This is a genomic window from Micromonospora sp. NPDC005220, from assembly GCF_040607895.1.
In the GTDB taxonomy this organism is placed as follows: domain Bacteria; phylum Actinomycetota; class Actinomycetes; order Mycobacteriales; family Micromonosporaceae; genus Micromonospora.
In genome coordinates this window covers 1-41,245 of sequence record NZ_JBEXHP010000052.1, presented here as the reverse complement: position 1 = coordinate 41,245, position 41,245 = coordinate 1, and the positions used below count along the sequence as shown (strand labels likewise).

The 41,245-nt window shown below is 72.2% G+C and carries 41 protein-coding genes and 1 tRNA gene; 18 read left to right on the top strand and 24 right to left on the bottom strand.

Annotation, left to right across the window (positions count from 1 at the left end):
• The first annotated feature begins 295 nt into the window (after positions 1-295).
• The 3 genes from ABZU52_RS19840 to ABZU52_RS19830 all read left to right on the top strand — a co-directional run bounded on the left by ABZU52_RS19840 (position 296) and on the right by ABZU52_RS19830 (position 2,170).
• A tRNA-Gly gene (locus tag ABZU52_RS19840) sits at positions 296-369 on the top strand.
• Between the two features lie 165 nt (positions 370-534).
• Positions 535-1,068: a SigE family RNA polymerase sigma factor gene (locus tag ABZU52_RS19835; protein ID WP_354972470.1), complete on the top strand. Its 534-nt coding sequence runs from the start codon at positions 535-537 to the stop codon at positions 1,066-1,068.
• On the top strand, positions 1,058-2,170 hold the full coding sequence (locus ABZU52_RS19830; protein WP_354972469.1) for a hypothetical protein: 1,113 nt from the start codon (positions 1,058-1,060) through the stop codon (positions 2,168-2,170). The genes ABZU52_RS19835 and ABZU52_RS19830 overlap by 11 nt, the downstream gene beginning before the upstream one ends.
• 51 nt (positions 2,171-2,221) lie before the next feature.
• On the opposite strand, the gene ABZU52_RS19825 is transcribed toward ABZU52_RS19830, so the two are convergent.
• From ABZU52_RS19825 to ABZU52_RS19810, 4 genes are all read right to left on the bottom strand, one after another.
• Positions 2,222-2,788: a 2'-5' RNA ligase family protein gene (locus ABZU52_RS19825; protein WP_354972468.1), complete on the bottom strand. Its 567-nt coding sequence runs from the start codon at positions 2,786-2,788 to the stop codon at positions 2,222-2,224.
• A 6-nt stretch (positions 2,789-2,794) separates the two neighbouring features.
• The gene (locus ABZU52_RS19820; protein WP_354972473.1) at positions 2,795-3,733 is read right to left on the bottom strand and encodes an LD-carboxypeptidase; all 939 of its coding nucleotides are present in this window, start codon (positions 3,731-3,733) and stop codon (positions 2,795-2,797) included.
• Positions 3,734-3,880: 147 nt separating this feature from the next.
• Entirely contained in the window at positions 3,881-4,303 is a 423-nt protein-coding gene (locus ABZU52_RS19815) for a nitroreductase family deazaflavin-dependent oxidoreductase (RefSeq protein ID WP_354972467.1), read from the bottom strand.
• The gene (locus ABZU52_RS19810; protein ID WP_354972466.1) at positions 4,303-4,926 is read right to left on the bottom strand and encodes an NAD(P)H-binding protein; all 624 of its coding nucleotides are present in this window, start codon (positions 4,924-4,926) and stop codon (positions 4,303-4,305) included. Before ABZU52_RS19810 ends, ABZU52_RS19815 begins: the two co-directional genes overlap by 1 nt.
• Positions 4,927-5,027: 101 nt before the next feature.
• On the opposite strand from ABZU52_RS19810, the gene ABZU52_RS19805 reads away from it, so the two are divergent.
• The gene (locus ABZU52_RS19805) at positions 5,028-5,414 is read left to right on the top strand and encodes a helix-turn-helix domain-containing protein (protein ID WP_354972465.1); all 387 of its coding nucleotides are present in this window, start codon (positions 5,028-5,030) and stop codon (positions 5,412-5,414) included.
• Between the two features lie 17 nt (positions 5,415-5,431).
• On the opposite strand, the gene ABZU52_RS19800 is transcribed toward ABZU52_RS19805, so the two are convergent.
• Complete coding sequence (locus tag ABZU52_RS19800; RefSeq protein ID WP_354972464.1) at positions 5,432-6,814, bottom strand: hypothetical protein; 1,383 nt, start codon at positions 6,812-6,814, stop codon at positions 5,432-5,434.
• The gene (locus ABZU52_RS19795) at positions 6,811-7,314 is read right to left on the bottom strand and encodes a SigE family RNA polymerase sigma factor (protein WP_354972463.1); all 504 of its coding nucleotides are present in this window, start codon (positions 7,312-7,314) and stop codon (positions 6,811-6,813) included. The genes ABZU52_RS19800 and ABZU52_RS19795 overlap by 4 nt, the downstream gene beginning before the upstream one ends.
• Before the next feature lie 119 nt (positions 7,315-7,433).
• Here ABZU52_RS19795 and ABZU52_RS19790 point away from each other — a divergent pair, with 119 nt between their 5' ends.
• Entirely contained in the window at positions 7,434-7,799 is a 366-nt protein-coding gene (locus ABZU52_RS19790; RefSeq protein ID WP_354972462.1) for a VOC family protein, read from the top strand.
• Between the two features lie 25 nt (positions 7,800-7,824).
• Here the strand turns inward: ABZU52_RS19790 and ABZU52_RS19785 are convergent, their stop codons facing one another.
• From ABZU52_RS19785 to ABZU52_RS19765, 5 genes are all read right to left on the bottom strand, one after another.
• Positions 7,825-8,469, bottom strand: a complete 645-nt coding sequence (locus ABZU52_RS19785) for a dihydrofolate reductase family protein (protein ID WP_354972461.1) — start codon at positions 8,467-8,469, stop codon at positions 7,825-7,827.
• 29 nt (positions 8,470-8,498) lie between these two features.
• On the bottom strand, positions 8,499-9,203 hold the full coding sequence (locus ABZU52_RS19780) for a dihydrofolate reductase family protein (protein WP_354972460.1): 705 nt from the start codon (positions 9,201-9,203) through the stop codon (positions 8,499-8,501).
• 101 nt (positions 9,204-9,304) lie between these two features.
• Positions 9,305-9,562 (bottom strand): hypothetical protein, encoded by a 258-nt coding sequence (locus ABZU52_RS19775; protein WP_354972459.1) that lies wholly within the window; start codon positions 9,560-9,562, stop codon positions 9,305-9,307.
• 34 nt (positions 9,563-9,596) lie between these two features.
• Positions 9,597-9,791 (bottom strand): hypothetical protein, encoded by a 195-nt coding sequence (locus ABZU52_RS19770; RefSeq protein ID WP_354972458.1) that lies wholly within the window; start codon positions 9,789-9,791, stop codon positions 9,597-9,599.
• A gap of 50 nt (positions 9,792-9,841) precedes the next feature.
• The gene (locus ABZU52_RS19765) at positions 9,842-10,336 is read right to left on the bottom strand and encodes a GNAT family N-acetyltransferase (RefSeq protein WP_354972457.1); all 495 of its coding nucleotides are present in this window, start codon (positions 10,334-10,336) and stop codon (positions 9,842-9,844) included.
• Positions 10,337-10,384: 48 nt separating this feature from the next.
• Between ABZU52_RS19765 and ABZU52_RS19760 the strand changes: the two genes are divergently transcribed.
• Positions 10,385-11,266, top strand: a complete 882-nt coding sequence (locus ABZU52_RS19760; protein WP_354972456.1) for an LLM class flavin-dependent oxidoreductase — start codon at positions 10,385-10,387, stop codon at positions 11,264-11,266.
• A 74-nt stretch (positions 11,267-11,340) separates the two neighbouring features.
• Here ABZU52_RS19760 and ABZU52_RS19755 read toward each other — a convergent pair whose 3' ends face one another.
• Positions 11,341-11,772: an ASCH domain-containing protein gene (locus ABZU52_RS19755; RefSeq protein WP_196920449.1), complete on the bottom strand. Its 432-nt coding sequence runs from the start codon at positions 11,770-11,772 to the stop codon at positions 11,341-11,343.
• 205 nt (positions 11,773-11,977) lie between these two features.
• A complete protein-coding gene (locus tag ABZU52_RS19750; RefSeq protein ID WP_354972455.1) occupies positions 11,978-12,529 on the bottom strand; it encodes a phosphoribosyltransferase family protein in 552 nt (183 codons plus the stop codon).
• 187 nt (positions 12,530-12,716) lie between these two features.
• Here ABZU52_RS19750 and ABZU52_RS19745 point away from each other — a divergent pair, with 187 nt between their 5' ends.
• From ABZU52_RS19745 to ABZU52_RS19730, 4 genes are all read left to right on the top strand, one after another.
• Positions 12,717-13,355 carry a septal ring lytic transglycosylase RlpA family protein gene (locus tag ABZU52_RS19745; RefSeq protein WP_354972454.1) on the top strand — a complete coding sequence of 213 codons (639 nt, stop codon included), beginning with the start codon at positions 12,717-12,719 and terminating at the stop codon, positions 13,353-13,355.
• A gap of 104 nt (positions 13,356-13,459) precedes the next feature.
• Positions 13,460-14,584: a PP2C family protein-serine/threonine phosphatase gene (locus tag ABZU52_RS19740; protein WP_354972472.1), complete on the top strand. Its 1,125-nt coding sequence runs from the start codon at positions 13,460-13,462 to the stop codon at positions 14,582-14,584.
• 129 nt (positions 14,585-14,713) lie between these two features.
• Positions 14,714-16,570: an acyl-CoA dehydrogenase gene (locus ABZU52_RS19735; RefSeq protein ID WP_354972453.1), complete on the top strand. Its 1,857-nt coding sequence runs from the start codon at positions 14,714-14,716 to the stop codon at positions 16,568-16,570.
• 229 nt (positions 16,571-16,799) lie between these two features.
• The gene (locus ABZU52_RS19730; RefSeq protein ID WP_030332052.1) at positions 16,800-17,069 is read left to right on the top strand and encodes a DUF6458 family protein; all 270 of its coding nucleotides are present in this window, start codon (positions 16,800-16,802) and stop codon (positions 17,067-17,069) included.
• 57 nt (positions 17,070-17,126) lie between these two features.
• On the opposite strand, the gene ABZU52_RS19725 is transcribed toward ABZU52_RS19730, so the two are convergent.
• The gene (locus ABZU52_RS19725) at positions 17,127-17,666 is read right to left on the bottom strand and encodes a histidine phosphatase family protein (protein ID WP_354972452.1); all 540 of its coding nucleotides are present in this window, start codon (positions 17,664-17,666) and stop codon (positions 17,127-17,129) included.
• 112 nt (positions 17,667-17,778) lie between these two features.
• Between ABZU52_RS19725 and ABZU52_RS19720 the strand changes: the two genes are divergently transcribed.
• Complete coding sequence (locus tag ABZU52_RS19720) at positions 17,779-18,066, top strand: DUF6458 family protein (RefSeq protein WP_354972451.1); 288 nt, start codon at positions 17,779-17,781, stop codon at positions 18,064-18,066.
• 721 nt (positions 18,067-18,787) lie between these two features.
• Here ABZU52_RS19720 and ABZU52_RS19715 read toward each other — a convergent pair.
• Positions 18,788-19,465: a hemolysin III family protein gene (locus ABZU52_RS19715; RefSeq protein ID WP_354972450.1), complete on the bottom strand. Its 678-nt coding sequence runs from the start codon at positions 19,463-19,465 to the stop codon at positions 18,788-18,790.
• A 107-nt stretch (positions 19,466-19,572) separates the two neighbouring features.
• Here ABZU52_RS19715 and ABZU52_RS19710 point away from each other — a divergent pair, with 107 nt between their 5' ends.
• From ABZU52_RS19710 to ABZU52_RS19700, 3 genes are read left to right on the top strand one after another with little or no spacing between them, the layout of a single operon-like run.
• A complete protein-coding gene (locus ABZU52_RS19710) occupies positions 19,573-20,382 on the top strand; it encodes an allophanate hydrolase subunit 1 (protein WP_354972449.1) in 810 nt (269 codons plus the stop codon).
• Positions 20,379-21,242 (top strand): biotin-dependent carboxyltransferase family protein, encoded by an 864-nt coding sequence (locus tag ABZU52_RS19705; RefSeq protein ID WP_354972448.1) that lies wholly within the window; start codon positions 20,379-20,381, stop codon positions 21,240-21,242. Before ABZU52_RS19710 ends, ABZU52_RS19705 begins: the two co-directional genes overlap by 4 nt.
• Positions 21,226-21,975: a 5-oxoprolinase subunit PxpA gene (locus ABZU52_RS19700; protein WP_354972447.1), complete on the top strand. Its 750-nt coding sequence runs from the start codon at positions 21,226-21,228 to the stop codon at positions 21,973-21,975. The genes ABZU52_RS19705 and ABZU52_RS19700 overlap by 17 nt, the downstream gene beginning before the upstream one ends.
• 35 nt (positions 21,976-22,010) lie before the next feature.
• Here ABZU52_RS19700 and ABZU52_RS19695 read toward each other — a convergent pair whose 3' ends face one another.
• From ABZU52_RS19695 to pdhA, 6 genes are all read right to left on the bottom strand, one after another.
• The gene (locus ABZU52_RS19695) at positions 22,011-23,849 is read right to left on the bottom strand and encodes an NHL domain-containing thioredoxin family protein (protein ID WP_354972446.1); all 1,839 of its coding nucleotides are present in this window, start codon (positions 23,847-23,849) and stop codon (positions 22,011-22,013) included.
• A 266-nt stretch (positions 23,850-24,115) separates the two neighbouring features.
• Positions 24,116-26,824, bottom strand: a complete 2,709-nt coding sequence (locus ABZU52_RS19690; RefSeq protein WP_354972445.1) for a hypothetical protein — start codon at positions 26,822-26,824, stop codon at positions 24,116-24,118.
• A 344-nt stretch (positions 26,825-27,168) separates the two neighbouring features.
• Positions 27,169-27,306 carry a hypothetical protein gene (locus ABZU52_RS19685; RefSeq protein ID WP_165435866.1) on the bottom strand — a complete coding sequence of 46 codons (138 nt, stop codon included), beginning with the start codon at positions 27,304-27,306 and terminating at the stop codon, positions 27,169-27,171.
• Positions 27,307-27,523: 217 nt separating this feature from the next.
• A complete protein-coding gene (locus ABZU52_RS19680) occupies positions 27,524-29,041 on the bottom strand; it encodes a dihydrolipoamide acetyltransferase family protein (protein ID WP_354972471.1) in 1,518 nt (505 codons plus the stop codon).
• A gap of 5 nt (positions 29,042-29,046) precedes the next feature.
• Positions 29,047-30,036 (bottom strand): alpha-ketoacid dehydrogenase subunit beta, encoded by a 990-nt coding sequence (locus tag ABZU52_RS19675; RefSeq protein ID WP_354972444.1) that lies wholly within the window; start codon positions 30,034-30,036, stop codon positions 29,047-29,049.
• Positions 30,036-31,211: a pyruvate dehydrogenase (acetyl-transferring) E1 component subunit alpha gene (gene pdhA / locus ABZU52_RS19670; RefSeq protein ID WP_354972443.1), complete on the bottom strand. Its 1,176-nt coding sequence runs from the start codon at positions 31,209-31,211 to the stop codon at positions 30,036-30,038. The genes ABZU52_RS19675 and pdhA overlap by 1 nt, the downstream gene beginning before the upstream one ends.
• A 523-nt stretch (positions 31,212-31,734) precedes the next feature.
• Between pdhA and ABZU52_RS19665 the strand changes: the two genes are divergently transcribed.
• Both ABZU52_RS19665 and ABZU52_RS19660 read left to right on the top strand, forming a co-directional pair.
• Positions 31,735-32,667, top strand: coding sequence for a hypothetical protein (locus ABZU52_RS19665; protein WP_354972442.1), 933 nt, complete (start codon positions 31,735-31,737; stop codon positions 32,665-32,667).
• 75 nt (positions 32,668-32,742) lie between these two features.
• The gene (locus ABZU52_RS19660; RefSeq protein ID WP_354972441.1) at positions 32,743-33,366 is read left to right on the top strand and encodes a phosphatase PAP2 family protein; all 624 of its coding nucleotides are present in this window, start codon (positions 32,743-32,745) and stop codon (positions 33,364-33,366) included.
• A 75-nt stretch (positions 33,367-33,441) separates the two neighbouring features.
• Here ABZU52_RS19660 and ABZU52_RS19655 read toward each other — a convergent pair whose 3' ends face one another.
• Genes ABZU52_RS19655 through ABZU52_RS19645 form a run of 3 tightly spaced genes read right to left on the bottom strand, consistent with a single transcriptional unit; the run spans position 33,442 to position 38,225 of the window.
• Positions 33,442-34,665, bottom strand: coding sequence for a hypothetical protein (locus ABZU52_RS19655; protein WP_354972440.1), 1,224 nt, complete (start codon positions 34,663-34,665; stop codon positions 33,442-33,444).
• Between the two features lie 57 nt (positions 34,666-34,722).
• The gene (locus ABZU52_RS19650; RefSeq protein ID WP_354972439.1) at positions 34,723-36,408 is read right to left on the bottom strand and encodes a GTPase; all 1,686 of its coding nucleotides are present in this window, start codon (positions 36,406-36,408) and stop codon (positions 34,723-34,725) included.
• Positions 36,405-38,225: a GTPase domain-containing protein gene (locus ABZU52_RS19645; protein ID WP_354972438.1), complete on the bottom strand. Its 1,821-nt coding sequence runs from the start codon at positions 38,223-38,225 to the stop codon at positions 36,405-36,407. Before ABZU52_RS19645 ends, ABZU52_RS19650 begins: the two co-directional genes overlap by 4 nt.
• 220 nt (positions 38,226-38,445) lie before the next feature.
• On the opposite strand from ABZU52_RS19645, the gene dnaK reads away from it, so the two are divergent.
• Together dnaK and grpE are read left to right on the top strand one after the other, a co-directional pair.
• Complete coding sequence (dnaK, locus tag ABZU52_RS19640; RefSeq protein WP_354972437.1) at positions 38,446-40,314, top strand: molecular chaperone DnaK; 1,869 nt, start codon at positions 38,446-38,448, stop codon at positions 40,312-40,314.
• Between the two features lie 48 nt (positions 40,315-40,362).
• Positions 40,363-41,130 carry a nucleotide exchange factor GrpE gene (gene grpE / locus ABZU52_RS19635; protein WP_354972436.1) on the top strand — a complete coding sequence of 256 codons (768 nt, stop codon included), beginning with the start codon at positions 40,363-40,365 and terminating at the stop codon, positions 41,128-41,130.
• The last annotated feature ends 115 nt before the right edge of the window (positions 41,131-41,245 follow it).

The window sequence follows — 41,245 nt, the reverse complement described above, 5'->3', positions numbered from 1 at the left end:
CGCCTCCCGCCCGGCGTGCCGCCGCCTCCCGCCCGGCGTGCCGCCGCCTCCCGCCCGGCGTGCCGCCGCCTCCCGCCCGGCGTGCCGCCGCCTCCCGCCCGGCGTGCCGCCGCCTCCGCATGATCAACTCGGTTTCAAGGAAACCGCGGTATCGCGGCGCTTCGGATGCCCCGACTTCCAGGAAGTCGAGTGGATCAACCGGGGCCAACCCGGGCCGTGCGGTATGCGGACACCTCCGGCCGGCGGGGGTACCTGGGTGCACGGGTTCGATGACTCGGGTACAGTGGTGCCGCTTGCGGGTGTAGTTCAATGGCAGAACATCAGCTTCCCAAGCTGACAGTGCGGGTTCGATTCCCGTCACCCGCTCCACCACGAAGGCCCTGGTCAGGACGAGAGTTCCTGGCCAGGGCCTTCGATGCTGTTGCGGCCAGTGGCGCTCGCGGCCGACAAGACCCTGAAGATCCCGAACCCCGGCCGTTCCTGCGTTAACCTCGCTGGCCTCCCAGAGCGTTCAAGTGGTGGGAGGTACACACCATGCAACGACCTCGGGAACTGGCGCCACCGGAAGGCTTCGCCGAGTTCGTCGCCGTGCGCTCCGATGCACTGCTGCGCTCCGCCTGGCTGCTTACCGGTGATGCCGGACGAGCCGAGGACCTGTTGCAGACGGTCCTGGCGGACGTCTGGCGGCGCTGGGCCACGATCAAGAGTGCCGGGCATCCCGAGGCGTACCTGCGTCGAGCGTTGTTCACCACCTACGTCTCCTGGTGGCGGCGGCGCTGGCGCGGTGAGATTCCAAGCCAGCCACCGGACGAGCCCTCACGCAGCGACATGGCAGGTGAGTCCGCCGACCGGGACGCGGTCCGCCGCGCGCTGGCCCGGCTCAGCCGGCAGCAGCGGGCGATCGTGGTGCTCCGCTACGTCGAGGACCTGACGGTGCAGCGGACAGCGGAGGTGCTCGGCTGCTCGCACAACACGGTAAAGGTGCAGGCCTTCCGTGCCCTACGGATTCTGCGTACCGATCCGGATCCTGAGCTGTTCGCCGCCTGGAGGTCGAGAAGTGACGCATGACGATGAGGACATCAGGCTCCTGTTGACCAACGCCGTCCCGCCCCTGACGCCGCCACCGGATCGCGTTGTCGGGGTGGCCAGGCGGGTCCGCCGGCACCGGCAGCTCCTGATCGGAAGCACCGTGCTCGCCGTGGCCGTTGTCGTTGGGCTGGGGGTCGGAGGGGTGCAGATACTCAACCGCGTCCCTTCACCCCATGCGGCTGCCGATTCCGCCGGTCAGGGGCGGTGGACTTCGTGCGTGGAGGCCGCACCGGAGATGGTCACGCGCGGCTTCGCGGTTGCGACCGAGGAGGCAGCCGCCCTGCCCCGCCTCGGCGACGACTTCGTTCCCGCCGCGGCCGTCATCTGCGGGCTGCAACCACCCGTTGGCAAGGACGTGATGGTGACGGAACGGCGCAGCGACGACGTCGCCGCCCTCACCGCCCTCGCCGCCGTGCTCCGCCTGCCCGACGCGCCAACGGATCCCGGCGTCCCGTGCAGGGCGAACCTGCAGATGGCGCCCTGGCTCGCGCTCGTCGACGCGAAGGGCCGGTGGATACGGCCCGCCATACCACTCGCTTCCTGCCACAACCATCTCCCGGACGCAGTCAGTGAAGCCCTTCATGCCCTGCCGCTGACCACCGTGGCAACCCATCCGCTCGCCGAGATCGAATCGGCACGGCCGGACATGGCCGGGTGCGGCCAGCGCTGGGTCGACATGGCAGAAGTGGCGACGATGGCCGACCCCGACCCTGACCCCGACGCCCGTCCCGGAACCCTGCGGTCGCCGTTCCTCGCCGGACAGACGGTCCGCGTCTGCGTCTACGACGTGCCGAGGAGCGAGCAGAAAGACGGCAAGGCAGCCGGCGTCTTAGCGCACGGGACGGTGTTGCGGGGCGACCGACGGGCAGCGGTAGAGCATGCTCTGCGGGCGCCCGAGCCAGCGAACCCGTGCAACGTCCGCGCCAGTCGCTTCGCGGTGTTGAGGCCAATGACCGGCAGCGACCCCCGCGCCTACGTCGAACTCGACGGCTGCCGCCGAATCACAGTGGTGGCCGCAGGTGATCGCAGGGTCATCGGGCAGGGCGCCGCGGCGCTGATCGAGCTGATCGACAAGCCATGACCTGTCGGGCGGGGCGTCCGGGGGGATCCGGCCACCGGCCGTGCCTGGAGGTCAGGCCGAGAGCGCCTGGAAACCCGTACCAACTGCTGGGGCTGGGGCGCCCAACGGGAACTCGCAGACGGTGCGCCACGGGCTGACGTCCGGTGTGCCGGCGATCAGCCGGACCCGGTCGATGGCCGCCTTGATCGGTAGGTGCTCGGCGACGGTGTCCGCGGCGTGGCTCAGCACGGGCCTGCCGGCGTCATGACCGATGGTCAGGTGCGGCACCACATCGCTGTGCGCCCCGGCGTACGGAGGTGCCTCGGGGAACCGTCGCCACACTGCACCGGTGAGGTCGCGGAAGGGACGATCTGGCTGCGGGGCGAGCCAGACGACCGCGTCACCGAACCAGTCGACATGCGTCAGCGCGACATCGAACCGGGGTATCCCGGCAATGGTGTCGCGCAGCGCGGCCAAGTTCTGCTCGTTGATCTGCTGCGGAGGCAGGAACGGGTAGAGGACGGTCACATGCGCTGGCACGCCCCACGAGGCCGCCCGGTCGAGCGATGCCCGGAACCGGCCCACCGCCTCCTCGGCCTCGGGTATCGGCACGATCAGCGCCGTCTGTGTCGGTTCCATGCCTTCCTATCGGTAGTCGGCGAAGATGCGGCGTTCCACGCCATCGACGGTGACCGGGCCGCCGTGGGGGAGGATCCACTGTGGTTTGGTGTGGCCGAACGGGACGCCGACGCAGACCACCGCCTCGGGGTTGTACCGGGTCACCAGGTCGACCACCGTGTCGCGCTGCTGTTCGCGTAGCCGCGCCCGCTCCGCAGCAGTGGGCCGACGGGTGTGGTCGGAGACCGGCGGACGGGCGACCACTACCGCGTCGACGGCGCTGAGGAGACCGCGTTCGCCCAGTGATCGGACGATCCAGCCGACCTCGCGGGCGGGGAGAAGCTTCTCCGACGTCTCGATGATCAGCACCCCGCCCTGCATAACCTCCGGGGGAAACGGGAAGCGTCCCGCCGTCAGGATCCACTGGATGACCTCCAGGCAGCCGCCCCAGGTACGGCCGGTGACCGCGCGGCGCGGCCCGTACCAGCTCCACGGCTCGGTCGGTTCGCGCTCTCCGGTGGACTTCAACGCCTGCGGATCTGCCCAGTCGATGCCGATGTCCTCGGACTCACCCGGATCGGTGATCTCCAGCCGCTCCCCGGTGAGTAACGCCGCTCGCAGCGATCGGACGTGGATGTCGTCAACGGCAGGCCCGGGGCCGAGGTGCACCTGGGATGATCCGCCGTAGAAGCTGGCGATGCCGAGGCTCCAGAGCCAGTGGTGCAGGTTGGTGTTGTCGCTGGTGCCGAGGAACGGCTTCGGGTCGGCTCGGGCCAGGTCGGCGTCCAGGTGGGGGATGACCGTGATCTGGTCGTCGCCTCCGATGACGGCGAGAATGCCGCGTACCTGCGGGTCCGCGAAGGCGGCGTTGATGTCCGCCGCCCGCGCTGCCGCGCTCGCACCCACCTGGCGGGTGGTGGGGTATTCGACAGGTACGAGGCCGGTCAGGTCAGCGAGCCGTCGCATGGCCTGCTCGTGGATCGCCGGATAGGCACCGGCCGCGGCGAAGGACGGTGAGACGACCGCGAGGTGGTCCCCGGGACGTGCCTTCCGGGGACGAACAAGCTCATGCTCCATGTCGAGATCCAACAGGTGTGCCAGCCGGTCCGCATCTCATTTCGGGACGGGTTCCAGCAGAATCACGGGGATCTCCCGGGTGATCCGTTGCTGATAGGCCGCGTACTCCGCCATGGCCGAGACCATCAGGCGCCACAGGCGTGGACGCTCCTCGGCGCTGGCGGGTCGCGCGTACGCGGTGAAGGTCTCCGTACCGACCTGCACCGTTACGTACGGGTCGGCGACCAGGTTCAGGTACCACGCGGGGTGGTGCTCCGCGCCGCGGTTGGAGGCGGCCAGCACGTAGCGGTCGCCGTCGCGTGCGTAGACCAGCGCGGTGCGGCGCAGCTCGCCGGTCTTCCGACCCCGGGTCGTCAGGAGCAGGTCGTTCACGCCGGGCCGTGGCCGGCCTCCGGTCTCCTCGAAGCGCCGGATGTGCTCCGCCACCCAGGCGTTCGGACTGTCGTGAACGGAGGGCATCACCGCTCCCGGACGCTCGCGGCGGCGCGGTGGTGGCGCGGCGTCTCGATCTCGTCGAGCAGCGCGATGGTGAAGTCCGCGTAGCTGATCCGGCTGGCCGCGTCGCCGTGTTCGGCGATCCGGTAGCGGCCGGTGCGGGGGCCATCGTGGTCGAAGTCGCCCGCCGGGGCCAGGTAGGCCCAGTCGAGGTCCGAGGTCCGAAGCTCGTCGAGGCCGGCGGCGTGGCCCAGGTAGAAGGACCGGTACTGGTTCGGGTAGCCGGGCTCGTCCATCAGGGCGGCACCGGACGCCCCGGGCATGATCGAGGCGAGGCCGACCACCACCAGCCGGCGTACGCCCGCCTTCACCAGACCGGTGGCCAGGGCGCGCGACGCTGCGGTGAAGAAGTCGTGCGGTGCCACGGACAGATCGACTGCGGCAGCGATGGCGGCGTCCTGCCCGGCGGCTGCCTGCGCAACGCCACCGACGTCAGTGATGTCGCCGGCCACCAGGTGCACGTCGGTGAGGTCGCCGTGGCGGGCGGGGTCGCGTACCACTGCGGTGACCTGATGGTCGCGTCGACGCGCCTCGGCGACGGCCTGCCGTCCGGCCCGACCGCCCGCGCCGAAGACCACGATCTTCATGAGTTACGCCTCTCACCAGGGCCGGAGCCGGTGTGCTCGGCCGGTTCGCCGACGCTATCGAGGGTCGTGGTTACCTCCGGGATACCAGTTATCGTTGGGCGATGAGGCAACCTCTGCCCGCCGACATGTTCGACGAGCTGTGCCCGTCCTCGCTCAACCCGATCCGGTTCGGCGACAAGTGGGCGGCGCTCATCATCCGCTGCCTTGAGCAGGGGCCTCGCCGGTTCTCGGAGCTGCGCGTGCCGCTGCGCCGCGTCACTCCCAAGGTGCTCACCCAGTCGCTGCGCTCCCTCGAACGCGACGGGCTGGTCAAGCGCACCGTCTTCGCCGATGTCACCCCGCACGTGGAGTACGAGCTGACGCCGGTGGGTCGCAGCATGCTGGAACCGATCGCGGCGGCATGTGCCTGGACCGAGCAGCATTGGGACGAGTTGCTCGACGCCCGCGAGTCGTACGACAACGCCACCCGGGTCGACCAAACCGGTTGACCTGTCGTGCGGGCGTGTCAGCGCGCTCGCCGGACGCGCCGGTCGTCGAGCCAGAGTGCCAGCCGGCTGCGACTGCGGTAGACGACGATGCCAGCGGTCACGACGGTGATCAGAATCGTCCAGAACCAGAATCGCCCACCCACCCCACCGGGTGGGTTCGCGGCGCGAGTACGGCCGGCGCTGATCACGCTGTCCGCGACGTCGACGGCGAGGATCTGCTCCGGGGCGGTCATCAGGGTTCGTGGCGCGGTGGCGTCGGGCGTCAACGCCAGCACCCGTACGCTGCGCACATTGGGGTAGGCGGTGCGCTGGTCCAGCTCCAGCGGCTGGTCGAACCGGTCCGGGCTGAGGGGTTCGGGCTGGTAGGCGACCACCAGCGCGGACCCGTCCGGGCCCCAGCCGAGCAGCCGGATGGTGGTCACGCCGGTGACACCGGGCAGGGGCAGCGGGGCGGTGTCCCGGCCGGTGCCGGGGTCGACCCGGCGCAGGCTCCAGTCGGTGGTGCCGGCCTTCCGGCTGATCAGCGTCAACGTTCCGTCGGTCGCCCAGGCCCCCTTGCCGGCCAGCCAGCTCTCGGCGGGCAGCTCGAAGGAGGACACCGTCCGGCCGTCCGGGTCGGCGACCGTCACGACCCGACCGATCTGGTACGCGACGCGTGCACCTTGCGGGGCGAAGGCGACGGGTGCGCCGAAGATCGGCTGTTGGCCGCCGTCGGCCAGCTGGGTCCAGCGTTCGCCGTCAAGCGTGACGATGCTCAGCACCCGCCGGTAGCTGCTGCGCATCGGGTCGGTCGGCACGGTGTCGTCGACCACCAGCTGCCTGCCGTCCGGGGACCAGGCCCGGGGGGTCGTCCCCACGCTGTCGGCGACCTTGCTGTGCAACTGCCGGGTACGACCGGTGACGAGGTCGATGATGTCGACCCGGCCGTCCTCGGAGAGACCGGCGGGCCGGGCCACGTAGCGGCCGTCCGGGGACAGGATCACCTGCTCGCCGACGGGTGCCTCGTAACCCATCGAGAAGGTCCGGTAGCGGTCGGAGTCGGCGCTGACCACACCGACGATCCCGTCCTCATCCCAGCCCTGGAGACGTGCCGCCTGACCGCTGAAGATGACCGACGCCGGCCCGAGCCGGGGTCGGTCGGTGGCGTGCAGCGCTCCGAGCGGTGGCAGCGCGATCCGGTCGGGCAGCGCGGCGTCCGCGCCGGCCGCCGGATCCACTGCAGGGGTACGCGTCAGCGGGAGCACCGCCCCGGTCAGCGCGACGAGCACGAGCGCCGCGACAGTGGCGAGGACGGCCCGGCGGCGGGAGCGGCGGGCGGTGGCGAGCGCTCGTTCGTAGACCGGGTAGGCGGGGACGTCGGCCGCGGCGGCGTGCAGCGTCTCGCGGAGTCGGGCGGTCACTGCTGGCTCCTCTCCACCGTCGGGTCGACCAGGTCGAGGGCGGTCGCACGCAGCCGGCGGATGGCGTCGTGGCCGTGCCGCTTGACGGTGCCGACCGAGCAGCCGAGCACCGCGGCCGCCTGAGCCTCGGTCAGGTCCTCGTAGAAGCGCAGCACGATCACGGCGCGCTGACGAGGGGTGAGCCCGCGCAGTGCGTGCACCAGGCTCAGCCGCAGCGCGGTCGCCTCGGAGTGGTCGTCGCCGGGCCGGTCGGTGGGCTGTGCCTCCAAGCGCTCGGTCAGTCGGCGACGCCTCCACCAGGAGACCTGCTGGTGGTACATCGCCCGCCGCACGTACGCCTCGGGGTCGCCGTCGCGGATCCGCCGCCAGTGCCGGTACGTCCGGGCCAGGGCGCTCTGCAACAGGTCCTCGGCGAGCTGGTGGTCGCCGGTGAGCAGGTAGGCCGTCCGGGACAGCGCCGGCGTGCGGTGCACCACGAACTCGTGGAACGTCTCGGTCATCCCCACCCCCTCGCCAGGTAGAACGCCACCCGTTCCGGAAATGGTTGAGGCCGGGCCACAGGTTCCGGTGGTTCCTGCTGGACCACGGCACCGGCTAGGGTCCGGCTTGGAGGTGGTCCGTGTTCACCGAAGCTTTCCCGATCGTGACGACACCCGACCTGCCACGACTGATCGCGTTCTACCGGGACGTGGTCGGTTTCGAGCTGACCTACCGGTTCCCGGACGAGGGCGTTCCGGAGTTCGTCGCCCTCCGGCTGGGCAGCAGTGAGCTCGGCCTGGCCGCCAACCCGGAGGCTGGCGAGCCGGCCGACTCGCACCGCTGGGAGTTGTGCGTCTACGCCGACGACTGCGACGCAGCAGTGGGCGCGCTGCGTACGGGTGGCGCGACGGTCACCGAGGAGCCGGTCGACCAGCCCTGGGGTGAGCGCTCCGCCCGGGTCACCGACCCCGACGGCAACCGGTTGCTGGTGTTGGCCCGGCTGTAGCCGACCCTGCCGGGCAGGAGCGCGGTCATCGTTTCCAGAACAGGAGATGGGTGACTCCGCTGGGGCTGGGCACCGACTCGAGGTGAAAGCGGTCGAGCAGTTCGTCGGGGCTGTCCCACAACCGCTCGCCCCGGTGCAGGTCGACGGGCGCGACGGCGATGTGCATCGTGTCGACCAGGTCGGCCTCGAGGAACTCGCGGATGGTCGCCACCCCACCACCGAGGCGGACGTCCCGACCGGCGGCTGCCTGCTTCGCCCGAGCCAGCGCCTCGGTCGGGCTGGCGTCGAGAAAGTGGAATGTGGTGTCGGCCAGGGTGAACGACGGGCGTTCGTGGTGGGTGAGCACGAAGACCGGCGTGTGGAACGGCGGGTTGTCCCCCCACCATCCCTGCCACTCGTGGTTCTCCCAGGGGCCACGCTGGGGGCCGAACTTGTTGCGACCCATGATCTCCGCGCCGATGTTGCACTCGGCGTCGCGGGTCAGGTAGTCGTCCAGGCCGCGAGTGCCGCCCGGCTCGGTGCGGTACACGAAGCTGGCGGTGGCGGCACGCCAGGAGAACAGGGGGGTGGGGTCCGCGTGGCCGAAGGGCCGTTCCAGGCTCTGCCCCTCACCGGTACCGAACCCGTCGCGCGAGACGTTGAAGCACTGCACCCGCAACAGTTGCGCCATGATCTCTCCTTCCTTCGATGGGCCGTGGCTCAGTTCGCGATCACCGTCGGGCCGCCACCGCTGCCCCGGTCATCGAGCACGAGCGGGGCGCGACCACGCACCGCGTACCGGATGTGGGTCACCTGTGGGGTGGTGAGGACGCGGGTCGGCGTCAGTTCGACCGCCTCCCGGTCGGCCAGGTCGAGGTCCGCGTCGAAGAGCCGCAGGCCGGTGCCGAGCACGACTGGTACGACGTGCAGCTCCAACTCGTCCAGCAGGCCGGCCTTGAGTACCTGCCGCACCAGGCTGCCGCCCCCGGCCACCGCGACGTCCCTGCCACCGGCCACGGCGCGCGCCTGCTCGACCGCGCTGGCCACGCCATCGGTGACGTAGGTGAAGCTGGTGCCCCCTCCCTTCAGCAGCCGCTGACGGGGGCGGTGGGTGACGACGAAGACCGGTGCGCGAAACGGCGGCTCGTCACCCCAGGGGACCTCACCCCCGTCGGCCATCCGGCGTCCCATCACGTACGCGCCGGCCGCGCCGAACGACTCGGCGATCACCTCGGAGTTGGTGTCCTGTTCACCGCCGGCGAAGCCCTGTCGTTCCCGCCAGGCCGCCGCTTCGGTAACCCACCGGGTGACCCGGAAGAATTTCGCGCTCTCCTCCGAGTCCATCCAGTCGCCGTTCCCGTCGAACCGTGGGCCGGCGTAGAAGCCGTCCACCGACACCGACAGCTGTGCGGTCACCTTCGTCATCGCGCCTGGTCCTCTCCTCGGTCGCCACCCCGTCCGGGTGCCGCTCGCCGAGAGGTCGGAGCCGAGCGCGATGCCCCTACCGGGAATCAGTGTGACGCATGTCACTCATCGCCCGGGCCCACCAGCCAGAGCAGGGCGTCACGTCGCCGGTAGGAGGCGTACGGCGCGAGCCACGCGGTCGCCGCCATCGGCACCGCGACCGCGCTGAGGTCGGCCATCGGCCTTCGGCCGAACCGCGACTCGATCAGCTCGCGGAGCACGAGGGACGGAACGACCACCCCGACCAGCAACGCCACCGTGCGGACCCGGCGCGTACGGCGATTCCGGGATACGCGGGCGGCAGCTGCTTCGGCGGGCATCCCCGGAGATTACGGGCCGGCGGCAACGGTGGATCTAGGACTTCCGGTCGGCGATCGCCGCCTCGATCCGCAGGCCGAGACCGGTCAGGATGAGGAACGCGGCCAGGATCTGCGGCTTCAGCGGCTCATAGCTGGACGGCATGCTGAGCAGCGAAACCACGAAACCCGCCACCACGGATAGGGTGCCGAACGCCCGTACCGTGTCGGTCCGGCGTGCCTGTATGTCCATGGCCGAACCGTAGCCAAGGTCCGGCGGCGACGGTGTCCCGGACGCCGGCCCTAATCGGCGGGTCGCCTGCTCCACGCGGTGCCGGATGGCGCGTATCCGTGGTGGCGGTAGAAGCGCACCGCGCCGGCGTTGCGGTGGTGGATGCCGGCCGACAGGTTGGTGATCCCGTGCTCGGCCGCCCACCGGTCCGCCGCGTCGAGCAGCGCAGAGCCGACCCCACGGCCCCGGGCCGCGCCGAGCACCACCGTGTGGATCTGCGCCGAGGGCTCGGGGCGGAGGATCTGGTGCGCCGGCGGCTCGGGTAGGGGCAGCACCTCGACCATCCCGACCACCTGCCCGCCCTGCTCCGCGACAAGAACCGCGCTCCGGCCGGTCGTGTCATTGAGGACGGTGGTGAAGTGCTCGATGACCGCCTCGCGTTGCGGCAGGCGGTAGGTGTCGGGGTCGAGTGCGAGGTGCGCTTCGGCGTTCGCCAGGCGCAACTCCACCAGCGCCGGCACGTCAGAAAGGCTCGCCGGCCGCACGGCTGGCCGGGTCCCCTGCATGGGCATGATGCTAGGGCGCGGAAGTCCGGCCCGGCTAGGCTGGCGATCATGCGGATTGGCATCGTGATCCTGCCGGACCAGCGGTGGGCGGAGTCGCAGCGTCGCTGGCGGCAGGTCGACGAGTGGGGCTTCGACCACGCCTGGACGTACGACCACCTGGGTTGGCGGGACCTGGTCGACGGCCCGTGGTTCGACTCGATGTCCACGTTGACGGCCGCCGCCACGGTGACCTCGCGGATCCGGCTGGGCACCCTCGTGGCGTCGCCGAACTTCCGGCACCCGGCCGCGTTCGCTCGGCAGATCACCACTGTTGACGACGTCTCCGCCGGCCGGTTGCTGCTCGGCCTGGGCGCGGGCGGCATCGGCTTCGACTCGGCGGTGCTGGGTGCTGAGACGTTGCCACCGCGGCAGCGGGTCGACCGGTTCGCCGAGTTCACCGAACTGTTGGACCTGATCCTGCGAAAGGACGGCACCACCTGGCGTGGCGACTGGTTCGCCGCTGTGGATGCCCGCAACAACCCCGGCTGCGTGCAGCAGCCTCGGGTGCCGTTCGTGGTGGCTGCCAACGGGCCACGGTCGATGCGGTTGGTGGCCCGTTTCGGGCAGGGTTGGGTGACCACCGGCACCGGTGACGACAACGACCTGGCGGGTTGGTGGGCCAGCGTGTCGGCGCTGTCCGCGCGGATGGACCGGACCCTGGACGAGGCCGGCCGCGATCCGGCCAGCCTGGACCGCTATCTCTCGCTGGACGCGGCGCCGGTCTTCTCGCTCAGCAGCGCACAGTTCTTCGCCGATCAGGTCGGCCGCGCCGCCGAGTTGGGCTTCACCGACGTGGTGACGCACTGGCCGCGCACCAGCAGCTGGTACGCCGGTGACGAGGCCATCCTGGTGGACGTGGCGACGCGGCTACTGCCACACCTACGCGGCTGAGGCCGCCGCGCCCACCCGCGCCCGGCTGAGGGCCGCCGCGCCTGGCTGTGCCCGACCTGGCTGGGGCCGCCGCGTCAGGTGCCGAGGTCGCCGCTGGCCACCCCGCCCTCGCCGCCGGAGACCAGCCGGAAGCGGAGGCAGACGATCGGGGTGTCGCCGTCGACAGGCGTGCCGAGCCGTGCCCAGTAGGCCGAATGCCCGGCCCGCCACTCCTCGATCGAGCGGTCACCCTCGCCCTCGGCGTGCGCGAAGTCCCAGGGCACGTCGGCGAAGCGGACCACCTCGACTCCGGTGATCTCCACGACGCCGGCCAGCGCGTTGTCGTCGTCGACCAGCGCCAGGCGTTCGCCGACGTGCTCCAACTCCTCGCCCTCTTCCGCGTACTCGGCGAGCCGGCCGGCCGTCGCGGTCTTCACCCCGGCCAGCACCAGGGTGTTGAGGGTTGCCCGCAACTCACCGGGGGTGCCGAGGGCGAGGGCGCGCAGTTCACCGATCCGAGGCCACATCCTGCCGAGGCTAGGCCAGCACGGCCCGGGACGCCGCCGCAATACGCGTCGCCCCGCTCAGATCAACTGGCCGGCGTAGCCGGGTGCGGTGAGAAGTCGCTCGTCACCACTGGCCGCGTACGCGTCCAGGATCGCGTCGGCAAGCTTGACCACGTGCTCGTCGCCGTGCCGGGCCGCGCGGGCGAAGACCTCCGCCGGCTTCAGGTCAAGCGGGCAGATCCGCGGCGTCGATCAGGCCGGTGATCCGTAGGTCTGCCGCGACGTCGGGCGGGCAGTCCACTGCCACCACGGCGGTTCCCAGCACCTCGGCGCCCCGTGCGGCGCAGATGTCGTAGAGGGCGCGTAGCTGCGCACCGGTACGCACCCAGTCGTCCACCACCAGCACCCGGTCGTCGGGGCCGAGGTGCCGGTCCCGTACGGCGAGGTCGACCCGTCGGCCCCGGTAGTCCGGGGGGCTCTGCGCCCAGGTGAGCGACCCGGCCGGCAGTCGCCCGTCACTGGGCTTGTGGGCAGCCACGAAGCCGACCCCGAGGGCGGTGGCGGCCAACGGCCCGAGCAGTAGCCCGGTGACGGCCGGCGCGAGCACCACGGTGGGCCGGGCGGCCCGGTACGGCGCCACCAGGGCCGGCCCCAGTTCGGCCAGGACCGCTGGGTCCCGCCACCAACCGGAGATGTCGCTGACCAGGTGACTGGTGCCCGAGCCGGGGTCGATCCACTGGAACAGGGTGGCCAGGCGTTCGGTCAGATCGGCGGGCATCCGCTCATCCTGCGGCACCGGCGGTGGGTGTGGCGGCACCCGGGCCACCCGGCCCACCTCGGGTCGGATGATCGGCTACACGTACCTGTGCAAATACGGGCAAACAACCATGATCACGTTGACTTCGGAAGTGCTTCTCTCGTTACGGTCCGACCCGGTTTGTTCAGACGACGAAAGGACCGGGCCGGTGGCAGGCAAGCACTCCCGTACCCGCATCTTCTCCTCCCCGGCGGGCATCGTGGCCACCGCGGCGGTCGGCGTCGCCCTCGCCGTCGGGGGCACGGTCGGCGCCGTGCAGCTGGTCTCCGGCCCCGACCAGTCGGGGCAGGCAGCTCTCGACCTCACCCCGACCACCGCCGCGAGCAGCCTCACCCCCAGCTCCCCGGCCCCGAGCGTCAGCGTCTCGCCCAGCGTGACCGCCAGCCCGTCGCCGACCCGGTCGCAGCAGGCCGCCTCCCGGAGCAAGGACCGCACCGCGTCGCCGAAGCCGAAGCCGAAGCCGACGCCGACCGCCAAGAAGACCACTGTGGCGGCGAAGGTGCTGGAGAGCGGTTCGTGCGGCGCCTCGTTCTACTCGGACGGGCAGCTCACCGCCAACGGTGAGTCGTTCAACCCCGACGCGCTGACCGCCGCGCACAAGACGCTGCCGTTCAACACCAAGGTTCGGGTGACCAACCCGGCCAACGGCAAGTCGGTGACGGTGCGGATCAACGACCGCGGCCCGTTCATCGACGGCCGCTGCCTGGACCTCTCCCGGGCCGCCTTCGCCAGCATCGCCTCGGTCGACGTGGGCGCGCTCACCGTCCGCTACGAGGTCCTCGGCTGAGCTGGACGGGCGACGCCGATTCGGCCGGTCGACTGGGCCGGCCGGACAGAACCTCCTCGGACGACGGGTCAGGTTCATTCACCGGTTCACGTGGATCAGGCAAACTGTCCCTCGTACCCACGCGACTCCTCCAGTCGGGCCGTCGCCCGCTGAGCCCCGGATCCCGCGCCGGCCTCGGCGCGGCCCTCATCCTGCTCGCGATCGTGTCGGCGGTGGAGGCCTCGGACGGCCGTAAGGTGCACTACGTGGCGCTGCTGGCGGCCGCGCCGGTTCTCGCCGCCGCCCTGGCGTCCTGGCTGGTGGTCCTGGGGGTGGGTGTCGCGGCGACGCTGATCGGCGTCGGCTTCGCGCTGGTCGCGCCGAAGGTCTCGTTGGTCATCTCGGTCAACGTTGTCGCGGTCGCGCTCGCCACCGGCCTGGCCGTGGCGGTGGCGTGGGTTCGCCAGCGGCAGGCCGAGCGGATCATCGAGCTGACCAAGCTCGCCGCGGTGGCCCAGCAGGCGGTGTTGCGCCCGCTCGGGCCGCAGGTCGGCACGCTCTCGGTCGCCGGACGCTACATCTCCTCCACCGCCACGGCGGAGATCGGCGGCGACCTGTACGAGGCGATCGACACGCCCTACGGCGTACGCATGATCATCGGTGATGTGCGCGGCAAGGGGTTGGACGCGGTCCGGCTGGCCAGCATCGTCCTCGGCTCCTACCGACATGTGGCGTACGAGCGGGCCGACCTGCGGGCCGTCGTCGCCGACCTGGACCGCGCGGTGGCCCGCAACGTCGGCGACGAGGACTTCGTCACGGCGGCGCTGGTCGAGGAGCGTGGCGGCACCCTCACGATCGTCAACTGCGGGCATCCGCCTCCGCTGCTGCTGCGCCGGGGCGCGGTGATCCCGCTGGAACCGCCGGCCCCGGCGCCTCCGCTCGGGTTCATGCCGGTGGTCCGCCCCCGGGTCGAACGGCTGGAGCCCGGGGACCGGCTGCTGCTGTTCACCGACGGCCTCGGCGAGGCGCGGCGGGACGGCGAGTTCTTTCCCACCGCCGACCGGGCCTGGCGACTGCTCGGCCACGGCACGGTCGCGGACGGGCTGGCGTCGCTGGAGACCGCCCTGGTCGAGTGGGTGCACGGCCGGCTCGACGACGACATCGCGCTGGTCCTGATGGAGTACGTCGGTGCGCGTACCGGCGCGGCCGTGGCCGTCCCCAGCTGGGAGGTCGGCGCCGCCGAGAGCTGAGTTCGGCGGCCGCGCCCGCAGGTGTGTAATCGCCGTCACTTGGGTGATCCGCTTGTCGCTGCCTACCCGCGAGTAATACAGTCGGGGTTACTGATCGGTAACACCTGTCCGGAAGCGGGGCCAGCGAGCATGACTCACTACAAGAGCAACCTGCGGGACCTTGAGTTCAACCTGTTCGAGGTCTTCGGGGCGGACCGGACGTTCGGCCAGGAGCCGTACTCGGATCTCGACACCGACACCGCCCGCAGCTTCCTCGCCGAGCTTGACCGCCTCGCCCGCGAGGACCTGGCCGCGAGCTACACGGACAGCGACCGCAATCCGCCGGTCTTCGACCCGGCCACGCACACCGCGCCGCTGCCGGAGTCGTTCAAGAAGTCCTACCAGGCGTTCATGGACTCCGAGTTCTGGCGACTGGACCTGCCGCCGGCGCTGGGCGGCACCAACGCGCCGCGCGCCCTCTGGTGGGCGCTCGCCGAGCTGGTGCTCGGCTCGAACGCCCCCATCTGGATGTACGCCTCCGGCCCGTCCTTCGCGCACGTGCTGCACGTCGAGGGCACCGAGCGGCAGAAGGCGTGGGCCAAGCTCTTCATCGACAAGCAGTGGGGCTCCACCATGGTGCTCACCGAGCCGGACGCAGGCTCGGACGTCGGCGCCGGTCGTGCCCGGGCAATGCAGCAGCCGGACGGCTCCTGGCACATCGAGGGCGTCAAGCGCTTCATCACCTCGGGCGAGCACGACCTGAGCGACAACATCGTGCACTACGTGCTGGCCCGCCCGGTGGGCGTGGAGGGCGTCGGCGGCCCCGGCACCAAGGGCCTGTCGCTCTTCGTGGTGCCGAAGTTCCACTTCGACGAGACCACCGGCGAGCTGGGCGAGCGCAACGGCGTCTACGCCACCAACGTCGAGCACAAAATGGGCCTGAAGGTCTCCAACACCTGCGAGCTGACCTTCGGCGAGCACGGCGTACCGGCCAAGGGCTGGCTGCTGGGCGACAAGCACGACGGCATCCGGCAGATGTTCATGATCATCGAGTACGCCCGGATGCTGGTCGGTACCAAGGCCATCGCCACCCTCTCCACCGGCTACCTGAACGCACTGGAGTACGCGAAGAACCGGGTGCAGGGCGCCGACCTGATCCAGCAGGCCGACAAGACCGCCCCCCGGGTCACCATCACCCACCACCCGGACGTACGCCGCTCGCTGCTGCTGCAGAAGTCGTACGCCGAGGGTCTGCGCGCCCTGGTGCTCTACACCGCCAGTTGGCAGGACAAGGTCGCCATCGCCGAGGCGGCCGGCGACGAGAAGGCCACCAAGCTGGCCAAGCGGGTCAACGACCTGCTGCTGCCGCTGGTCAAGGGCGTCGGTTCGGAGCGGGCGTACGAGCTGCTCGGGCACGAGGCCCTGCAGACCTTCGGCGGCTCCGGGTTCCTCCAGGACTACCCGCTGGAGCAGTACGTCCGGGACGCCAAGATCGACACCCTGTACGAGGGCACCACCGCCATCCAGAGCCTCGACCTGATCTTCCGCAAGATCGTGCGGGACAACGGCAAGGCACTCATGGCGGTCGCCGGTGAGATCCAGGAGTTCATCTCCTCCGAGGCGGGCAACGGCCAGCTCAAGGAGGAGCGGCAGGCGCTCGGCAAGGCCCTCGGCGAGGTCCAGAACATCCTCGGTGTGATGACCGGCTGGCTGGGCGAGGCGCAGGGTGGCGACACCCGCGCGCTCTACAAGGTCGGGCTGAGCAGCCGGCGGTTCCTGCTGGCGATCGGCGACCTGGTGGTCGGCTGGCTGCTCCAGAAGCAGGCCGACGTGGCGCTGAAGGCGCTGGCCGGCGAAGTGTCCGCCAGCGACAAGGCGTTCTACACCGGCAAGGTGGCCGCCGCCCGCTTCTTCGCCCGTGAGGTGCTGCCCCGCATCGGCGCCGACCGGCGGATCATCGAGGGCACCGACCTCGACATCATGGACCTCCCGGAGGAAGTCTTCTGAGCGTGCCACGGCACATGTGACGGTTCTGGGTCGCACCACTCGGCACCGACGGCGACGGCCGGTGGGGTTTCCGCCCCGCCGGCCGTCGGCGTCTCACCCTGGCGGCGCCCACGTATTGGCCCCACGTATTGGCCGAGCCCGGCCGGGTATGCCGCTGGCGTGGCGGGTAACCGTCGCGTGACCTCGAAAGGGAACGCCCAGAGCCACCGCACGGGGGAGTGCAGCGCACATGGGTGTAGGAAGCGGTATTTTTCTCATCGCGATCGGCGCGATTCTGACCTTCGCGCTGAGAGCCAACGTCTGGTGGATCGACGTACGCGCGGTCGGTTGGGTGTTCATCCTGGCCGGGCTGGCCGTACTGCTGACCACCCTCTGGTTCTGGCAGGACCGGCGCAAGCGGGCCCGAACCCTCATCGTGGAGGAGAACCGGCTGTCTCATCCGACGGCGATGATGCCGCCACCGCCGGACCCGCCGCCACCAACGGCGCCGCCGTCCTGATCCCCGCACAACCTGGACGCGTACCCCTGAGCCACCCGCCGATCGCCGGCGGGTGGCTCAGTCGCGTGCCGTGTGCCGGGCGGTGAGCGGCGCGCCCGCCCTGCTCAACTCCGCCCAGCCGGACGGGCAGCGGTGCACCGCCAACTCGGCGGTGCGCAACCCCTCGTCGTCCAAGCCCTCCGGATCGAGGAACGCAGAGAGCAGTGATATGCCTGGATTGTGAGCAATGAGCAACGCCGTACGGGCCGCCGGATCCACAGTGCGGACCAGCGCCAACAACTCCTCCGGGTGCGCGTCGTACGCCCCCGGCTCATAACGGACGGTCGGCCGTGGACCGGTCGGGCCACCCTCCGGCGGCGAACCGGTCATCCCCATCGCCACGCCGTGCCAGGTCTGCCGGGTGCGCCGAGCCGCCGAACAGATCACCACATCGGGCAGCAGCCCATGGTGCGCCAACCAGGCCCCAGCCGCAGCCGCGTCGGCGTACCCGCGTGCGCTGAGCGGCCGCTCGGCGTCGTCCGCCGCGTCGCTGCCCTGCTCGGCCTTCGCGTGCCGCAGCAACACCAGTGTCCGTGTGTCGGGGTCGACGTCCGTCATGCCCCCAGCTTGCCCGATTGGCGATCTCCGTGCCTGGGTAAGTCGATGGATGCCGCACCCCTACCGACGGCCGCGGCGCGACGTACGCCAGGTTAGAGCCGAGGAGCGAGACATGGGCATTGGTGGCAGCATCTTCCTGATCGCGTTAGGCGCGATCTTCGCGTTCGCAGTGGAAGCCGACCTGGGCTGGCTTGACCTGTCCGTGGTCGGCTGGGTGCTGATGCTCGCCGGCGTCGCCGGCCTGCTCGCCACCCTCTACTTCTGGAGCAGCCGCCGCCGCACGGTGGTCGCCGCACCGGTACGCGAGGAGCGCGTGGTGGCCGACCGGGTCGTTCCGGTCCAGACCGACCAGGTCGTGCAGGAGTACCGCGAGGTGCGTAGGCCGGGCCGACCGGTCTGATCCTCGCTCGCACACTCCGGGGTCCCGCAGCGTCGCGGGGCCCCGGCTCGCGTTCCGACCCGCCTCGTGTGTGCGCCCGGCTCGTGTGTGTGCCCGGCTTGGTGTGTGCCCGGCTCGTGTGTGCGCCCGGCTCGGGTGTGCGCCCGCGTCGTGGGCACCCGGGAGGGGCCGCCACCACCCGGCCACCTCGCCGTCCGCCGCCGGGCCACCCGTCCACCGGGCCACGCCGCCCCGACCGTCCGATCACCCCGTCAAGATCCGCACACTTTCGGGGAAACTGCTGTCTGAGGGCGGGTTGAGGCAGCAGTTTCCCCGAAGTTGAGCGGATCTTGAGGCGCGGGCCCGCCCCGGCGGGAGCGGCGATGCCGAAGATCGTGCTCGATCTAGGAAGTAGGCCTCTCGCGGGGCGATCGAGGCCACTACATCCTTGATCGAGCACGATCATGGCGGCTGCCGCCGTGGCGTTTCTCGCCCAGCGGCGTTGCCGTACCAAATGGCCGGGCTGCATTGCGCCGGGCTGCGTTGCGGCCGAGCTGTGTTCGCGCCGGGCTGCGTTCGTCGGGCGCGCTTGGGCCCCTGCCGTTTCTGGCCGCGCCTGTGCTTTGGCCGCTGCCCGCGCCCCGGCTGCCGCCTGCGCCCCGGCTGCCGCCTGCGCCCCGGCTGTCGCCTGCGCCCCGGCTGTCGCCTGCGCCTCGGCCGCCGCCCGCGTCCCGGCTGCTGATCAGGCGAACAGTGCGAAGTAGATCGCGATGTGGTGGCAGAGCGCGGCCAGCAGGGTGCAGGCGTGGAAGAACTCGTGGTGGCCGAAGACGGTCGGCCACGGATTGGGCCGGCGCAACGCGTAGAAGACCGCGCCGATGCTGTAGATCGCGCCACCGACGATCAGCAGTACCAGCGCCGCGACGCCGCCCCCGTGCAGGATCTCCGGCAGCATGGCCACGGCTACCCAGCCCAGCGCCAGGTAGAGCGGAGCGGACACCCAGCGCGGCGCGTGCGGCCAGGCCAGCTTGACCGCCACGCCGGCCAGCGCGCCGCCCCAGACCAGGGCCAGCATCACGGTGGCCGGCCGGGGTTCGAGCAGCATCACGCAGAGCGGTGTGTACGTGCCGGCGATGAACACGAAGATCATCGAGTGGTCCATCCGGCGCATCACCTGGTAGCCGCGCTCCGACCACACCCGACGGTGGTACAGCGCGCTCGTGCCGAAGAGCCCACAGACCGTCAGGCTGTAGATGAGGCAGCTCACCAGGGGCGCCCACCCCGGTCGGGTGGCGGCGATCGAGCAGAGCACGATGCCGCAGACCACTGCGACGAAGAAGGCGTACGTGTGTAGCCAGCCGCGCATCCGGGGCTTACCGATGTCGACCGGCTTCAGGCGAAGCGGTGCGGAGGTGGTCACCCAGTCAGGTTACGGCACCGTAGGTTACTTGTAAGTAGTGGTGTTGGTGACACCGAGCACCGTCAACGTGAACACCGGATCGGCGTGACATCGGCGAGGATGAGCGGATGCGGATCCGACCCGTCGGGGCGCACGCCCTGCTACTCGACTGCACCACCCCCGCCGACGTCCCCGAGGCCGCGCTGGTCGAAGCGTGGCGGGCCGAGCTGTGGCGGCGTCGGGAGCGGGGCGACCTGATCGCCGTGGAGATCGTGCCGGCGGCCCGGACCGTGCTGCTCGACGGCCTGCCCGACCCGACCGCCACGGCCCAGCAGCTGACCCGATGGGCGTCCGCCGTCACCGCCGCGATCACCCGCCCCGGTCAAGCCGACGCCGATCAAGCCGACGCCGATCAAGCCGACGCCGATCAAGCCGACGCCGATCAAGCCGACGCCGATCAAGCCGACGCCGATCAAGCCGACGCCGACCAAGACGACGCCGACCAAGACGACGCCGACCAAGACGACGCCGACCAAGACGACGCCGAAGAAGACGATGCGGCGGAGGTGGTGGTACCGGTCTCGTTCGACGGGCCGGACCTGCCGGCGGTGGCGGAGCACTGGGGCGTGGACGTGTCGGCGGTGCGGGACCGGTTGACCAGCACCCGGTTCCGGGTCGCGTTCTGCGGCTTCGCCCCCGGCTTTCCCTACCTGACCGGGTTGCCCGCCGAGTTGGCGTTGCCCCGGCTGGCCACGCCCCGCCCCCGGGTGCCGGCCGGCTCGGTCGCGCTGGCCGGCCCGTACGCCGGTATCTATCCGGGCGCGTCCCCGGGCGGCTGGCAGCTGGTCGGTCGGACCGACCTGGTGCTGTTCGACGTGGCCGCCGACCCACCGGCCCGACTCGGTCCGGGCACCACGGTCCGGATGGTGGTGGCGTGACCCACCCGGCCGCCATCGAGGTGCTCCGCGCCGGTGCGCTCACCACAGTGCAGGACCTGGGCCGCCCCGGCTGGGCGCACCTGGGCGTACCCCGATCCGGCGCTCTCGACCCGGCCGCCCTGCGGCTGGCCAACCGACTGGTCGGCAACCCGGAGCACGCCGCCGGCCTGGAGATCACCCTCACCGGCTGCACGCTGCGGCTGACCCGGGCCAGCACGGTGGCGGTCACCGGTGCCGAGGTGCCGGTCCAGGCGGGTGTTCGACCCGGTGACACCGGACGCCCGCTCAGCGTGCCGGCCGGAACGGTGCTGCGTATCGGGCCGGCCCGACGGGGCGTACGGAGTTGGTTGGCGGTGGCGGGCGGCATCGACGTGTCACCGGTGCTCGGCAGCCGGGCCACCGACACCCTCTCCGGGCTCGGCCCGCCTCCGTTGCGGGACGGCGACCGGCTGCCGCTCGGCGAGCCGGTCGACGCACCCGCGCCGGTGGACTCGACGGTCTGCGCCAACCCCGCGTCGGAGCTGCACCTGATGCTGGGCCCCGGGCCTCGCGAGGACTGGTTCACGCCGACCGCGTTCGACCGGCTCTTCGGCAGCGCGTACACCATCAGCCCGGTGAGCAACCGGGTCGGCGCGCGGCTCGCCGGCGCGGCGCTGCCCCGCGCGGTGGCGGGCGAACTCCCCAGCGAGGGCATCGTGCTCGGCGCGGTGCAGGTGCCGGCGGACGGTCAACCCCTGATCTTCCTCGCGGACCATCCGACCACCGGTGGATACCCCGTCATCGGGGTGGTCACCGACGTGACCCCGCTCGCGCAGGCCCGGCCAGGGACTACCGTCAGATTCCATGGACCTCAACGCTGACCTGGGCGAGGGATTCGGCATCTGGCGGCTCGGCGACGACGAGGCGCTGCTGAGCCTCGTCACCTCCGCGAACGTCGCCTGCGGCTTCCACGGCGGCGACCCGTCCACAATGCGGCGGGTCTGCGAGGGCGCCGCCCGACACGGGGTCGCGGTGGGCGCGCAGGTCGGCTACCGGGACCTGGCCGGCTTCGGCCGGCGGCACATCGCGTACGACTTCGCCGAGCTGCGTGACGAGGTGACCTACCAGTTGGGAGCGCTGGACGCGTTCTGCCGGTTGTTCGGCACCCGGGTCCGCTACCTCAAGCCGCACGGCGCGCTCTACCACGCGGCCAGCATCGACGAGTCCCAGGCAGCGGCGGTGGTCGCCGCCGTCGGCGGTTACGACCCCGAGCTGCCCGTGCTCTGCCTGCCCGGCTCGACGCTCGCCCAACTCGCCGTCGGCGCGGGCCTGCCGGTGGTCGCCGAGGCCTTCGCCGACCGCGCCTACCTGCCCAACGGGACGCTGGTGCCGCGCGGCACCCCCGGCGCGGTGATCACCGACCCCGAGCAGGTGGCCGAGCGGGCGGCGCGGATGGCCACCGAACGCAGCGTGGTGGCCATCGACGGCACCGTCATCCCCTGCTCGGTCGACTCGATCTGCGTGCACGGCGACACCCCGGGCGCGGTCTCCGCCGCCGAACTGGTCCGCGCCACCCTGATCGACGCCGGCATCACAGTGGCCCCGTTCGCCTGACCTTCAGCGGCCCCACCGGGCCTCTGAAGGTCAGGTCAGGCGTCCAGGCCGCGCAGCACCAGCGGCAGCCGGGTCATGGCCCCGTCGACCACCCGCACCGGTACGCCCCAGTCCTGCCGGGTCAGGTGGCACGCCGCATGCTCGACGTCCGCATCGCAGGTCGCCGCCTGGGCGGTCACCTGAAGCACCCCCGCGGTGACCTCGCCGTTGAGCACCAGCCGGCGGGACAGCTCGGTGCCCGTGCCGGCCCCCTCCACCAGCAGCTCCGGCGGGGACGCGGAGACCACCAACCGGGTCGACGGCCCGTACGTCTCGTCCAGCTTCTGCCCCGGCGCCGGGGTGAAGACGATGTCCAGGGTGACCTCACCGGCCGCGACGTCGGTCGGCTTGCGCTCGGTGCGGTGCCGAGGCCCGTCCACCGTGCTGGCACCCGCCGCCGACAGGGCACCCGGCGCGAGTCGGGTCAACCGATGTGCGGCGGACTCCACCACCAGCACCTCGCCGGACGGGGTGAGCACCAGATCGCTCGGCTCCGCCAAACCATCGGCGACGGTGGAGACCTGGTTGCTGGCCGGGTCGAAGCGGCGCACCGCCCCGTTGTACGTGTCCGCGATCAGCACCGAGCCGTCCGGCAGCGCGCACACGCCCAGCGGGTGCTGGAGCAGCGCCGACTCCGCCGGGCCGTCCACGTGCCCGAAGTCGAACAGGCCCTGCCCGACGGCGGTGCCCAGCACACCGTTCTCGACGTACCGGACGGCGCTGGTCTCGCTGTCGGCCACCCAGAGCCGGGTGCCGTCGGCGGAGACGGAGAGCCCCGACGGCTGGGCCATCCACGCCTCGGTCAACGGGCCGTCGCGCAGCGCCTCCACTGTGGTGCCGGCGTACATGCCGGCGGTCCGCTTGATCGGGTCGAACCACCAGAGCTGGTGGATACCGGCCATCGCGATGATCAGCTTGTCGTCGTACCAGGCCAGGTCCCACGGGGAGGAGAGATCCACGGCGAGCGCGTCGTGGGCGTGGTCGTCGACCGAGGCGCGCCACTGCCGCCCGCTGCCGGCCACTGTGACCACCTCGCCGGACGCCAGTCGTACGCCGCGCAGCAGGTGGTTGACCGTGTCGGCCACCACCAGGTCGTAACCGGCGACCTCGGCCACGTGCGTGGGCAGCAGGCACACCCCCTGCGGCTCGGAGAACGTCGCCGCGGCGGCCGGTCCGTCCGCCCGGCCCCGCTCGCCCGAGCCGATCCGACGCACCGGCGTCTCACCGTCCGGGGCCACCTCCACCAGGGAGTGCCGGGCCGAGTCCGAGACCAGCAGGTTGCCGTTCGGCAGCAGCACCGCCTTACCCGGGAAGCGCAGCGCGGTCTCCGGCGCCGGCGGCGGGACGTACGGGCCGTCGCCCCGGTGCAGGGTTCCCTTGGCCTCGTGGGTTGCGACCAACTCGTCGATCAGTCGGGCCAGCCCCTCGGCGTGCCCCTCGCCGGCCATGGTGGCCACCACGTAACCCTCGGGGTCGATCACCGACAGCGTCGGCCAGGCCCGCGCCGCGTACTGCTGCCACATGTCCAGCTCAGGATCGTCGAGAACGGGGTGGTGCACCCCGTACCGCTCCACGGCGGCGGCGAGCGCGTCGGCGTCCTTCTCGTGCTCGAACTTCGGCGAGTGCACGCCGATCACGACGAGCACATCGCCGTACTTCTCCTCCAGCGGGCGCAGCTCATCGAGCACGTGCAGGCAGTTGATACAGCAGAACGTCCAGAAATCGGCGATTACGATCTTGCCGCGAAGGTCCTGCAAGGTCAGGTTCCGGCCGCCGGTGTTGAGCCACTGCCGGCCCCGCAGTTCGGGTGCACGTACGCGCGCTGTCGTTCCCATGCCTGCCAGACTGCCACGCTTCGCAGTTCCGGCTGCCGTGACCCGGACGACACGGCGTCCCAGCCCGCGCCGCCTCCGTCGCGCTCCCGGCGCTTCGGCGAACCTTCTTGGCCTTGCTCGGCACCATCGTGGCGATCGTTGGCAGCTCAGCGGCGCGGTGCTCGGCGTGTCGGGTCGCTCAGCTGCCAACGATCAAGGAGTGCCCAAAGAGCTCGGGTACGACGACGGCGGGGCCACGGTTGCCCGTGACCCCGCCGTCGGTGGAGCTACTTCGTGGCCGGCTTCAGGCAGAGCACCCGGTTGGTGCCCTCGCCCGGCAGCACCACGTGGGGCTGCGTCGTGTCGGTGCACTTCTCCTTGGCGTCCACCTTCGAGACGATCGTGAACGCGCCCGCCTCGCCGCAGTCGGCCGCCGAGGCGCCTCCCTGCCCGGACTGCTTCACGCAGGTGCCGACCGCCGGGTCGAAGGCCGGGGTGTCGTCCCCGCCGACCTTGCCGAGCAGCAGCAGCAGGCCGAGCGGCACCGCCAGGATGAGCGCCGCGGCGATCAGCACCGCGGCCAGCACCCGGCCATTGCGTACCTTCGGCGTCGGCGGCTCCACCTTCGGCTCGTCGGCGTCCGGCTTGAACGCGTCGAACCGGCCCTGATCCGACTGGCCGGTCTCCTGGCCCCAGGACGGCGCGGGGTGCGACGGAGGCGGGAATGACGGCGGGAAGCCGCCGCCCGGCACCGGTTCGGTCGCTGGTCCGCCGAAGTCCGGCCCGCCGGAGCCGGGGCCACCGAAGTTCGACCCGCCGAAGGTGGACGTCCCGTTCACGGTGGCGGCACCGGCGGCAGGCGACCCCGGGCCGCCGAACTGGTCCGCCGGCGCCTCGGCACCGGCGTGCGGCCGAACGCCGTTCACCGGCCGGTTGTTGCCGGGGGCGTCGACGAAGGACGGCACACCGGGCGGGAACGCGGGCGGCGCCGACGGGGCCTCGTTGAACGCGTTCGGTGCGGGCTGCCGGTCGTCGAAGCGCGGATCGGCCGGGGACTCGCCGCCCCAGCCGGGCCCGATCTGCCGCTGCCCCTCGTTCTGCCAGTCGGGCGTGGCCGGCCGCTGCGCCTCGTTCTGCCAGTCGGGCGCGATCTGCCGTGGCGCCTCGTTCTGCCAGTCGGGCGTGGCCGGCCGCTGCGCCTCGTTCTGCCACTCCGGAGCACCCTGGCGGTCGCCGCCCGGGTCGCCCTGGAACGCCTGCGGCTCCGGCTCCGGTCGAGCCGGGCGGCCGTACACCCGGGGTTGCGGGTTGGCCGTGCCGGTCGGTCGGATGGCCTGGTCGGTCGGGGGCATCACCCGGCTGGCCAGCGGCACCGAAGCGCTCGCCGTGGCCCGGGCCGCCGCACCGGCCGCCGACTCGGCGTCGGACGTCGGCACGACCGCGCGGCCCGCTCCGGACTCCGGAGAGGTACGCGGGGCGGGCACCACAGCACCGTTCGTGGAGGGGTCCTCGGCGCGGCCACCGTACTGGGCGGCGGCGTCCGGGGTCTCCCGCTCGGTGTAGGCGGGCTGCTCGGGGATCGGGGCGAACTGGGCCTGCGGTGCGTAGTCGGCGGGTGGCACGGCCGCCAGGCTGGCACCCGGGACGCGCTGCTCCTGCGGGGGCAGCGGTACCGCGTTCGCCGGCGAGATGCCCGGGGCGGGGCCGGGCTGGTAGGCCGGCGCCTCGTCGCCCCGGTCCGCCTCCCAACCGCCACGGGACTGGGCGGAAGCTTCGGCCTCTGCGCGACCCCACACCTCACCAGGGGCCCACGGCTCGACCTCGGGTACGCCGCCGGAGTTGCCCTGCGCGGCGTTGTCCGGGCTGGCGGCCCAGTGTGGCGCGCCGTCGTTGGTGGGCACGCTGGCGCTGGCACGGGCGGGGAGGCCGCGCTGCTCCGCAGGCGTCCACCCTGTCTGCTCCGGCCGCTCGGTCGGCTGCTCCGGCTGGGAGAGCACCCAGTCGGGCTGCTGTGGGCGGCCCTCGGCGCCGCCCCAGGCGGCCGGCTGCGCGGGCTGGTCCTGCCGCGCGTCGCTGCCGTCGTTCCACCCTGCGGGCTGCGCCTGCTGCTGTGCGGCCCACCCGCCGGAGTTGGCCGGGTCGTCCTGCGCGGGCCAGTTCGTCGTCGGGGCCGGGACCTGGGCAGCGCCACGGACGGCGTTCGGCGGGGCGGCCTGACCCCAGCCGGGGGCGGGCTGCTCGGTCGCTTCGGCGGGCTGGCCCCAGGCGGGCGGCGGCTGCTCCGCCGGAGTCCACACCGGCTGGTCGTCCCGGGCGGCGCCGCTGGCGGGCCAGTTGCCGTTGCCGGCGGCCTGGTCCTGCTGGGCGCCGCCGGACCAGCCGGTGGCCTGCGGTGAGTCGGCCCCTCGCCAGTCGTTGGCGGGCGGGTCTGCCTGCGCCGCGCCACCCCAGCCGCCGGCGTTGGCCGGGTCTTCCTGGGCGGGCCAGGCGGCGGTGGCCGGCGGAACCTGCGCGGCGCCGCGCGCGGCCGGCTGGACCTGCACCCAGTCCGGCTGCTCCGCGGGGGCGTTCGGGGTCCAGGTCGGCGCGGGTGCGCTCTGCTCGGCGGGCGTCCAGCCCTGCTGCTGCGCGGCCCAGGGGTCGGGCTGCGCCGGAGCCGGCGCGCCGTCGTTACCGGGCCACCCGCCGGGCTGCTGCTGCGGCGGCTCAGTCGCGCCACCGCCGGCGGCCCAGGCGGGCTGCGCCGGGTCGTTGGGCTGCGGAGCGGCGGCGGCACCCCAGGCGGGGGCCGGCGGCTGCTCGGACTGGGCCGCCCATGCCGGCGCCGACGGGTTGGGCCGCGTCGGGGGCGGGGGTGCCCAGCCAAGGTCGGGGCCGGCGGCGTTCTGGCCGTTGTCCGGCTGCGCCGGGCGGTCGCCGTACGGCGCCGGTCCGCCGGCGCCCGGTGACACCTCGTCCGGCTCTTGGCCGGGGCGGTGCGGGCCCTCGGACGTCATGGGTGCGCCTCCTCCATCACATGTCGGCTCGCCGGTGCCGATCGGTCTCCTCGGCGTGGCTGCCGGCGTCACCGGCGTACCGCTGTGCCGGCTCCCCGCACGGTATCGGGTGGTGGCACCACACGTCCAAGGAGCACTGGTCGTCACTCACCGTGGCCGGTTGGTGTCGAGCAGCTTCTGTCGGCTCGGCCTCTGCCGGGTCGGCGGGCGGCGACCGAAGCCCACCGTACCGGGCGCTGCGGCAGGGCGGAATCCCGGTGGTGGGTGGCTGGGAAACGCCGATGGCCCACCCGGTGGGCCGGGTGGGCCATCGATCTGGAGGAGATGAGGAATGTCGTGGAGCGTCAGCTCATGTGACGCTGGGCGATGACGAGGATCTCTTCGCGAACTGCCGGCGAGTTCGCCGAGCGCAGCGCGTGCTCGATGGCACGGGCGCGGCGGGTGGCGTCGCGGTGGTTGCGGATTCGCTCGATCATGCTCATTGGGGGTCCCCCTAGCTATTCGGTTGTCAGCCCCTGATGCATCTATTCAACAGCAGAAGCCGGCGAAATTCCATCGATTATTAGGTGAGCTGAGACACCTGCCTAACAATCAAAGGTCAACAGGCTTCCTGGCCGACGGTTCCGTCGCCCAACGGACACGGCCGGTGTGCCGGGCGTTAACCCGTGGCACACCGGCCGTGGCTGGCGTTCGGAACGATCAGGTCCAGGCGAGCAGCGCCGCCTCCGGATCCGTCAGGAAGTCGCCGACGTCCCGCAGGAACTTCGAGCCCAGCTCACCGTCGATGATCCGGTGGTCGAAGCTCAGCCCCAGAGTGGTGACCTGGCGAACCTTGACCTTGCCCTTGTGTACCCAGGGCATCTCCCGCACCGCGCCGAAGGCCAGGATCGCGGACTCACCCGGCGGCAGGATCGGTGTGCCGGTGTCCACCCCGAACACGCCCACGTTGGTGATGGTCAGGGTGCCGCCGGACATGGCCGCCGGCGAGGTGCGGCCGGACTTCGCCGTCTGCACCAGGTCGGTCAGCGCGTCCGCCAGCTCCCGCAGCGAGAGTCGGCCGGCGTCCTTCACGTTCGGCACGATCAGACCGCGCTCGGTGGCTGCCGCGATGCCGAGGTTGACGTACTCCTTGACCACGATCTCGTCGCCCGCCCAGGTCGAGTTGACCATCGGGTGCCGTTGCACCGCCAGCAGCACCGCCTTTGCCACCAGCAGCAGCGGCGAGACCCGTACGTCGCGCCACTCCCGTCGGCCGCGCAGCCGGTCCAGCGCCTTCATCGACCGGGTCACGTCGACGGTCAGGAACTCCGTCACGTGCGGGGCGGTGAACGCCGAGCGGGACATGTTCTCGGCAGTGAGCTTGCGGACGCCCTTGACCGGGATGCGCTGCTCCCGGTCCGCGCCGAAGCTCGCGGCGCTCGTCGTCGCCGACGACACCGCGACCGGCTCGGCCGCCGGACCGCTCGCCGCCTGCTGTACGTCCTCCCGGGTGATCGAGCCCAGCGGCCCCGACCCGGTCAGCGTGCCGAGGTCGACACCGAGGTCCTTGGCGAGCTTCCGCACGGGAGGCTTGGCCAACACGACCCCGCCGCCGCTCGCCCCATTGCCGCTCGCCCCGCCGCTCGCCCCATTGCGTCGATCATGGACTTGTGGTGCCGGAATCATGGAGGTTGCGGCTGGTTTGTCACCCACCACAACTCCATGATCGACCCCAGCAGGGGTGGCGGGAGCCGCCACGGCCTGCGCGGGGACGGCGTTCTTGCGGGGGCGGCGCTTCGCGGCGGTCGTCCGCGGGCCGTAGCCGACCAGCACCGCCGTCCGCCCGCCCGGGGCTGGACCGCCGATCAGACCCGGCTCGACCATGCCCTCGGCCGGTGCCACCTCCACCGCCGCCAGCGAAGCCGCCGACGGGATGGGCAGGTCATCGCTGGACATGGCAGTGGTCGACGGCGTCTCCAGCGGGCCGGCCCCCGGGTCGGTGTCGATCGCGATGATCGGCGTACCGACCTCGACCGTGGTGCCCTCCGGGTGGTGGATCGCCTGCACCTGCCCGGCCCACTTCGCCGGGATCTCCACGGCCGCCTTCGCCGTCTCCACCTCGACGATCGGCTGGTTCAGCTCGATGGTGTCGCCGACCTTGACCAGCCAGGCCAGGATCTCGCCCTCGGTCAGCCCCTCGCCCAGGTCGGGCAGGTTGAACGTCTTGATCCGGGACATCTCGCTCACCAGCCGAAGGTGCGGTCGACGGCGTCGAGCACCCGATCGAGGTCGGGCAGGTACTCCTCCTCCACCCGGGCGGCCGGGTAGGGGGTGTCGAAGCCGGTCACCCGCAGCACGGGCGACTCCAGGGAGTAGAAGCACTCCTCGGTGATCCGGGCGGCCAACTCGGCGCCCAGGCCGATGTTGGACGGCGCCTCGTGCACCACTACCGCGCGGCCGGTGCGCTTCACCGACTCGTACGCCGCCCGCAGGTCCAGCGGCGAGAGCGAGCGCAGGTCGATGACCTCCAGCTCCCGGCCGTCCTCGGCGGCGGCGGTCGCCGCGTCCAGGCAGGTCCGCACCATCGGGCCGTAGGCCAGCAGGGTGACGTCGGTGCCGGGCCGCACCACCCGGGCCGAGTGCAGGGGGTACGCGTCGGACAGCGGCGCGTCCAGGTCGACCTGACCTTTCTCCCAGTAGCGCCGCTTGGGCTCCAGGAAGACGATCGGGTCGTCCGAGGCGATGGCCTGCTGGATCATCACGTACGCGTCCTGCGGGTTGGCGCAGGTCACCACCTTCAGGCCGGCGGTGTGCGCGAAGTACGCCTCCGGCGACTCGGAGTGGTGCTCCACCGCGCCGATGCCGCCGCCGTACGGGATCCGGATGACCATCGGGATGCTGAGCTTGCCGCCCGAGCGGTAGTGCATCTTCGCCACCTGCGACACGATCTGGTCGTACGCCGGGTAGACGAAGCCGTCGAACTGGATCTCGCAGACCGGTCGGTAGCCGCGGATGGCCAGGCCGACGGCGGTGCCGATGATGCCGGACTCGGCCAGCGGGGTGTCGATCACCCGCTGGTCGCCGAAGTCCTTCTGGAGACCGTCGGTGATCCGGAAGACGCCGCCGAGCTTGCCGACGTCCTCGCCCATGATGACGACCTTGCTGTCGTTCTCCAGGGCGCGGCGCAGACCGGTGTTGAGGGCCTTGCCGAGGGTGAGCGTCTCCGTGGCCATCAGTGGGCGCTCCCCTCGAACGACTCCATGTAGCGGCTGAACTGCGCGCGCTGCTCGTCGAGCAGCGGAGACCCGTTGGGGTAGACGTGGTCGAACATCGTCACCGGCTCCGGGTTCGGCATCTCGAGCACCCGCTCGCGCAGGTGCACCGACTCGCGGCGGGCCTGCTCGTCGACCTCGGCGAAGAAGCCCGCGTCGGCGATCTGCTGCTTCTCCAGGAAGGCCTTGACCCGGGCGATCGGGTCCTTGGCCTGCCACGCCTCGACCTCACTGGCGATGCGGTAACGGGTCGGGTCGTCGGAGGTGGTGTGCGCGCCCATCCGGTAGGTGTACGCCTCGATCAGGCTCGGGCCCTGTCCGAGGCGGGCGTTGTCCAGCGCGGTGCGGGTGACCGCGTACGTGGCGAGCACGTCGTTGCCGTCCACCCGTACGCCGGGGAAGCCGAAGCCGGCGGCCCGCTGGTAGAGCGGGACACGGGTCTGCCGCTCCAGCGGCTCGGAGATCGCGTACTGGTTGTTCTGGCAGAAGAAGACCAGCGGCGCGTTGAACACGCTCGCCCAGACGAACGCCTCGTTCACGTCGCCCTGGCTGGTGGCGCCGTCGCCGAAGTAGGCGATCGCCGCCTCGCCGTCGTCGGTGCCGGTCTTGCCGTCGATGGTGATCCCCATCGCGTAGCCGGTCGCGTGCAGGGTCTGCGCGCCGATGACGATGGTGTACATGTTGAACTTGAACTCGTTCGGGTCCCAGCCGCCCTGGTCGACACCGCGGAACAGGCCGAGCGGCATGATCGGGTCGATGCCCCGGGTGTAGAGGACGCCGTGCTCCCGGTAGGTCGGGAAGGCCATGTCCTGGGTACGCAGCGCCCGCCCGGAGCCGACCTGGGCGGCCTCCTGGCCGAGCAGGCTGGCCCAGAGGCCGAGCTCGCCCTGGCGCTGGAGTGCGGTCGCCTCGGCGTCGAGCTTGCGGACCAGCACCAGGTCGCGGTAGAGACCGCGGTACTCCTCGTCGGTGAAGTCGACGCGGTACTCGGTGCCGTCCGGCCCGGTGGCGCTGTCGATCCGCTCGCCTTCGGGAGTGAGCAGCTGCACCAGCTCGGGGTTGCCGGCCGCGCCCTTTCTGGAGCGGGGAGTTGCCCGCCTGCTGCGGGTGGTGCCCCCGGGGTCGCCCTTTGCCATCGGTCTCTCCCTGTCGTGTCTGCGTCGGCACCGGGGGGTCACCCGGCCACGCAACTCGTGCGCCTGTCCGGCTGCTGCCGGACCGGTTCCTGGCGGCCGCGCCTAGCCCCGGTGGGGGTTGCCGCGCGGCGTGAGCCGGGTTCTGGCCGAACCCGGATCGGGAGCGCCGGCGCCGGGCCGCGCCTGCCGCGGGGGTGCGCGGAGGTCGCGGCTGCGTTGCCGTCGTGCTCCATATTTGCAGAGCACGTGAGCGCGCCCACAGTACGCCTGCCCCCGCAATCCGACCGCCCATGCTTTGACGCCGTTTGTCGCCATCACGCCGGCTCGCGTTTCCCAGGCGTTGCGGCACGATTTGTCACCGTTCGGCCAGCACCGCGTGTCGACACGCGGTGGAGGTTGGCTGACGCAGGGTGACTGCGCCAGGCTGATTCCGCAGGATCGCGCCTATCGGGTTATTTGTCGGGTTCTTGCCCCCGGCGGCGTCCATCCATGTCCTCCGACGGCCGACGACAAGGGGTGTGCGGTGTACGAGCCAGCTGACGGTCCCGGCACACCAGCGCTTGGTCGGCACCGGTCAGCCGACGGCTATCGCCGGATGGTCGGCGTGCACCGGGCCCCCGGTGCGGGTAGCCCCACCCGCGGGTACCTGCTCACCGTCGCGCTGCTGGCCGGCACGGCGTCGATGCCCATCCTCGCCGCGATCAGCGCCGGCTCGGCCACCCCGGGCAGCACCGCCCTGCCGGACAGCAGCACGCCGTTCATCCCGACCCCGTCCGTCGGGCCGGTGGTGATCCCGCTGCCGATGACCAGCCAACCACCGCTTCTCCCGCTCGGCACACCCAGCGTCGGCCCGACCAGCGGCTGGCTGCCCGCCGCCCCGCGCCGCCCAGGGGAAGGGCGCGCCGCGGCCGATCCCGGGCCTGGCCTGCCGACGGCCGCCCCGCCGGTGGCGCCGAAACCCACCCGGGGCACCTCGCCGCCGGCGCCCCCGCCCGTCGCTCCGCCGCCGACCGGCTCCGACCCGACCGACCCGCCGGACCCCGGCCCGACCGACCCGCCGGATCCCGGCCCGACCGACCCGCCGGACCCCGGCCCGACCGACCCGCCGGACCCCGGTCCGACCGACCCGACCGATCCGCCGGACCCGGCTCCGACCGACCCGGCTCCGACCGGCTCGGCCGACCCCGATCCGACCCCGACCCTGACGGCGGACCCGACGCCCACACTGGACCCGACGCTGGGTCCGACACCCACGCCGGGCGACGACGTGACGGCGACCGCCGTGCCGACCAGCACCCGGTCCGTCCCGGCCCCGACACCCACGCCGCCGGCGGTACCGACCCGCCGGCCCAGCCCGGCGATCCCGTCGCCGTCGGCGGTCGCCTCGCCGCCCAGCGTCCGCCCGGCACCGCTGCCCGGACCGATGCACCTCGCGGTGTCGCCAGCGGTACGGTGACCATCAGACCCGGCCCGTTCGGCGTCGGCGGTGTTCGGCGGTGTTCGGCGGTAGGCGCGTACCGGAGGGGGTGGCGTGGGCGGCGGTGCGGAATTCCGCCCGGTCACCGCCCGACCCGGCCCGGGGTTACGGATCGCCCGGCTGGTCACCGAGTTGACCGCACCGGCGGTGCTCGTGTCGCTGCTGATCCTCACGGTGAGCTGGCACAGCGCACGCCGCCCCGGTCAGGGCCTCGCCTGGGGTCTGCTCGCCACTCTCTTCGTCACGGGTATTCCGTTCGCCTACATCATCGGCGGGGTACGCCGCGGCCGGCTCACCGACCACCACATCGGCCGTCGGGAGCAGCGTCGGGCGCCGCTGCTGGTCGGCCTCGGTTCGGTAGCGGCGGGGCTCGCCCTGCTCGCCGTGTTCGGGGCGCCCCGCCCGGTGCTGGCGCTGGCGGTGGCCGGGCTGGTCGGCCTCGTCGTCGCCGTGTCGGTCAGCCACTGGTGGAAGATGTCGATCCACTCGGCGGTGGCCGCCGGCACACTTGTCATCCTGATGTTGACCTTCGGGACGCGGCTGGTAGTCGCCGCACCGCTGCTGGCGGTGGTCGGCTGGTCGCGGGTACGGCTGAGGGACCACACGGTGGCGCAGGTGCTGGCCGGAGGTGCGCTCGGCGCCCTGATCGCCGCGGCGGTCTTCGGCCCACTGCGCTAGACGGGCCGGGCGCTGGCAGCCCCACGGCCGGCGGCGCAGGGCGGGCGGCGCGCAGCCGCCCACCCTCGGACGTCGTCAGGCGCCGTCGTCGGCGAGGCGGTGCCGGTTCGCCTCGATCCAGGCGTCCAGTGCGGCCGGGTCGTCCGGGTCCACGCCGTCGGCCATCAGCTGCGCCACCGCGGCGGTGGCCGCGCTGCGCCGCTCACCGGTCGAGTAGAGCCGGGCGAACTCCGGCACCATCTCCTCGATCGCCTCGTCGGTGCGCGTCGTCGCCGCCTCGGGCAGCCCGCGCTGGCGCGACGCGTACCGCGCCCAGGCCCGCAGCACCCGGGGCAGCATCGCCGCGTCGTCCATGTCCAGCACGGCCCGGCGGTGCACCCAGTCGAGCAGGAAGAGCCCGGACACCGCAGGGCTCCAGCGCATCGGGTCGGCGTCCGGGAAGCTCGCCGAGTGGTCCAGCAGCAGGCTCAGGCAGAAGTGCAGCGAGGCCAGCTCGGGGCCATCGACGGCGTCCAGCCCGAAGCGGACGGCCTCCGGCGCGGCGAGGAACCGTCGGACCAGGTCGGTGCGCTCGGCCGCGGAGAGCGGCTCGACCTCCGCCGGACCGGTCGGGTCGGCCGCGGTGGGCAGCATCGCCAGCCGGGCCCCGACCAACGCCCGGTCGGTGGCGAGCGACCCCTCGCCGGGCAGCTCGCCCAGGTCGTCGGTGACCGCCAGATGGCGGGCCACCTCGCCCCGGAGCCGGGCTGGATCTTCGGTCCGGAACCAGGTCAACTCGTCGTCGGCGCACATCTGCCGGACCTGGTCCAGGATCCGTTCGGCCGGCCCGCCCACGAAGATGTCCTTGGTGATCCCGATGTTGTGGTCCACCAGGGCCACCAGCGCGTGCTCCGAGCCGCCGGACTCGTCGTCGTAGGCGAAGGTCGCGAGGTAGGAGGTCTGGTCGCCGTACACGTCGCCGTACGCCCAGGCGCCGGTGAGGTGCACCCGGCCGAGCTGGGTCGTCCAGCTGGGCGCCTGGCTGCCCGGACGCACCCGCTCAGTGCCCTCGGCGGCCGGCACGAGGGTGGCGAAGACCTGCCGGATGGTGGTCGCCGCCGCGACCCTGCGGCGGGCGGTGGCGGCGAGGAAGCCGGTGACGAACTCCCGTACGGCGGCGTCGCGGTCGGTCTCCGCGATCGCGTAGACACTGCCCAGCAGGGCGCTGCCGAGCATCTCGGCGTCGAGGGCGGACTCCAGCTTGGTCACGTCGCGTGCGGCGTGCAGCACCGCGTCGTAGGGGGTCTGAGGCGTGGCCATGGTCCGACCCTACGCCGCTGTGGGCCTACGGAGAGCGCCAGCGGGCCGTGCGAAGCGTCAATGGCGTCCGGCGTCTCGCAGCGCGTCCCGGGCCTGCGCGTATGAGCCGAGCACGACCCGTACCGGTGTCAGCACGTACTCCTCGCCCACCTCGGCGACCCGGACCGTCAGCCGTTGCCGAGCACGGGCCCGCGCCCTCCGGGCTGCCCAGCGCACCACCGGTCGGGTCAGCGCTGCCACCAGAAGCCCGGCCAGCAGGCCGCCGAGCAGCAGCAGGGTGGGCATCGGCACCTGCCCGACCATCGGGTTGTCCAACGCGGGCAGGCCGAGAGCCCGTAGCGCGTAGCCGAGCACCAGCCAGCCCAGGCCGACCACGGCGGCAAGGGTGACCAGCCACTGCACACCGCCGACGACCCGCCACCACACCGGCTGACGGCTCAGGCCGAGGTCGGTGCAGGCGATCGCGCGGTCCAACGCGTCCGGCATGTCGTCGAGGCGGGACCGGGCTGCCGAGGTCACCGCCGTCGGCCAGGCGGCGGGCAGGCCGTTGGCGGCCCGGTCGGCCACCGCGCGGATCGCCAGGCCCAAGGCAGAGCGCTGCGCGACCGTCGCGTCCGGCACCGAGGTCGCCGCCACCAGGCTCTCCGACGGGTCGGCGTCCGCGCCGGCCGGGCCGGGCAGGTGCAGCCGACGCAGCGGGTCGGGTCGCAACCGCCGCCAGCCCCGGACCACCGGCCAGCCGGTGCTTGCGCCGGCTCGGTGCCGGTACGCCCGCTCGACCGCCTCGCTCACCGCCGGCACGCCGGCAGCATTGGCCAACGCCCGGTTCAACCCGGCCACAGCCGCGTCGTCCGGCCCACCCGCCGGCCGGGCCGAACCGACCAGCTCGTCCAGGCCGGCCACGACCGTGTCGACGTCGCCCGCGAGCCGGCGCAACGCGGCCTGCCGCTCGGCCACGGTGCGCTCCAGGGCGTCGCGCAGCCCGACCATCCCGGCCGGATCGATGGCGGTGGTGGCCAGCAGCGGCACACCGGTCAGCCCGTCCGTGTCGAGCAGCCGGCGCAGGTCGTCCAGGACCCGGGGCACCTCGGCCGGGGGTAACCGGTCGGCCTGGTTGAGCACGACCACTGTGACGTCGCGGTGCCGGTGGAACTCGCGCAGGTAGCTGTCGTGGATGACCCGGTCGGCGTACTTCTGCGGGTCGACCACCCAGACCACCTGGTCGACCAGGCCGAGGAGTCGGTCCACCTCGAGCCGGTGGGATCGCTGCACCGAGTCGAAGTCGGGCAGGTCGAGCAGGATCAGCCCGTGCAGGGCCGTCTCGTCGTCCGCGTCCAGGGCGCTTTCCCGGACGAAGCGGTGTCGGGGCAGCACGCCGATCCAGTCGAGCAGATGGTTGGCGCCCTCCAACGGCCCCCACACGCAGGCGTGGGTGACGCCGGTGGTCGGCCGGCGGACCCCGACCGGTGAGAGTTCCAGCTGGGCCAACGCGTTGAAGAGGCTGGACTTGCCGCTGCCGGTGGCACCGGCCAGGGCGACCACGGTGTGGTCCCGGGACAGCTCCAGCCGGGTGCCGGCCCGCTCGACCACTGTGTGCGCGGGTACCAGGTCGGCGTCCGGCAGCAGACCGTCCACGGCGGTCAGGAACCGGCGTACCGCGTCCAGCCGGGCGATCAGCGCGTCGGCGTCGACCCGCTGGTCCCCGCGGAACACCTCGCGTACCCGGCCGGCGATGTTGCTCACTGGAAACCCTCCTCGTCGCCGGCGGACAGCCCGCTGCGATGCCGGGCCAGCTCGACCCGGCCGGCGGCCCGGCGCAGCCCGTCGCCGGCGTCCGCGGCCGGGCGGGCCTCGGCGGTGCGGCTCAGGAAGCGGTCGGCCTCCGCGTCCAGCAGCGTCCGCACCCGGGCCAGCAGCTCGGTGCGGGCCTTGGCGGCGAGGGTACGCACCGCCTGGTCGCCGAAGATCGCCTGGAGGACGGCCTGCGCGGCGACCGTGGTGCCGGCCCCGGTGGCCAACTCCAGCCCGGTCGGGATGAACGCGGTGGAGGCGAAAACGGCGATCATCACGGCCAGCCCGGTGGCGTTCACCGCGTACGCGGCGGTGCGGGCCACGAACCGCTTGTCACCGCCCTCGACCCGGACCAGCTCCAGCACTCCGCGTTGCCAGTCCCGGACCATGCGCTCGGCGCGTTCGGGTAAATCGTCGCTCGGGTGGGCGAGCGCCGGGTCGAGCAGCCCGGCGCCGGCCGGATGGGCCTTCCACCCGGTGTACGCGGATTCGGCGGCCTCCGAGGCCACCCCGCGCAGCAGCGTCACCAGCTGGGACTCGATGGCGTGGCGCAGCTCGACGGCGGGTGCCGGCCGACCGGTGACGGCGGCCACGACCCGGTCCCGTAGCCGGCCGATCCGAGCCTCCAGCGTGCGGAACAGCTCGCCGGTGCCGACGAACTCCTGCCAGCGGGCGAGCACCTCGCCGCGGAGCAGCCGGCCGTCCTGAAGCCCCTGCTCGACGGTGCGCTCGGCACCCCGGTACGCGGCCCGGACCCGTTCGTCCAGCCCGTCGGCGGCGGCCAGCTGCTCGTCGGCGGCGTCGGCCAGATCCTCCACGGCGGGGTGGAGTGCGGCCAGCGCCCCGTCGAGGGTCTGGCGGACCACCGCACCCCGGGCGTCCGCGTCGGCGGCCAACCGGGCGAACCAGTCGGCCAGCGGCGCGGTCACTCCCTCGGACAGCAGCCCCTGACCGTCGACCCAGGTTTCCGGCAACACGAACAGCGGCGCCCGGCCGAGGTCCTGTTCGGCGAGCATCTCGGTGAGGTGCGCGGCGATCTCGTCGGCGGCCTCGGCGGGGACCCGGTCCAGCACCATGGCGATCACCGCGCCGCGCGCCCGGGCACTGCGCAGCAGCTCCCAGGGCACCGCGTCGGCGTACCGGGCGGCGGTGGTGACGAAGAGCCACAGGTCGGCGGCGGCCAGTAGCTGGGTGGCGAGCGCCCGGTTGGCGTCGACGACCGAGTCGATGTCGGGTGCGTCGAGGAAGGCCAGCCCGGCGGGCAGCGCCGGGGCGGTGACGAGGTGCAGGGAGCGTGGGTCTTCGCTCGGCTCGGTGGTGCGGGTCAGGCCGGGCAGGAGGTCACCCTGCCGGAACCAGGCCGCGTCGGACGGGTTGCAGACCAGCACCGGGGAGCGGGTGGTCGGCCGGAGCACGCCGGCGGCGCTGACCCGGGCCTTGACCAGGCTGTTGACCAGGGTCGACTTACCCGCGCCGGTGGAGCCGCCGACCACCACGAGCAGTGGGGCGTCCAGCCGGGCGAGTCGGGGCAGCAGGTAGTCGTCGAGCTGGTCGGTGAGGGTGGTCGCGGTGTGCCGGGCGGAGCTGGCAGAGGGCAGCGCGAGGGGATACCGGGTCGCGCCGATCGCCTCCCGGAGGCCCGACAGTGCGCCGGGGAGGCTGTCGTCCCCGGTGGTGGCGGGCGGCTCCTCCGCGGCGTCCGGCGGGTCGGTGCGGGCTGCGACGGCGGGCGCGCCGGAACGGGTGGCGGGATCGCCGTGCGTCGTCACCGCTAAAGCGTGCCCGACCGATGCAAGGGAAGACAACCGGACGGTAATAACGGCTGGGTTGCGTCGGGGTGACTCAAGTCAACTTGACGATTGGCCAACGCGTGGCACTATTGAGTCAAGTTCACTCAACTTATGGTCGGGCCCGCTGCGGGCGGTGCTCGCCAGCAGCCCACGGGCGACGCCCGTCACCTGCACAACCTTACGAAGCGAGGAAGCGAACATGGCACGTGCGGTCGGTATCGACCTCGGCACGACGAACTCCTGCGTCAGCGTTCTCGAGGGCGGTGAGCCCACCGTCATCGCCAACGCTGAGGGGTCGCGGACGACTCCGTCGATCGTCGCGTTCGCCCGCAACGGCGAGGTGCTCGTCGGTGAGGTCGCCAAGCGCCAAGCGGTCACCAACCCGGACCGGACGATCCGGTCGGTCAAGCGCGAGGTTGGCACGAACTGGTCCGTCGACATCGACGGCAAGAAGTACACCCCGCAGGAGATCTCGGCCCGGACGCTGATGAAGCTCAAGCGGGACGCCGAGGCGTACCTGGGCGAGCAGATCACCGACGCGGTGATCACCGTCCCGGCCTACTTCAACGACAGCCAGCGCCAGGCCACCAAGGAGGCCGGTGAGATCGCCGGCTTCAACGTGCTGCGGATCGTCAACGAGCCGACCGCGGCCGCCCTGGCGTACGGGCTGGACAAGGGCTCCAAGGAGCAGACCGTCCTGGTCTTCGACCTCGGCGGCGGCACCTTCGACGTGTCGCTGCTGGAGCTGGCCGAGGGCGTGATCGAGGTCAAGTCGACGAGCGGTGACAACCACCTCGGTGGCGACGACTGGGACCAGCGGATCATCGACCACCTGGTCAAGACGTTCCGCGGTGAGCACGGCATCGACCTCGGTCAGGACAAGATGGCCCTCCAGCGGCTCCGTGAGGCCGCCGAGAAGGCCAAGATCGAGCTGTCCGCCGCCACCACCACCAACATCAACCTGCCGTACATCACCGCCGGCGCGGCCGGCCCGCTGCACCTCGACGTGACGCTCAGCCGCGCCGAGTTCCAGCGGATGACGCAGGACCTGCTGGACCGTTGCAAGGGCCCGTTCGAGCAGGCCGTGAAGGACGCCGGGATCAAGATCTCCGACGTCGAGCACGTCATCCTGGTCGGCGGCTCGACCCGGATGCCCGCCGTGACCGACCTGGTCAAGCAGCTCACCGGCCGCGACCCCAACAAGGGCGTCAACCCGGACGAAGTGGTCGCCGTCGGCGCCGCCCTCCAGGCCGGTGTGCTCAAGGGTGAGGTCAAGGACGTCCTGCTGCTCGACGTGACCCCGCTGAGCCTGGGCATCGAGACCAAGGGCGGCATCTTCACCAAGCTGATCGAGCGCAACACCACCATCCCGACCAAGCGCTCCGAGGTCTTCACCACGGCGGATGACAACCAGCCGTCGGTGCTGATCCAGGTGTTCCAGGGTGAGCGGGAGATCGCGGCCTACAACAAGAAGCTCGGCACCTTCGAGCTGACCGGCCTCCCGCCGGCGCCGCGCGGCGTGCCGCAGATCGAGGTCGCCTTCGACATCGACGCCAACGGCATCGTCAACGTGCACGCCAAGGACCTGGGCACCGGCAAGGAACAGAAGATGACGATCACCGGCGGCTCCTCGCTGCCGAAGGACGACATCGAGCGGATGCGCCGGGACGCCGAGGAGCACGCGGAGGAGGACAAGCGCCGCCGCGACGACGCCGAGACCCGCAACGTGGCCGAGGCGCTCCAGTGGCAGACCGAGAAGTTCCTCGCCGAGAGCGGCGACAAGCTGCCCAGCGAGAACCGCGAGCAGCTCAACGAGGCGCTCGGCGAGCTGCGCGGCGCCCTCGGCGGTCAGGACATCGAGAAGATCAAGTCCGCGCACGAGAAGCTGGCGCAGGTCTCCCAGCAGGCCGGCTCGCTGCTCTACTCGCAGCAGGCCGAGCAGGGCCAGCAGCCGGGCGGCGAGCCCGGCCCGGGTGCGACCGGCGCGACCGGTGCGACCGGCGCGCAGAGCGGCGGCGCCGACGACGTGGTCGACGCGGAAATCGTGGACGAGGACGGCAAGAAGTGACCGTCGGCCTCCGACACGTTTCCACCGCTAAGGGGATGAGGTAGCCGCATGACGCAGAAGCCACGAGCCGCCGACCCAGGCGACACCGGGTCGACGCCGGGTGGCTCCGCGACCACGGAGCCGACCACCGGCGACGGGGAGCGGGTCGTCATCCGCAACAACCGCAAGCTCGTCGACACCGCCGAGCCGGAGGGAAGCGCCGCCGACGCGGAGACCGGCGCACCGGCCGAGGGTCTGGTCGAGGACACCGAGGTCGTGGTCGACGAGGTCGAGGTCGAGGTCAACTCCACCGACGGGCCCGTACCGTCCGGCCCGCCGGTGGTGGACGCCCCGGCACAGCCGGTCGAGGACGGCGGCGGCACCGGCACCGGCACCCCGCTCGGCGCCGAGCTGGAGGCGCTCCGGGCCGAGCTCGACGAGCGGACCAGGGACCTGCAGCGGGTGTCGGCGGAGTACGCCAACTACCGCAAGCGGGTCGACCGTGACCGCAGCCTCGTACAGGAGCAGGCGACCGGCTCGGTGCTGGCCGCGCTGCTGCCGATCCTGGACGACCTGGACCGGGCCCGGGAACACGGCGACCTGGTCGGGCCGTTCGGCACGGTGGCGGAACAGCTCACCACCGCGCTGGGCAAGTTCGGCCTGAACGCCTTCGGCGAGCAGGGCGACCCGTTCGACCCGACCCGGCACGAGGCGGTCGCGCACCAGACCTCGGCCGACGTCAGCGAGCCGACCTGCGTACAGGTCATGCGACGCGGCTACCAGCTCGGTGAGCGGCTGCTGCGCCCCGCGCTGGTCGCGGTCGCGGATCCGGAATAGTGCCAGACAGTGACCGGGTCGTCCCGCCCACCCACCCCCCCGGGGGGGGGCCGCCGGGCCCCCCACGGGGGGGATCATGTGGACCGGGGGGTGTAAAGAATAGGTAGAAGAAGAG

Coding starts and splice junctions, on each gene's coding strand:
- ABZU52_RS19835 (WP_354972470.1), top strand. CDS start 535: ATGCAACGACCTCGGGAACTGGCGCCACCGGAAGGCTTCGCCGAGTTC.
- ABZU52_RS19825 (WP_354972468.1), bottom strand. CDS start 2,788: ATGGAACCGACACAGACGGCGCTGATCGTGCCGATACCCGAGGCCGAG.
- ABZU52_RS19820 (WP_354972473.1), bottom strand. CDS start 3,733: ATGCGACGGCTCGCTGACCTGACCGGCCTCGTACCTGTCGAATACCCC.
- ABZU52_RS19815 (WP_354972467.1), bottom strand. CDS start 4,303: ATGCCCTCCGTTCACGACAGTCCGAACGCCTGGGTGGCGGAGCACATC.
- ABZU52_RS19810 (WP_354972466.1), bottom strand. CDS start 4,926: ATGAAGATCGTGGTCTTCGGCGCGGGCGGTCGGGCCGGACGGCAGGCC.
- ABZU52_RS19805 (WP_354972465.1), top strand. CDS start 5,028: ATGAGGCAACCTCTGCCCGCCGACATGTTCGACGAGCTGTGCCCGTCC.
- ABZU52_RS19795 (WP_354972463.1), bottom strand. CDS start 7,314: ATGACCGAGACGTTCCACGAGTTCGTGGTGCACCGCACGCCGGCGCTG.
- ABZU52_RS19785 (WP_354972461.1), bottom strand. CDS start 8,469: ATGGCGCAACTGTTGCGGGTGCAGTGCTTCAACGTCTCGCGCGACGGG.
- ABZU52_RS19780 (WP_354972460.1), bottom strand. CDS start 9,203: ATGACGAAGGTGACCGCACAGCTGTCGGTGTCGGTGGACGGCTTCTAC.
- ABZU52_RS19775 (WP_354972459.1), bottom strand. CDS start 9,562: ATGCCCGCCGAAGCAGCTGCCGCCCGCGTATCCCGGAATCGCCGTACG.
- ABZU52_RS19770 (WP_354972458.1), bottom strand. CDS start 9,791: ATGGACATACAGGCACGCCGGACCGACACGGTACGGGCGTTCGGCACC.
- ABZU52_RS19765 (WP_354972457.1), bottom strand. CDS start 10,336: ATGCAGGGGACCCGGCCAGCCGTGCGGCCGGCGAGCCTTTCTGACGTG.
- ABZU52_RS19760 (WP_354972456.1), top strand. CDS start 10,385: ATGCGGATTGGCATCGTGATCCTGCCGGACCAGCGGTGGGCGGAGTCG.
- ABZU52_RS19755 (WP_196920449.1), bottom strand. CDS start 11,772: ATGTGGCCTCGGATCGGTGAACTGCGCGCCCTCGCCCTCGGCACCCCC.
- ABZU52_RS19750 (WP_354972455.1), bottom strand. CDS start 12,529: ATGCCCGCCGATCTGACCGAACGCCTGGCCACCCTGTTCCAGTGGATC.
- ABZU52_RS19735 (WP_354972453.1), top strand. CDS start 14,714: ATGACTCACTACAAGAGCAACCTGCGGGACCTTGAGTTCAACCTGTTC.
- ABZU52_RS19730 (WP_030332052.1), top strand. CDS start 16,800: ATGGGTGTAGGAAGCGGTATTTTTCTCATCGCGATCGGCGCGATTCTG.
- ABZU52_RS19725 (WP_354972452.1), bottom strand. CDS start 17,666: ATGACGGACGTCGACCCCGACACACGGACACTGGTGTTGCTGCGGCAC.
- ABZU52_RS19720 (WP_354972451.1), top strand. CDS start 17,779: ATGGGCATTGGTGGCAGCATCTTCCTGATCGCGTTAGGCGCGATCTTC.
- ABZU52_RS19710 (WP_354972449.1), top strand. CDS start 19,573: ATGCGGATCCGACCCGTCGGGGCGCACGCCCTGCTACTCGACTGCACC.
- ABZU52_RS19700 (WP_354972447.1), top strand. CDS start 21,226: ATGGACCTCAACGCTGACCTGGGCGAGGGATTCGGCATCTGGCGGCTC.
- ABZU52_RS19695 (WP_354972446.1), bottom strand. CDS start 23,849: ATGGGAACGACAGCGCGCGTACGTGCACCCGAACTGCGGGGCCGGCAG.
- ABZU52_RS19690 (WP_354972445.1), bottom strand. CDS start 26,824: ATGACGTCCGAGGGCCCGCACCGCCCCGGCCAAGAGCCGGACGAGGTG.
- ABZU52_RS19685 (WP_165435866.1), bottom strand. CDS start 27,306: ATGAGCATGATCGAGCGAATCCGCAACCACCGCGACGCCACCCGCCGC.
- ABZU52_RS19680 (WP_354972471.1), bottom strand. CDS start 29,041: ATGTCCCGGATCAAGACGTTCAACCTGCCCGACCTGGGCGAGGGGCTG.
- ABZU52_RS19675 (WP_354972444.1), bottom strand. CDS start 30,036: ATGGCCACGGAGACGCTCACCCTCGGCAAGGCCCTCAACACCGGTCTG.
- pdhA (WP_354972443.1), bottom strand. CDS start 31,211: ATGGCAAAGGGCGACCCCGGGGGCACCACCCGCAGCAGGCGGGCAACT.
- ABZU52_RS19655 (WP_354972440.1), bottom strand. CDS start 34,665: ATGGCCACGCCTCAGACCCCCTACGACGCGGTGCTGCACGCCGCACGC.
- dnaK (WP_354972437.1), top strand. CDS start 38,446: ATGGCACGTGCGGTCGGTATCGACCTCGGCACGACGAACTCCTGCGTC.
- grpE (WP_354972436.1), top strand. CDS start 40,363: ATGACGCAGAAGCCACGAGCCGCCGACCCAGGCGACACCGGGTCGACG.